Genomic DNA, 57,671 nt, shown 5'->3' with positions numbered 1-57,671 from the left:
CTTCCGGAGCCCCAAACGCGGTGCTGTGGCCGCCAAACCGCATGGCGCGGGCCATGGCGCTCGGGTCTTCATCCGGTCCGAACGGCGCCATGCGCATGGGCAGCACACACAACACCGCCTGACACAGGCCCATTTCAATGGCGGCTGCGGCACGCCAGACCATGCCCACCGGCGTGGTGCCACCAAGATCCACCACCTCGGCAAAATTGACCGCCAGCCCCAGATACTCGGCGGCCATGGCGGGAACAAAGACCGACGCTTCGTGGAAGTGCGGCCCGTTGATCACCAGACCGTCCAGATCACTGGCCTGCAGACCGGCGTCCGCCAGCGCCTGTGAGGCCAGGTCCGCCACCTGTTCCAGATGGAACATCTGCGGGGCCTCGGAGTATTTCTGCGGCTTATACTGTGCAGCACCAACGATTGCTGCTTCCCCTTTCCATCCCATATAGAGCACCTTCTGTCATGGAGGTTCTGATTCTTATGCCACCCATTCTCGCCAGATAGCAGCGAGTCAATCATCGTCCAAAAGGCCTATAGATGCCCTCATCGGAGTGCAGTCCGGCCAAAACAAAAAAGCCCACGCAGTGCGTGGGCAAAACCTCTGGCTATCAGACTCGAGGATGTGGAGTCTTTAGCGGCCCTGGGCGCGCAGACGATCCGGAGTGAAATCGCTCGGCTTCCAGTCCCCTTTGTTAATGATGTGAGCGGTGCGACGCTCATTGATCAGGTTGCTGCCCACATACTCACCATTGCTCAGGTCATGGTAAAACCCGGCGCCAGCCTGCCAGGCGCTCATGTCCGGATGGTAGTAGTAGTTGACAAAAGAGTGCTTCCACAAGTTGCCACGGGTGTCGTAGTTATCGGCCATCACCGCGTGCCAGGTGTCCTCATCCAGGAACAGACGGCGTTTGCCATACAGGTGGCGACTGCTGTCTTTCAACGTGGCTTCGATGACCCAGACCCGGCGCAGTTCATAGCGGATAAACTCGGGGTTGACGTGGTTCGGGGTCAACAGCTCCTTGTAGCTGACGTCCGCAGAATTCACTTTGTAGCCATTGGCAGGAATGTACATCTCCTGCTTGCCAATCAGCTCCCAGTTGTACCGGTCCGGGCCGCCATTGAACAGACGCTCGTCATCAATGGTCATGTTACCGTTGGTGCCGGCCAGCGCCTGATCATAGCCATAGCCCGGTGCCAGACGCACCCGACGGGTACCCGGGTTGTAGGTCCAGGCAATGCGCGAACCGCTCTCGTAGTTGTACGGCTCGTGGTTAACCGAGGTTCTGCCCCGGCTGCGGACCGGTTGCATGGACTCGTTGCGGCAATAGGCCGAGACCCCATCGGACGTGTGGGGCTTGTTTTCCGGATCGTTCGAAGGCGCCAGGCACACGGCGTGGGTGCGCCCCCAGCTGATCTCGCCACCGGCACCGACCGAGGCGAAATCCCGTTTGCTTTCTTCGGTCCATGCCCGGTAGGGCAATTGATGGTTCCACAGAACTTCCATGGCGTTCTTGGGGATCGGGAAGGGGTTATGCCCAAGCCCTGCCACGCCCATGCCATCATCTTCCAGCTTGGCGTTGGTGGCATTCCACTTGGCCCGGTCACAGACGAAATCGGGGTAGCGGAAGTCCCGGTGCCCGGGGTAAACATGCATTTTCCAGGTGTCCGGATACTGCTCGAACATGGCCAGCTGACCGTCGGAGAGCTTGTCTTTATACTCTGAGACGTTGGCCGCGGTAATGGTCAGGATGGGTTGTTCATCAGCGTAAGGATCGACCGGATGCTCGCCGCTATGGGGTTTCAGGTTCCAGCCGGGCACCTCGCCCAGGTATTTACCGGTAAATTCAGGGATGGTGCCGGCTTCGTTGCCGGCGCGCTCGGCGCCGACACAGGTCAGTTCATTCCCCAGCTTTTCAGCTTCTTCTGCGCTGACGGCGGCGACACCGACGGCGGGCAAAGCCAGGAAAGACGTCAGCGTAAGAGCTATGGTTGCGCCACGATGTTTCATTGTTGTTGTCTCCAAATATGTTAGTAGCGATAGATCCAGTGTCTCTGCTGGACGCACCTTCGAACATCGTCTGCACAGACTAACCCGAAGGAAAATGTTGCAATCACACCGGCCCCATCAGCCTAGAACAGTTGGTCAGAACGAATATTTCGCTGCAAACGTAAACTGGTCCCGGTCCGTCAACTGACGGTTTTTCTTGATACTGGCATCACCCATGTAGGCCACATAGCGGGCGTCCAGCTCCAGATTGCCCAGATACTTCCAGGTGGTGCCCACAGAGAGCCGGCGATCGCCTTCACCCCCGGAAATGGCACCCTGCAACGGGGTTTTGCCATCGACCACGTGGGAAAAGTTCACCGGCACCGACACATCCCAGCCCGAGACCAACCCTGGATACTGTAAGACTGCCTGTAGGGTATAGGCCGTGGATGATTTGGTCTGGAAACGACCCGGCAGGTCGTAGGTATAGTCATCAGAACCACTGGCAGCCGTTTCCGCGTCCGTCGCCCGGACATGAACCACTTCCCCTACCAACACAGTTCCCCGCGCCCAGGGCATATCCCCCAATGTGTGAATAAAGCTCGCCTGGGCCTGGACGCCTTTACCGCGAACGGTTTCCCTGGTATCGAGCAGGATCGGCGCCCCGTCCCGATAGGAAATTTCACTGGACACCTGAGTGTCGCCTATGCGAGTAGACACACTGGCACCGGTAAGTTTGATGTCGTCGAAGTATTCAATTTTGTAGCCGGAGAAGGTGTCGTTAAAGGTCACCGTGGCGGGGTTTTTATCGTGGTAATTGATGTGGAAGACGGAAAACTCCCAATCAAAGTTCGGCCGGATCATGGCGCGGACACCATATTGGCCCTGATCGCTCGGGTTATTAACGCCTTCATAATCCGCCAGCACGCCGGGCGCCAGCAGGAAGCCTTCTGGTCGGGGGCCAATAATATCGGTCGTGGAAAAATAACTGCCCACCGGCGACAGTTCGTTTTTTAACCACTCGTACTGGTAATAAGCCGAGAGGCCGAACAGTGGATTGATGTTCCAATCCGCCGACACCTGCCCGTTGGGCAGGAGTATTTCCTTGGTTTCCGTGCCCGGGGTATTCGCCTTGACCACGTCGACCGGCCCCTGGGCTCCGTTCACCCCGGGGTAAAACAAGCCTTCCCCCCAGGACACCGCATGACGGCCCGCCTTCACCGACAAGTACTGGTTGTTGGGCAATTCGAGATCGGTGAACAGGTAGGCATCCAGGAAGCGGCTGCGACCACCGCTGAAATACTCAGCACCGTCGGTGAACTCGTCATGGGCACCGGGCTTGTTCACCGTCGCCGGTGAATCGTTGTCGTTGCTGCGGTGGTAGACATCGTCGTAGAAGGTGGTGGCCCGTAATACTCCACCCCAGTTGTTGTCGTTGGTGTAGATCAGCTCCGCCAGCAGGCCCAACCGGTGGGACGTCAACGCATGCTTGTCGAAGTTACGGTTACCATCGTCACCGTTGGCGTTGTTGTTGATCAGATCGTCATCCTGATCTTCCATGCGCACGCCTATGCCGTAACTGGCGGTGACACTCCACTGCAAATCGCCGCCATGATCAAAATAGATCGGTTCGCCCGCGTGGGACACCGGGGCCAGGACGGCGGCCACCGCCACCGCGAGCCCCGCTCTGGTTACCCGCTCAACACGTGAAATCGAGCCTTTGTTGTTATTTTCACTCATGGTTAACTCTCCAGGTTTACGGCAAATCTGCCTCAGTCATTGCTTTTTAAATATGAGTTACCTGCAGGTCTGCAGGGGCCTCCACATCGCATCCAACACGCTGATAACGGTAGCGTCCGCCACTTAACCTGCGGGTGATCCGCCCCTCGCCCAGCAAATAATTGAGGTGGGCCAGGGTCTCGCCATTGGCCATCAGGGCATCAAACGCCGACCGGGCTCTGGGAAAGATGAACGCCATCAGTTCGTTCGTGGTTTTTTCGTTCTTCAGCTCAGCCAGCATGGCATCCAGGTGCCCGTGATGGTGCTCCGCCAGTTGGGTCAGCCGCTGATGCAGCCCATAGAAGGGGCGCTCGTGAGCCGGCAATACCAGCACCTGGTCGGACACCGCCCGCAGGCGGTGCAGGCTGCTCAGCCAGTCATCCAGCGGATTGGCCTCCGGTTCGGTGACCGTCACACACACGCTCGAAGTGATCCTCGGCAGCACCTGATCACCGGAAATAAACAGTTGATCCTGACGGGAGTACAGGCACGCGTGCTCGGGTGAATGGCCGGAACCGACCACCACTTCCCAGTCCCTGGTGCCAATCCGCAACACCTGACCATCGGTAAGACGGGTGAAGCTGGCCGGCACATCCTGCTCGAAAGAGCTGGCACCAAGTACTTTGAGAAACCCGTCCAGGCGGGCTTCGGGCACTCCGGCGCGCTGGTAAAACTGTGCAAACTCCCAACCGGGTTCACTGCCCCGGGGGGGACTGATAAACAACGCCTGGTATTCGCCCCGGGTCATGTACACCGGGCAACGGAAACGGCGCGACAACCAGCCCAGACAGCCGGCATGGTCGTGGTGAAAATGGGTGGCGATCACCGCTTTAACCGGCGCATCGTCCATCACTTCCCGGAACACCCGCTCCCACACCTCCCGGCTTTGTGCGGTGCCCAGCCCGGTGTCGACAATGACCCAGCCATCGTCGTGTTGCAGTAGGTACAGGTTGATGTGGTCGAGCCCGAAGGGCAGCGGCATGCGCAGCCACACCACCCCTTCCGCGACTGTCTGCCAATCCCCCGTGGCCGGCGGTGTTTCCCAGGGAAAACTCAGCCGCGGGTGTACTTGTTCGGCCGGCGCCAGATGGGGTTTCATGCATCGCCACCGTCAAAGGGCAAATAACCGTTGCGCGCCAACACCTCGTCCCCATAGGGGCTGTAGGTGTCCAATGCATCGTCCTTGACGTACACCGGGTCGGCGAACTGCGCGGGGTCGTAGCCCTGTTTTTGCAAGTCCACTTTGCGGTGCTTGAACGTCGAGGTCATGTCCGCCTGCCCGGCCACACGCACAAACACGGGGCGGGCATAGTGGGGCAGACGTTCGCTGACGAAGCGGAAAAACTCAGCGGGATTGAATTCCTGCCCCGGCTGCATCACCACCAGCGCCATGCCGGCGCGCCCTTCATGCTCGGGCACGGCCACACCGTAAACATTGATCAATTCCAGACCGGGGAAATCCTCCAGCTCCGCCGCCACTTCCTGAGTGGATACGTTTTCGCTTTTCCAGCGGTAGGTATCGCCAATGCGGTCGACGAAGTAGCAGTAACCTTCATCGTCGTAGCGCAACAGATCGCCCGAACTCCACCAGGCGTCCCCCTGCTGGAACACGTTACGCAACACTTTTTTCTCGGTGGCAACGGCACAGGTATAGCCCTCGAACCGGCCCGCACCTATCTCCGGCGAGTCCACAATGAAACCCACTGCCTCACCCACTTCACCGGGCTCACAATGCATGCAAAAGCCGTTTGCATCGCGCACATGGGTTTGGGTCTCCTGATCAAAACGCAGCAGGCGCAAATTGGTCTTGTTCCAATCGGGAATGCGGCCGCAGGAGCCGATGTAGTTGTCCACATTGATGGTGGCGGTGTTGGCTTCCGTCGCTCCCCACCCCTCAAACACATCCACCGGTCCAAAACGCTCAAGCCAGCGGCGCCAGTTTTCACCGGTCAGGCCGGCACCGAGCATGCACCGCAGGGTATGCGCCTGGTCATCCGGGCGTGGAGGGGTATTGAGCAAATAACGGCAGATCTCGCCGATATACTGGAACACGGTAACCCGGTACTTGCGCACATCCGGCCAGAACCCGCTGGCACTGAATTTGCGGCGGATCACAATCGACGCACCGGTGGTTAACGCGGTTGAGGTCACCGAGGTTGCGGCGGCGCCGTGATACAGCGGCAGGCAACAGTAAAAAACATCGTCGGTGGTGGTGGCGAGGGTAATTTCCATCACATCGCCACTGCTCATCCACCGCATGTGACTGTACTTGGCGGCCTTGGGAAGCCCGGTGGTTCCCGACGTAAAAATATACAACATAGGGTCTTCAGCGCGGATGTGGGCTCGCAACTGACGGTCTGGCCGGCGGGTATCCGCACGGTCCAGCTCCCTGGCAAAGGCGGTATCAAAATGGGCCAGTTGCTCATCAGAGGCGGGGGTTTCGCTGTCGGGGATCAACCACTGGGGCCACTGGGCGCACTCCGGGGTGGCCAGAAACGGAGCCACGCACTCCTCACCCACCAGTACCGTTTTGACCTGGGTGCTCTCCAGCACGTGGCGCAACGGATTGCCGCTGAGGTGGTAATTGATGAAGGTGGTTACCGCACCGATCTTGGCCAGGGCAAACCAGCAGAAAAACAGCTCCGGCCGGTTCTCCAACGCCACCGCACAGACATCTCCCGCTTTGATTCCCCGCGCCAGCAGTGCATTGGCGTACTGGTTGCAGATGAGTTCCACCTCACCGTAGGTATAACGACGGTCCTGGTAGATCAAAAACGGCAAATCCGGAATGGCATCGGTTTTTTCTTCGACCCGGTCCCCCAGGTTGTACAGGTCAGCGGGCTTGATCCGCATGGCAGCTTGCGATCGGACATCAAGCTTATGCTGGGTTTCCTCTCGCGATGGTGCAGCAGCGGCGTGACCCGGACTTTTTGTTCTGGTTGTTAAATAGATGCCGCTCATTACTACCTCCAGTTCCGGGCTGTTCCTCAGCGCCTGATTGACAAATCGATGCACCACGTCAGGCAAGACGAATGGGTTGTTATGTCGCAGATTAGGAAAGCGGGGAAGAGCAAACATCGTCCGTTAAGACTAAACCGGGCTTATGAATTAAGGTTTGCAAAGGTTGCGAACGGATGGTCTGAATGGACGATGTCGATAAGCGCCAGTGACGGCAATCATGGGCCGGAGCACAACAATGACAAGAGACCGTAGTTATGACGACCGAATCTGAAAAAGTGTCCCTGAACGCACACTACGCCTTGCTGCTGCTGGCGGTAATCTATGTACTCAGCTACATCGACCGTCTTGTCATTTCCGTATTGATCGAGCCCATAAAAGCGGAGTTTGGCGCTTCCGATACCATGATCGGTCTGCTGACCGGGGTTGTCTTTGCGTTGTTTTACACCGCCTTTGGCCTGCCGCTGGGCCGGCTGTCTGACCGCATTGGCCGCAAACCGGTGATTGCGGTTGCCTGCATCGCCTGGAGTATCCTCACCATGCTCAGTGGGGTGGCCACCAGCTTTATGCTCCTGGTGGTGCTGCGCATCGGTGTGGCCGTAGGGGAAGCCGGAGCCAGTGCGCCTTCGGTGGCGATGATTTCAGAGCTTTACCCGGCCCGTCTGCGCGCCCGCGCGCTGGCCATCTTCGGTCTTGGCCCGGCCCTCGGTGCCGTTCTGGGTATCGGTTTCGGTGGCGTGCTGGCAGAAGCCTACGGTTGGCGGATGACCCTGATTATTGTCGGTGCCCCCGGCATCCTGATCGGACTCATTCTGGCGCTGACCGTAAAGGCGCCCAAACCGGTCACCAGCGCTGCGGCCGGTGTCCCGGAAGAAGGCATGCTCAAGACCGCGGGCACCCTGTTGAAAATTCCCGGCCTCTGGCAAATCATCGCCAGCGGCAGTGCCGCCGCCATTACCGGCTACGCCATCCAGATGTGGACCCCCAGTTTCATGATCCGCTCCCATCAGCTGAACATCCAGGAAGCGGGTATGTTGATGGGCATTGGCGGCGGCGGACTCGCCATTCTCGGCACCCTGGTGTGTGGCTATGTTACGGACAAGCTGGCCGCCCGGGACGCCGGCTGGCAGCTGGGCACCGCCCTGCTGGGCACCGCCCTCAGCATTCCGCTGGCGATGGCCTTTTACCTCTGGCCGGCGGGCACCGCCTTCACGCTGGGCGCCACCTCGGTGCCCACCGGGTTCCTGTTCTACATGGGCTTCGCCTTCTTTGGTGTCTGGTGGACCGTTCCCTGTTTCAGTGCCTTGAGCCGGATTCTGCCGGCCAACCAGCTGGCCCAAGGCACCGCGCTGTTTTTTATGGGGGTGTCCCTGCTGGGTGCCGGACTTGGTCCGGTGATTGCCGGCATTATCAGCGACCTGCTGTACACCCTGATTGGCGCCGAGGCGCTGCGTTACGCGCTGGTGGCAGCGGCCAGCCTGTTGCTGGTGCCCTGCCTGTTTCTGGCCAACGCCATTCCCAAATTTCGCAAACAAATCCTGGGCGCTGAAGCCGCCCGTACTGCTGTAACAGCGGCTCCCAACTCCAAGCCCGCCACTTCTTGAAAGGACAACCGTCATGGCTAAATCCAAAGATTTCCCGCTTCCCGTTGGCCGCTACGCCAAACTGGACAACGGACTGACCCTGCATTACCTCGACATAGGCACGGGCCCCATTGTGGTGTGGCTGCACGGCTCCGGTCCCGGTGCCAGCGGCTTCAGTAATTTCAAGGGCAATTACCCGGCGTTTGACAAGGCCGGATTCCGCAACATTGTGGTCGACTTGCCCGGCTTCGGCCGCTCCGACAAACCCGCCGATGTGAATTACGATCTGGCCTTTTTCGTCGACAACCTGAAACTGTTGCTGGACAACATCGGGGTTGACCGCTGCACACTGCTGGGTAATTCCCTCGGCGGTGCCATTGCTCTGGGCTTCACCCTGGACAACCCCGAGCGGGTCGACAGCCTGATTCTGATGGCCCCCGGCGGGGTCGAAGAGCGGGAAACCTATTTCGAGATGGAAGGCATCAAGCGCATGGTTGAAGTGTACGGCCAGGGACCTATGGGGGTGGAGCAGATGCGCCAGGTGATGAGCCTGCAGCTGTTCGATCCCGGCCAGTTACAGGACAGCCTGCTGGAAGAGCGCGCCGCCGTGGCCCCCACGCAGCCCGCCAACCTGTTCACCACCATGATGGTGCCCAATATGACCGAGCGGTTGCATGAAATCACCGCGCCCATATTCGGCTTCTGGGGTACCGACGACCGTTTCAACCCCGCCAGCGGTACCTTTAAAATTGTCGAAAATGCGCCCAATGCCCGTTTCACGGTACTGAACCGCTGCGGTCACTGGGTGCAGGTGGAACATCAGGAATTGTTCAACCGCCAATGCCTGGATTTTCTGCGCGAGTTTTGAGGCACTGCCTTAACTCAGAACAACAATCTATCGCAGGACCGTGATTATGAGCCAATTCAAACATCTGCTTAGTCCCGCAAAGCTGGGCCCGGTCGAGCTTCGCAACCGCATTATTCTGTCCCCCATGGGCGACAACTTCGCCGACGAGGAAGGCTACTGTACCGAACAGATGCAGGCTTACTACGAGGCCCGCGCGGCCGGTGGCGCCGGCCTGATCATTATGGGGGTGGTGTCCATTGCCTTCCCCCACGGCACCGCCGAGCCTTTCCAGTGCGCTATTTCCGATGACAAGTACATCCCGGGGCTGGCCAAACTGGCCGAGCGGGTGCACAAGCACGGCGCCAAAGTGGCCATGCAGATCCAGCACGCCGGCAAGGTGGCGGCCCGGGATCTCGCGGAAGGCCGGGAGCTGTGGGTGCCGTCCATGCCGCGGATGACCAAAAACGACATCATGGCGTCGCTCACTCAGGAAGAACTGGGCAAGTTCATCAGTTCTCAGCGACGGGATGGTAACCCCACCATTCGGGTAATGGATAAAGACGACATCGCCCAGATGGTGGAGTGGTTTGCCGCCGCCGCCGAACGGGCCGAGAAAGCCGGATTTGACGGGGTCGAGATACACGCCGCACACAACTACATCATCGCCGGGTTCCTGTCGCCCTACCACAACCAGCGGGACGATGAGTACGGCGGCTCGCTGGAGAACCGGGTCCGATTCATGCGGGAAGTGATCCGCGCCGTCCGGGCCCGGGTCAGTCCGGAGTTTGGGGTGTGGATCCGGCTTGATGCTTACGAGCTGCATACCGAAGGCGGGATCCATCTGGACGAAGCCAAACAGGTGGCCAAAATCGCTGCCGAAGAAGCGGTGCATGCCATCGCGGTCTCGGCCTACGCCACCATCACCACCGGCTCCGCGTTTACCGAAGCGCCGCTGGTGCAAAAACCCGCGGGCTTTCTGGATTGGGCCGCGGAGGTGCGCGCGGCGGTCGATACGCCGGTGATAGCCCTGGGGCGCATAGAGCCCGAGGTGGGTAATAAAGCCATCGCTGAGGGTCGCTGTGACTTTATCGCCATGGGGCGCAAGTTACTCGCCGACCCGGAGCTGCCCAACAAACTGGCCGCCGGCAAGCCCGAGACCATCCGGCCCTGCATCTACTGCTACGTCTGCGTCAGTCAGATTTTTATCAATGAACGCATCAAATGCGCGGCCAACCCCTTTACCGGTCAGGAGCACCAGCAGGTGTTGCTGCCTGCCCCGCACCCCAAGCACGTGGTGATTGTGGGCGGTGGACCGGCGGGTATGGAGGCCGCCCGGGTTGCCAGCCTGCGTGGCCATCGGGTAACCCTGATCGAGCGCAGCAACCGCCTGGGGGGCACCCTGTTTTTTGCGGCCCTGGCCTACCCCGAAAACGGGGTATTGCTGGACAACCTGGTGGCTCAGGTCAAGGAATTGCCCATTGAAGTGCGTTTTAATACCGAGGCTACCCCGGAGCTGCTGGACGACCTGAATGCCGATCACGTGTTCGTGGCCACCGGCGCCAAGCGGGATGCCCCGAATATTCCCGGAGCGGACCTCAAGCATGTGTGGAGCGGGGATGAACTGCGCCGCCTGATGACCGGGGATCGTGCCGAGGAAATCGCCAAAAAGAAACTGTCGCTCACCCAGCGCACCATGATGAAAGCTGGCAGTCTCAGTGGCGCCACCAACAGCCGCGACGCGCTGCAGGGGCTGTCCAAACTGTGGATGCCGCTGGGCAAGAACGTCGCCATTATCGGCGGTGGCCTGGTGGGGCTGGAGCTGGCTGAGTTTCTGATCGAACGGGGCCGTAAGGTGACCGTGCTGGAGCCGGGGCCGGCCCTGGGGGCTGAGCTTTCCATCGTGCGGCGCTGGCGGGTGCTGGACAACCTCAGAGACCACCAGGTGCCCCTGCTGACCCGCTGCACGGTGAGCCGGATCGACGCCGATCAGGTGCATTATGTGGATCAGGACCATAATCCACACACCGTCGCTGCCCACTCCGTGGTACTGGCCATTGGCGCCGGCCCGGATCGCAGTCTGGCCGACCGACTGGCGCAGCACGGCCTGCCGGTAACCGCCATCGGTGATTGCCAGCAGCTCGGCTACATCGAGGGTGCGCTCCGCGGGGGCACTGACGCGGCGCTTGCGCTTTAGCCCGCGCGTACCGACCAGTCAAAAAAAGGACGGCCATTCTCAGGAATGGCCGTTTTTTTCGGCGGGCACAGGGGCAACCCGTCGGGATGGCTGACCTGCCCCTGTCGGAGCAGGCCAGTCAATTCCTCAATCCAGGCCGGCAAAGGCTTTTTTGACCTCGGCTTTCTGCAGCTTGCCTGTGGCACTGCGCTGCAGCGGCTCATCCGAAAACCAAATCCGCGTCGGTAGCTTGTAGGCCGCCAGCCGCTCGGCCATAAACGCCATCAAGTCGGCCTCGCTGAGGACGTTGCGGCTATAGACCACCATGGCCACCGACTCCCCATATACCGCATCCGGCAGCATGAATACGGCGGCCTCTTCCACCTCCGGGTGCTCGCACACACAATGTTCCACTTCCACCGCCGAGATGTTTTCACCGCCACGAATGATGATGTCTTTAATACGGTCGGTGATGAACATCATGCCGTCCGCGTCCAGATACCCGACATCTCCGGTGTAATACCAGCCGTCCTGCAGGACTGCCCGGGTTTCGTCCGGTTTCTTCCAGTAGCCGTCCATCAGGGCGGAGGTGCGCAACCAGATCGGGCCGCTGGTGCCCGCCGCCGCCGGTTTGTCGGGGCTCTCGCCGATCACCACCTGCACCAGCGGCAGGGGCCAGCCAACCGATTCGGGGTGGGCCACAAACTGGTTGCCACTGTGGGCGGCGCCCACACCGTTGGTTTCGGTCATGCCGTAGCCACTGCCGGACAGCGCCATTGGCTTGATTTCGAGCAGTCGGGCCAACAAGGCCGTGGAGGCCGCACTGCCCCCCAGACCCAACGCAAACAGGGTCGCGGTATCCTCACTGGCAAACCGTTCATGATGAATCAGTTGCTGCATCATGGTGGGCACGCCGGCAAACTGGGTGACCTTCTCGTCCCGGATGGTATTCAGCGCCTGGTCAACGTCCCATTTGTACAGGATCACCAGCCGCCGGCCACCGCGCAGGGCCCCCAAAAACTGGGAGAAGAGTCCGCTGACGTGAAACAGCGGGAACGCCAACAACAAGGTCGGCTGCAACCCCGATTCGATCAGCGGCCTGACGCGCTCTTCCGAGGTCATGTACGCAAACGCCCCCTGGAACTCCAGCGCGTACAATGCCTGACATACCGCCTTATTGTTGGATACGGCCCCCTTGGCGCGGCCCGTGGTGCCCGAGGTATAGAGTATCAGTGCCGGGTCCTGGGGTGCCGGACTGGCCAGTTCCGCCTCTTCCGGAGTACGGGTCAGGAGCTTCGGCCAGCTGTAATCACCCACCCGTTGCGGCTCCGCATCGACCAGCACGACCGCCGTCTCCGCTTCCAGCCCGGTTAACTGGGCATAGCGCTGGGGATCACAGAACACCACCGCCGCGTCGCAATCGTCGATGGCGTACAGCAATTCTTCGGTGGCGCTCCAGCTGTTGACGGGAACCGGTATGGCGCCCGCCTGCACGGCAGCCAGGAAGGCGATCATCCATTCCGGGCGGTTGCGCATGGCAATGGCCACCCGGTCACCGGCACGAATGGACAGGTCTTTCTGCAGGGCCGCGGTCAGCTGGTCTGCCGCCCGGAAAAACTCATCAAAGGTGTAGCGCTGGTCCTGCCATTGCAAAAACGGTTTAGCGCCGTGCGCACGGCCCACTTGCAGCGCGTCAATCAGGGTACGGGGTGCTTTGCTGAATTCAGGCACCCCCGTGTGGTCCGGGGTGACCGCAAAAGGTGAGGCTTCGTGGGTCAACTGCGCCCAGGCTTGCCGCCAGGCGCTCATATCTGCCGTACTCATGGGGCCACCTCACCGCTCAGCTGACGCGCCATGCGTCCATACCGCTCGCAATGGAAGTCACTGTCACCGAGCATGACCTGAGCCACCCGCACCCGTTTCAGATACAGCCCCAGATCGTACTCGTCGGTGACACCGATACCGCCGTGCATCTGTACCGCTTCGGCACTGATTTTATGGGCCGCTTCACCGGCTTTCCATTTCGCCAGACTGACCAGCTGCTGGCGCTCAGTCTCGCTCACGGTGCCGCTATCCAATGCTTCGAATGCGCCCATGACCGCACTGCGGGCCAGTTGCAGATCCACATACAGCCACGACACCCGGTGCTGCAACGCCTGAAAGCTGCCAATCGCAACGCCAAACTGGGTCCGGGTCTTGAGGTATTCCAGGGTCATGGCAAACATGGCTTCGGCCGTGCCCAGCAACTCGGCTGCCACACAGGCGGTGCCACGGTCCACAGCCAGTTCCAGCGCCTGGCAGGCGTCATTGCCGTCACCGATGCGCGCGGACCCAGGCACGCGAACCTGATCGAACGACAGGCGTGCATGATTGCGGGAATCCAGCACCTGTAGCGGTTTCACCGTTACCGCTGTGGTTCCAGCAGGTACGTGAAACACGGCAACATCGCCGTTGGCAAGACGACCGGCCACTAACCAGCCGTCGGCCTGTACACCGTCCGGTACCCAGATATTATTGCCGCTCAGCAGGTAACTGTCGCCGTCCGCCTGAACGCTGACGCCGACATCTTCTGCGCGGAAGCGGTCCTGCGCATGCAACGCCAGCGCCAGCCTCTGGTCGCCACTGATCAGCGCCGGCAGCATCGTCTCGCGCTGTTCTGCGCGGCCCAGCTGCTCGATCACCGATGCACACAGCACCACGGATGACAGCAAGGGCGAGGCTGACAAGTTTCGCCCGATCTGATCAAAAACCGGGGCAAACCCCTGGAAGCCAAAGTCCAGCCCCCCGTACTCCTCCGGCAAGGCAATACCGCCCCAACCCAGCGCCAGCATCTCTTGCCACACATCCGTGCTGAAACCTGCCGGCACCTTGTCGTCACGCAAGCGACGCTGTTCACCGACTCCGCTGCGTGCGGCCAGAAACTCCCGGGCGCTGTCGTCGAGTTGTTGTTGTTCCTCGTTATATACCAGACTCACGATTCACCCCTTGTTATTTTGCTTCTGGAAGCCCAAGCACGCGCTTGGCAATGACGTTCAACTGCACCTCGGAAGTGCCACCGGCGATGCTCTGGGTAAAACTGTTCAGCCAGGTGTGGGTTAACGCCAGTTCACGCTCCGAAAAGCCGTCGCCCTCCCAGCCCAGCGCACGGTGCCCCATCACGTCCAGCAGCACTTCAAATTTGTCCTTTTCCTGCTCGGTGTGCACCAGTTTCTGTATGGCCATTAAACCGGAAATGTCCTGCCGGGCCCGGCCCGCTTCATTCAGCCGGCGCTGGGTCAGCTCAAACGCATGCTCCTCCATGCGACAATTGATGGCACGCTGGTGCAAGGCCATTTCGGAGGGTGTGGCGGGCTCTGGCAGGTAAGTAAACAGGGTTTCCAGCAGGTCAAAATGGGTGGGCAGGCTGATCTCACTGAACTTGGACATGGCACGGCGTTCGTGTCCGAGCAATGCTTTGGCCAGCGCCCAACCTTCATTGATCTCGCCGATCAGTTGCGCCTTGGGTACCCGTACATCATCAAAAAACACCTGACAAAAGCTGGATTTCCCACTGATCAGATCGATGGGGGTCACCGTAACGCCCGGCGAATGCATATCCAGCACGATCAGGCTGATTCCGGCGTGCTTGGGCTCTTTCGGCCCGGTCCGCACCAGGGCGTACATCCAGTCGGACTTGTCACCGTAAGAGGTCCAGATCTTGGTGCCATTGACGACAAAATCATCGCCGTCAGACCGGGCACTGGTTTGCAGACTGGCCAGATCCGAGCCGGCATTCGGCTCGGAAAACCCCTGGCACCAGCGCACTTCGCCACGGGCCATGGGCGGCAGCAGTTCCCGTTTCTGTGCTTCGGTGCCGAATTCGAGTAACACCGGGCCCAGCATCCAGATGCCCAGATTGATCTGGGGCGGGCGGCAGCGCAGCCGGCGCATTTCCGCTTCCAGTACCGAAGTCTGCTCGGCGCTGAGACCGCCGCCGCCGTATTCGACCGGCCAGTCCGGGCAGAACCAGCCCTTGTCGCGCATCCGTTCAAACCAGAGTCGCTGGTCCTCGGTTTGGAATTCGATGTCGCGTCCACCCCAAACCATTTCATCGGCGGGCATGAGTCCGCGCATGGATTGCGGGCAGTTGGTTTCCAGCCATGCACGGACCTCATGACGGAACTGTTCAATGTTGCTCATAGGCGTTCCTGCTGTTTTTATACTTGGCCACCGGAGGTCATCCGATCGGTTGTTTTATGGGTCAGGATCACTATAACGGTGGCGGCGAACATCGGGCCTCGTCCGGATGGACGATCAACCGCAATGCGCGCACAACCGCGTCAGAAAATCACCACGGGGGTCTGAGCGCACGGGCAGGGGCCCGGGCGCCACTGGTGTACAGCCCTGATCTGGCGAAGTGTGACTTACCAGGGGCGCAAAGGGAACGCAGACAGATTCTGGGGAACCACACACTGCATGGGATCTGCCTGACACACCTGCGCCATGGCCTGACTGCCAGAGGGGGTGCGCACAACGGCTGCGCTGAGCAGCATGACGAATCCGGTTACAACAACAAAGCCGAGGGTTAGCATTTTTGTTTTCATGGTGCCTCCGTTACATTTGCTTTCGACAAGCCAATGTCAGGTGTCCGTACCCGCAGGCAGGAATCCGGATACCTGAATCAAAGTTACGCCTGCCTGCAACCCCCCGCCTCACCCAAACAGACTAGACCGGTGAGAAAATCACACAGCGGACAGCATGGATCACGCGCCAGCCCCGTGATGCTGATGCACCTTATTGGCAGCCAACATGGATTTAATAACGAAGACATCTAAACTGCTATTGCAATCAACCACCGACCGATTGATATTACTTAAAAACAATAACACACTAAACAATCACCCACCGTTGTCTATAACTCCAATAATCGAGTAATCCATGACCAATATCTCAGACCTGGAACAACGTATTCAGCAACTGGAAGATCAGCAAGCCATTCTTGACTTGAAATTCCACTATTTGAATGCCTGCGATGAAAAACAACCGGAGCAGGTGCTGGCCTGCTTTGCCGAAGGCGAGATCGATATTGACTTTGGCCATATCGGCCGTTTCAATCGTCGCGAAGATTTTGTTGCGCTGTACACGGAGCTGGCGTGCCGTGACAACATTGTTGACATGCACCACGCCCAGAACCCCGTGGTCACCCTGCTCGGCCCGGACCGGGCCAGAGCCAAGGTGGCCCTGCGTTTCCACAGCATTGATACCCAGGCCAAGACCAGCCTTCAATTGGGTGGCCACTATCTGGATGAGTTCCGCAAAGACAACCGTCAATGGTTCATAACCAAGAGTCATTTCCGGGTTAATTCGGTTGTTATGAGCGACTTTTCGGGCGAGTACAACAAAGTAATCTATACCGGCAACTCTATGCCCGCCTGATCACATCACACCCTGGGTTTATATATCCTTTAATAAATCGGTCGGTAATAACCATGTGGTTATTACCGCCCGGTTCAACCATTGTTACTGCCGCTGGGCAATCATTATTATAACTGACTGCCCAGCGGCCAATAGCCGCCCGACCATTGACAGCCAGGCGGGCTTAACGTCCGGCCTTACAGCCCCAGGCGACGGGCCGCTTCAGGTCCGAAGTTGCCCGGGCCGATTTTGCCACTGTTGAGGGTGTACGCAGACTTCTGCTCGTTGACCAGGTTGAACGCCAGATAAGAACCGGCGAACAGGTCATGGTAGAGACCCACCCCCGCCTGCCAGGTTTCGGCTTCATAGGCGTAGAAGTAGTTGACCATGGAAGTACGCCAGAGCTGGCCGCGGGCGTCGTAGTTATCACCCATCAGCATCAGCCAGCTGTCTTCATCAATGTACATGCGGCGCTTGCCATAGAGGTGACGGTAGTCGTCTTTCAGGGTGCCCTCGAGCACCCACACGCGGTGCAACTCATAGCGCATGAACTCCGGATTGGCGTGTCCCGGGGTCAGCAGTTCGTCATAGGAAATGGCTTTGCTGTGCAAGCGGTAAGTGTTGTAGGGCACGTACATTTCCTGCTTGCCGACAATCTCCCAGTTATAGCGCTGGCCCGAACCGTTAAAAATACGCACCTCATCGACGGTGATCGAGCCGCCACTCCCCGGAAACTGCATGTCAAAACCGTATTCGGGCGACTGGCGCACCCGCCGGGTACCCGGATCGTAACGCCAGCTCTGGCGAGGGTTGGTTTTATGGTTGAAATGTTCAAGGCCGGTATTGACCTCGCCCCGATCCCGCTGCGGCAGGTTGGTCTGGTTCAGGTAATAGGCGGACGGTCCTTCAGTGGCCCCCTCATTGCCGGGTTTGAGGTGCAAGGCCAGGTTGGCCGAGCGCACCTGGCCGCGGTTTTTGCTGCCATCCGCCAGCACGTAAATGTTGTCCGAGGTCAGCTCTTCACTCCAGGGGCGGTAGGTAAAGAATGACGAGGTCCACAGCAACTCCAGCCCCGTTTTCGGGAAGGGGAACAGGATGCCACCGGTAGTGGCCACCACCCCCTCACCCTCGTCCACCAGCTTGGCGTGTTTGGCGTTCTGCAGGGTCACCTCACACACCGAGTCGGGGAAACGGAAGTCCCGGTGGGACGGGTACACCGGCATCTTGAAGGTGTCCGGATACTTGGCGAACAGGGCTTTCTGTCCGTCGGACAGGCGGCTCTCGTGATCACCCATATTGTCGGCGGTGATCACAAACAAGGGCTGTTCCTCGGGATAAGGGTCGACCGGATGCTGCCCGGTACCCTTGAAGTCTACGTGATCGGGCACCCCCAGCCATTTGCCGGTCCATTCGGGAATGCTGCCATCGGCATTGCCGGCTCTTTCCGCGCCCACACAGGTCAGGTCCTTGCCGAGGCGGGCAATTTCGGCCTCGGTGGCAGCGTGTGCCATGCCCACCAGCAGACCACCGGCGGCAGCAACGGCCAGCAAACTTTTCAACGCGTGTGTATAGAACATGGGATCCTCGCAGGTGTCAGAAGGTGTACTTGAAGTTGAAAGACAGGTAATCCCGGTCGGACAGGACACGGCCCCTATCGATATTGGCGGACGACAGATAGTTCACCAGGGTGGCACCGGCGCTGAAGTTGCTCAGGTAGGTAAAGTCCGCCCCCAGGGTCAGGCGCTTCTCGTCCCGGCCAAAACCCTGAATACCGCTGCCGGCAATGTTGTGTGTCCATACCGCCGAGGTGGTCAGATCCCAGCCCTGGCCAATGCTGGGGTAATCCAGAAAGATACCGGCCCCGTACAGGGAGCTGGATTTGGTCTGCGCGTCGGATGTGAACCGGTCGAACGACCCGTTGGAACCCGGTACACCACCGCTGACGTGCAGGGTGTCGACCCCCTGAATGCGCTGGTTCACAAACTCACCGAGCAGGGTGGTTTGCTGGGCCAGAAACGAGGGGCCGATGATGTACACCGCGTTCAGGTTGCTTTGCAGGATTTCCCCGGTGGTGGGGGCGCCATTGACCAGATACACGGCGGCACCGTCCCGCAAGCTGACGTCCGCACCGATCTGCACCGCATCGGCCACTTTGGTACTCACACTGACGCCGGTCAGCTGGATGTCCTCAAAATATTTGAACTGGTAGGTGCCTGGCCCCGCGGCACGCAGATCCGGCGCCGAACTGTAGCGGGTGGTGCCGGTCGCATCAAAAAACAGCACCGGCACCCGGTCATGGTAACGGTAGTGATACAACCCGAGTTCGGTGTTGAAATTCGGGTTGAAGCGCACCCCGATGCCCCACTGGCCATCGTCACCGGGTTTTACCTCGCCGGCGCTGGCAAAAGCGGTCGTCGGACCGACGGGCCCGGGAGCAAAGCGCCAGAACTCCGACCCCGGCCCGAAAAAATCGGACCCGAAGAAATCCCCCACGGGGTTCAACAGGGTCTCTTCCCATTCGTACTGCCAGAAACCGGTGAAGGTCAGCTGGTGGTTGAGGGAGTAGTTCACCGACACCTGCCCCACCGGCAGGTAGGCGTCCTTGGCCTCGGTGCCCGGTACGTTGAACTTGGTGGCATCCACCGGGGCCTGCCCCTGACTGATGTTGGGCCAGAACAGACTTTCGCCCCACACAAACAGATGGCGGCCGGCTTTCAGGGACAGGAACTGGGAATTGTCCAGGGCAAAGTTGCCGAACACGTAGGCATCCAGCAGCCGGGGTTCGCCCCCGCTGCGGTCTTTGGTTTCAGACGTGAATCGCTGGTGGTTACCGCGCTTGTTAACGGTGTCCGGCGAGTCGTTATCGTTGCTCTGGTGATAGACGTCGTCGTAGAAATGACTGCCACGCAACACCGCGCCCAGGTTTTCGTAGCGGGCGATGACCTCGCCAAACAAGCTCAGCCGGTTGTTGATCAGGCCCCACTCGTCGAAGTTGCGGGTCCCGTCATCGCTATTCAGGTCGTTGAGGTATTCCTTGCTGGCGGAACCTGTCCGCGCCGACAGGGTGTAGTTGGCGGTCAGTTGGGATTGCAGGGTCAGGCCATTGTCGAAACTGACGGTGGGCAACGCCCACACAGGGCTACTGCAGCTGGCGGCCGCAACTGCCAGAGACACCCGCCTCAGAGATAGCCTGGTTGATGGTTTGCACAGCGCACGCTGAAGTTTCATGAATGCTCCTTTTTATTATCCCGCTCAAGGGTAAGAAGCAGTATCTTCGAGCACTAAGACAAGAACATCCCTTAAATGGACGATACCGGGTACCTTCCGGTTCCCGGTATCCGGGAGGACTAATCAGGGAATTTCAGGTGTACCCGGTCACTGGTGGCCACCGCCTGACAGGCCAGTGTCCAGCCTTCGGCCAGCTCGTCGCGATCCAGAGCTTCATTGGCGAGCAGATCCACATCGCCCGACACCAGGGTACACATACAGGTGGCACAGGAGCCGACCAGACAGGAGTGCGGGGGCTTCATACCTTCCCGTTGCATCGCCGCCAGCAGCACTTCCCCCGTTTCACACTCAATCTCACGGGTTTCCCCGTCGAGTTCGACCGTCAGGTGGGTGGCGGTGGAGCCTTCGTGTTCCACCACCGTCTCGATGTGGGTTTTGCTCTCGCCCGGCAATGAGACGAAGCGTTCCACATGCACCGATTTGCCGCTCACTCCGGCCAGTTTCATGGCCTGTTCGACGCACTGCATGAAGGGTTCGGGGCCGCAGACAAACACCTGGGCGCCCGCAAAACCCTCAGCCAGCGGGGCCAGCTGCCGTGGCGAGGTGTGCCCCTGTACCGAGTCCAGCCAGTGGATCACCTGCAGCCGTTCGGGAAACTCGGCCGCGAGCTCCCGGAGAAAGTCCCGGAAGATCACCGACTGCTCGTCCCGGTTGGCGTACAACAGCCGCACGCGTCCCTGGCCCTGGGTCAGCGCCGAGCGCAGTATCGACAATACCGGGGTGACACCGCTGCCTCCGGCAAACAGCAGGAAATCCTCGTTCAGATCCTTGGGAACAAATACCCCGGCTGGTTTGAGCACCTGCACCGTATCGCCACTTTTGATGGTGTCGCACAGCCAGTTAGACCCGCGGCCATCATCCACCCGTTTGACGGTCACCCGCATGCGCTCGTTTTCAAACGGCGAGCTGGACAATGAATAACACCGGGGCAGCCAGTCGTCCTGCCAGGGAATGCGCAGGGTCAAAAACTGACCGGGCCGGTACTTGAACTCCGACGCCAACGCCTCCGGCAGGTCGAATTCGAACGAACAGGCGTCGTGGGTTTCCTGAATGACCGCAGCCACCCTCAGCGTATGATAATTGGATGTGCTCATATCAGATACTCATTACAAATTGGCCGCTGTCGATGCGCAGCTCGATACCATTGACCGCCCGGGCTTCCTCCGAGGCCAGATAGAGTACAGCGTCGGCGACATCGTCCGGTCGGCAGGCACGGTTCATGGGGTCTTTATCGATGGTCAGCATCTCGGGATCAATGCCTTCGGGGTACACCGCCCGGGTCATCGGTGTCAGCACCCCATCAGGGTGCACCGAGTTGCAGCGGATGCGATAACGCTTGCGGCGGCAGTCGGCGGCCACGGCCCGCGTCAATGCGGCTACGGCCCCCTTGCTGGCCCCATAGGCGACGTAATCGTCCTTGCCCGCCAGCGCGGCGATGGACGACATATTGACGATGGCGCCGCCGCCCTGCTTCATGACTGCGATGGCAGCCTTGCAGCCGAGAAAGACGCTGTCCGCGTTCACCGTCAGCAAGCGTTTCCAGTCGTCGTAACTGGCCTGCTCGATATCCCCCGGGATCAGGATACCGGCGTTGTTCACCAGAATGTCCAGACCACCCAGCTCACGCACAGCGGTGCTCACCACCTGCTGCCAGCCTTCGGGGTCAGTGACGTCGTGGCGCACAAACAGCGCGCCGATTTCTTCGGCGATACGCGGGCCATCACTGTCGTTCCGGTCAGACATCAGTACCCGCGCGCCTTCTTTGACAAAACGCCGCGCGATGGCTTCGCCCATGCCGCTGGCGGCACCGGTCACAATGGCAACTTTTCCGGTCAGTCTGTGGCTCATGGTGTCTTCCTCAGTTTTGTGCAGCCGCATCCAGCGCAGCAATGTAACCGAAGGTCATGGCAGGCCCCAGGGTGCCACCGGCACCGGGATAGGTGGTGCCCATCACCGACGCCGAGGTGTTGCCAATCGCGTACAGACCGGCAATCACCTGCCCGTCCGGTTTGAGTACCTGGGCGCGCTCGTTGGTCAACAAGCCCCCCTTGGTGCCGATATCACCGGCCTGAATGGGCATGGCGTAAAACGGGCCTTTGGCAACCGGCGCCAGACAGGGGTTCGGGCTTACATTGCTGTCGCCGTAATAGCGGTCGAAAGGGTTGCCACCGCGATCAAACTCTTCATCGACCCCGGTTTGAGCATAGCGATTCATGTTGCCCACCGTGGCCTGCAGACCGGCGGCGTCCACGCCAATCTTGCCGGCCAGTTGGTCCAGGGTGTCCGCTTTGTAGTAAAGCTCATTGAGCCACTCTTTGCGCAAGCGGCTGTCCGGCATGATCTGCGCGGGCATCAGCGGACCCATGGCGTAGTTGAACCGGAATTTGGCGTCGAATATCACCCAGGCGGGGATGGATTTGCCCCCGGTTTTGTCGTTATCGGCGTACATCGCAGTGACAAATTCAAGATAGGGAGCGGCCTCGTTGACAAAACGCTGCCCCAAACCGTTCACCACAATGGCACCGGGGAACGCCCGTTCGGCAAATACGCCGCGTGCTTTGGTTTCACCGGGCACCAGAAACGAAGGCGTCCACCAGGCCCAGTCGAGCAAGGCGGTGGCTGCTCCCAGTTTTTGCCCGGCTTCCAATGCGGCGCCGGTGTTGGCCCCTTCCGGGGTGGTGCTCCAGTTTACCTTGTTGGGTTTGGGCAGGTATTTTTCCCGCAGGGCCGGGTTTTGCTCGAACCCTCCCGCCGCCAGAACCACCCCCTTGTGGGCACGAATCCGCTGCTGCTGGCCGTCACGCTCGACCACCACACCGCTGACCCGACCCTGCTCTTCGATCAGCTCGACAAAGTTGGTGTTTAACCATAAGGGCACATCACGGTCCATCAGCGACGCCCGTAAACTGGCCACCAGGGCGTTACCCAATGCGGTACGCCGGTCACGCTGCTCTCCGGTTTTCTTGCGCCACCGGAAATCGAGTTTGTAGCGCAACATCATCCAGAGGATCATCAGCCGCCAGCCACGGGATTTGGACATGGCGACATGGGCCTGACGGGCCGTCCAGGCGATCTTGCCCATCAACATGTTGCCCCGTGAGCCCTGACGGAGTCTGGCCAGCTCACCGTCCAGCACCGACAGGTCGAACAGCTCCGGATCCAGGGTGCGGCCGCCCTCCAGGGCGCCCTCAAGGTGCATGTAGTAATCGGGGTATTTGTCGGCGACGGCGTAACGCACCCGGGAGTTTTTTTCCAGCCACTCGATCATTTCCGGCGCTTTGTCGATGTACGCCCGCACCCGGGGCTCGTCGATATCCTCGCCAATGGCATTTTTCAGGTAGGTCCAGACTTTTTCCGGGCTGTCTTTACCACCGATTGCCTTGAAGTGGGGGTTGCAGGGAATCCAGATGCCACCACCCGACAGGGCCGACGTGCCCCCGTATTCACCGGTTTTTTCGATCACCAGCACACGCAGGCCGTTCGCGGCGGCCGTTACCGCCGAGGTCATGGCGCCTGCACCTGAACCCACGACCACCAGATCGTAATCCGCATTGAATTCACTCTTACCGGCCATGTATACACCTGTTTCAGTCACGGAATGGGAAAGTGTTGGGCCGCTGGGCCGCGTCTCCGACGCAGCGGCAATGCCTTATACGTACGGGTCAGGGTTGGGCAAGCCCAGCTGGACCGTTCCGAAGGCACGGCCATAGGCCGCCACGTTATTGGCAATGTGGCCACGGGCCTGATGCACGTCACGGAAAATCCGCTCTACCGGGTTGGTCTTATACAGGCCCGAGGCTGCCATGCAGCGAAGCAGGGCGTTGATTTTTTCCGCGCAGGTGTTGGTCACGTAGGCGGATTGATACCGGTACAGCAACCGGGTTTCCACATCCGGCAATTCACCGTTATTGGCGGTTTCCAGAAGATCGTCGTAATTACGGTGCAACACCAGCTTGAGCATATCGAGGGTGATGATGGCGTCTGCCACCGCGTCCTGGGCGACCGGATCTTCAGCGGTCCTGGCACCGTGCTTGCCGATATGCTTGGCGGCGTTTTCACGGAACTCATTGATGGCACCCTGCAACGCCCCCAGGGCGGAGGTGGACACCGCCCGGGTAAACACCTGGGCGAAGGGGATCGCAAAGATCGGGTTGGTGTTTTCTTCCAGCCCCGGGGTGGCTTCCGGTGAGCTGTTGTTGGTGCGCTGCACCCGGTGCGCCGGTACAAAGGCGTCGTCGACTATGATGTCGTGACTGCCGGTGCCGCGCAGACCCAGCACATCCCAGTTGCGCTCGATCCGATAATCGGAAATGGGGACCAGGAAGGTGCCGTGCTCCTGCCCCTCACCATTCTCATCCGCCGGCAAGATGCCGCCGAGCAGGGTCCACTTGCAATGCTCGCTGCCGCTGGAGAACCCCCAGCGCCCACTGATGCGGTAGCCGCCTTCAACCGGGGTGATTTTGGCAACCGGCATGTAGGTCGAACCGATCAGAGTGTTCTGATCCTCACCCCAGACGTCCTGCTGGGCTTGCGCAGGGTAGCGGGCCAGCTGCCAGGGATGCACACCCATCACTCCGTACACCCAGGCGGTCGACATGCAGCCTTCGGCGAGCGCCATCTGAATCTCGAAAAAAGTACGCGGGTCTACTTCGTATCCCCCATGGCGTTTGGGTTGCATAGCCTTGAACAAGCCGGCTTCCTGCATGTCGGCAATGGTCTCATCGGGAATTCTGAGATCACGGTCAGCCTGGGCGGTGCGTGCTTTCAGCGAGGGAATCAACTTGCGGGCCCGTTCAATCAGCTCGCGTTCGTGTTCGGTTTTGTGATGAGTGATAGCCATGTTTGTTCTCCAGGGGATTTCGCAAAAGTTATTTTCAGCGGCTATCTGCGATTATCGGGCCCCCCTGTCAGCCACTCATCGTCAAACCGGACTAGGAATCGGCGATCCATCGGGTTGCCGGTTTACACCGTGAGTTCGGTCAGGCGAAACCGGGCCGCCTGCCCTTCCAGCTCCACCGCCAGCTCCGTCAGCCGTTCAGCGGAGCCGGAGCTGCGCTCCGCACTGCCAGACATGTCAACCACGCCTGCGGTTACACTCTCCACCTCAGCGGCGATCTCCCGGGTGGTCAGGGCCTGACTGTTGAGCAACTCACTGATTTCATTGACGGCGCGGATAATCTCGTCCGTGCCGGCACGTATATCGGCGATGGCCACGCGGGCGTGACGAGCGCTGTCCACACCGGCCTCCACCCTGGTCACGGTGTCCTGCATATCGGTCAACGCCCTGCGGGTTGCCTGCTGGATCTGTTGCACCGTTGCGGTGATTTCCACAGTCGATTGCGACGTGCGCCGGGCAAGCCCGCGCACCTCCCCGGCCACCACCGCAAACCCGCGGCCATGCTCCCCGGCCCGTGCGGCTTCAATCGCAGCGTTGAGTGACAACAGATTGGTCTGTTCAGCAACCTCGTTGATGACGCCAATGACGCTGTCAATTTGCCGGGAAAAAACATCCAGCTCTTGCATGCGCTCTGCGGTATCGGTTACCGCTGTGGACATGGCCAGCATTTCGTCCACCATCTGCGTAATGGCGGCTTCGCTTTCTTGCGAATGATTGGCCGCACGCTGGACGATGCCCCGGGTCGATTCACCGTGACCACCGACCTCTGCAATAGAAGCGGACAGCTCTTCCACCGCCGCCGATATGGTGGTCAGCGCATCCGATTGCTGGCGCGCGCGATCCGATGAGGTACGGGCATCGGCCTTCAGGGTTTCAGCCGACCGGCCCAGCACGCCTACCTGAGCGCGCATCTGCCCGATCAGAGTCTGCAAGCCGCGTTGCATTCGTGCCTGTTCTTCCAGTAGCTGACCGATTTCATCGCCACCTGCAGGCGGTAATGGCCGGGCCAGATCCCCATCGGCAATCGCCCGAGCCGACGCAGTGACCTGGGCAAAACCGCGGCGAAGCCGGCGCAGGGTGGCCAGTCCGGTCAGGGTGCCGGCGATCAGGCCAAACACCGCCAAACCCACATACAGGGCTACGATGCGTTCATAATCCTGTTCAGCCGCCAGGGTGACCGCCGCCGTTTTTTGCCGCTGACTGGCCAGCAGCTGCGCCAAAACATCACTGGCGGCCTCACCTGCGGGTGCGCCCACCCGGAGAAACAGGGTCATTCCGAGTTCACCGAAATCCTCTATTTCCAGCAGCTCCAGCATGGCCTCCAGATCTTCCCGCCAGATGTCATACTGCTCGTCAAACGCTTTCATCAACGCCTGCTCGGCGTCGGTCATGGGGGCATCCATGAGCCGGCGGCGCAACCCCTCAATCGTCTCACTGTTGCTGCGAATCTGCTCGATATAGGTGGACAGGGGGCGACTGTGGGCGAGATACAACCTGCCCCTGGGGTCAAAATGAAAGGCCAGCATGACAAACAGCCGGTTCTGGCTCAGTAACTGGTCCATCTCCACGGTCAGCAACATCGCCGCCTGGTGCTCGCGGTACACCTCTCTGAGACTGTCGCGAGAGGACTGCAACCCATACCAGCCCAGCAACACGGCACTGTAAAACAAGGCACTGGCAAGAAAAGCCCAGAACAACAGTCGCCTGGCTATCGTCAAGCGCAATAAGGACTGCCACATAAGAAAAACTCCGACGGAACTTGTGGTCCGGCCACCGGGCCGGTCACCGAAACCGGCAACCCCCGGCCACAACCAGGCGGCCGTGCCGGGGACACCTTTGTTGGATTTGTCAGCGTGTGACCTGTGCGGCCATCATGGCGGCAAACTGGTCGCTGAAGGGCGGCAGCAGCCCCCACTCGCCCCGCGGATCCACCGGCGCACTGCGGAACACGGTGCGCGCATGGCTGAATTCGGCAAAGCCCTCGCGCCCGTGGTAATGGCCCATGCCTGAGGCGCCCACGCCGCCAAAGGGTGCGTCCTCCATGGCGGCGTGCATCAGCGCATCGTCGAGGGTGACCCCGCCGGACCGGGTGTGTTCCAGCACAAATGTCCGTTCAGCCTCATCCTCACCGAAGTAATACAGGGCCAGCGGACGCTCACCGCTGTTGATTTCCGCAACCACGTGGTTGATATCGCTGTAGGTGAGCAACACCAGCGCCGGCCCGAAAATTTCCTCACGCATGATGTCCACCGTCAGTGGCGGGTTGATCACAATGCTGAGGGGACGTTTGCGCCCTTGTGTCGGAACAGGCACATCCGGGCAGCGCACAAGCTCTGCGCCGGCCTCCTGCGCCTGCGCCACGTAACCGTCAATGCGGGCCATATGCTGGTCGTTAACCACCGACACCACATTTGGGTTGCCCTCGATCGTCGGATACAAGGTGCTGTAGGTGTCACAGAAGGCTTCCAGAAATTCCTCCCGGGCGGCCTCCGGCACATAAAGCAGATCAGGGGAAATGCACAACTGACCACCGTTGGTGCCTTTTGCGATGGCCAGCCGGCGGGCGGCCTCACGGATATCAGCACTGCTGCCGATGATCGCCGGGGATTTTCCACCCAGCTCCAACGTGACGGGCACCAGATTGTCGGCGGCGGCCCGCATGATCTTCTTACCCACCTGAGTACTGCCGGTAAACACCAGATGATCGAACGGCATACCGGCAAAGGCCTGGCCGATCTCTACCCCGCCGGTGATCACGGCCACGTCCAGGGGGTCCAGGCACTCTCCGATAATACGCCCCAGCACCCGCGCGGTTTCCGGCACCACTTCCGACGGTTTGAGCACCGCCCGGTTACCGGCCGACAACGCGGAGGCCAGCGGGCTGAACAGGGTGAAAATGGGTGCGTTCCAGGTGCCGATAATGCCGACGGTGCCCTTGGGCTGATACTGGACCCACGCCTGCGCCCCCATCTGGTCGTAGGGCGTAAACACCTGCCGCGGTTCCGGCCCCATCCATTCTTCCAGGTGATCGCGGGCATACTTGAGCGACCCCAGAGAGCCCAGAATGTCGTTCATCAGACTGAAACCGATGGGGCGGCCGCCAAAATCGGCAGCCATGGCGGCGCACAGTTCCTGATGATGATCCACCAGCAAGTCGATGACCGCCTGGAGCCGGCGTTTGCGCGTCTCCACATCAACCGCGCCCTGTCCGTCTGTTGCTGCTCGGTGCTGTTTTAACAACCCAGACAAATCTTCCGGCGTTCGCAACTGAGCGCTCATGGGGCTCTCCTTATTGTTTTGTTTGAATTATTTGCAGGCTATAGGGGTAGCTTAGAAGCGCCTCTGCAAGGCCGCCTCGTCTGTTCAGACGATGGCGAAAAAAAACCGTCAGCGACGGGCAGTTGCAGGCAACCGGTCGATAGTCCATAGAGACGATGTTCAGGGCCGGCGAGCCCCCGATACTGAGGCTAACCCAGCAAGTCATACATGAGGTGTACCACCATGGCCAAAGCCAGCTTCGACCCCCGGGAATTTCGCTCGGCACTGAGCACCTTCACCACAGGCGTCACCATCATTACCACGCGGGCCGAGAACGGCGAGCCCGTTGGCATTACCGCCAACAGTTTCAACTCGGTGTCGCTGAACCCACCCATGGTGTTGTGGAGTCTGGACAAATCCGCCATGAGCCTGTCGGCGTTCACCAACAACAAACACTGGAACGTACATATCCTGTCGACCGAACAGGAAGCCTTGTCCGGGCGTTTTGCGTCCCGCGGGGAAGACAAGTTCAAAGGCCTGGAGCTGGATCCGGGCATCAACAATATTCCGTTGCTGAAGAACTGCACGGCCCGCTTCAACTGTCGCACGGCCTTTATGTACGAAGGCGGTGACCACATGATTTTCGTGGGCGAAGTCCTCAACTTTGACAAAACCGACCTGCCGCCACTGGCCTTCCAGAGCGGCCAGTATGCGCTGGCCGCCCGCAAACCACGGGAAGGCGTTCAGCTTGGTGCCACCCCGACTCCGGAGTGCAGCTACACCGAAGATCTGCTGGGCTACCTGGCCGGACGGGCCCATTTTCAACTGGTCGCCTCGTTGCGCAACCTCTTGCAGAGTCAGCGACTGGATGAGCAGCAGTTTTTTATCCTCTCGGTCCTCAGTATTCAGGACAATCTGACCCTGGAAGAAATCAACCGGTTTGTTGATTACACCGGCAGTTCGGTGAGCCGCGCGGAAATGGACAAACTGCAGGAATACGACCTGGTGGTGCGGGTAAACCAGGCCGGTGACGACCGTTACGTGCTCACTGCTGACGGCCGCGATGCCTCGGTCCAGCACATTGCTCTGGCCAAAGCTGTTGAGGAGCAGGTGATTGACCAGCTGGGTGCCGGTGAAACCGAAGCCCTGAAATTTCTGCTCAAGCGCCTGATCAAGATCACCGATCCCGGTCTGCCGGACCTGTGGGGCGGCGGCGAGACCAACAAAACCGAGCAAACCGCCTGACGCGAAAGAAGGAGTGTGACATGAGCCTGATTGATCGTTTCCGCCTGACCGGCAGTGTGGCCGTGATTACCGGGGCAGGCAAAGGCATTGGTCGCGCCATTGCCCTGGCCTACGCCGAAGCCGGTGCCCGGGTGGTCTGCGCCGCCCGCACCCTGAGCGACGTGGAGGCGGTGGTCGCCCAAATTCGCGATAACGGCGGCGACGCGATCGCCGTCCGTTGTGACGCCACCGACGCCGGTGACCGTGAAACCCTGGTAAAACAGGCGCTGGACGCCTTTGGCACCATCACCCACCTGGTCAACAACGTGGGCGGCGGTGGCCCCAACGACCCGCTGACACAATCCTGGCAGGAACTGGACCGGCTGCTGCATTTCAATGTGACCACCGCTTACCACCTGACCCAGTTGTGCGTGCCCCACATGCGCGAGGCCGGTGGCGGCAACATCATCAACATCACGTCGGTGGCCGCCCGCTATGTACAACCCAATTTCAGTGCCTACGGCACCGCCAAAGCGGCCCTGACCCACATGACCAAGCTGCTGTCCCAGGACTTTGCTCCGGAGGTACGCATCAACGGCATTGCCCCCGGTCCGGTGATGACCGACGCCCTCGCCAAGGTGATGCCGGACACGGTCAAGGAAACCATGACCCGGAACACGCCTCTGCAGCGCCTGGGTGAAGTTGAAGATATCGCTGCGGCAGCCCTGTATCTGGCGTCACCCGCATCGGGCTGGGTGTCCGGCAAAATCATCGATGTGGATGGCGGTGCCGATACCAGCGTATTCCCGAGCTGAACCCATTCATTCCACCGAGCCGGTTGAGAGACACCACCATGATCGACGACAACCTCATTCAAGCCCTGGGCGACGAACTGTTTGACGCCCTGCAATCGGGCACCAGTCTGGCCCCGCTGACCGAGCGTTACCACGACCTGACCCTGGACCAGGCCTACCGGATCTCGCTGCGCTTTCTGCAGCGCCGAGAAGCCGCCGGGCAACGGGTCATCGGCAAGAAAATCGGGGTGACCTCGAAAGCCGTCCAGGAAATGCTGAACGTGCATCAGCCTGACTTCGGTTTTCTCACCGACGCCATGTCGGTGCCGGACGGCAGCGCCGTGAGCATGGCGGAACACCGCCTGGTCCAGCCCCGGGCCGAAGGTGAAATCGCCTTTATCCTGGCAGCAGATCTGAACGGCCCCGGAGTGACCGCCAGTGACGTGCTGGCCGCCACCGAATGGGTGGTGCCCTGCTTCGAGATCGTCGATTCACGGATTCGCGACTGGCAGATTGCCATCGAAGACACGGTGGCCGATAACGCCTCCTGTGGCGTTTTTGCCCTCGGCAGCGGGCGTATCAACCCGCGTACCGTCGATCTGGCCAGTGTCGAACTCACCATGACCAAGAACGGTGCACCCGCCGGCAGTGGCCTGGGTTCGGCGGTGCAGGGCCACCCCTGTGAAGCGGTTGCCTGGCTGGCCAACACCCTGGGCAAACTGGGCATCCCCTTCCGTAAGGGTGAAATCATCCTGTCGGGTGCCCTCGCGCCGCTGGTGCCTGTGGCCGCCGGCGACCGCTTCGCCATGAACATCACCGGTCTGGGTTCCGCCAGCCTGACGTTTACCGACTGAGTCTGTTACCGGAGAGTCAAACAATGAGTAAAAAAATCCGCTGCGCCCTGATCGGTCCGGGCAACATTGGCACCGACCTGCTGTACAAGCTGCAACGAAGCGAAGTCCTCGAACCCGTGTGGATGGTGGGCATCGACCCTACCTCTGAAGGTCTGCAACGGGCCCGGGACATGGGCCTGAAAGTTACCGCCGACGGGGTCGACGGACTGCTGCCGCACATACAGGACGACGATATCCGCATTGCCTTTGATGCCACCTCGGCCTACGTCCACGCTGACAACAGCCGTAAGCTCAACGAGTTGGGCGTCCTGATGATCGACCTGACGCCCGCTGCGATCGGCCCGTACTGTGTCCCGCCGGTCAACCTGGAAGCGAAACTGAACCAGGGCGCAACCAACGTCAACATGGTCACCTGTGGTGGTCAGGCCACCATCCCTCTGGTGGCCGCCGTGTCCCGCGTGCAACCGGTGGCGTACGCCGAGATCATTGCCACCGCGGCGTCCAAATCGGTGGGCCCCGGCACCCGCAAGAATATTGATGAATTTACCCGCACCACCGCCAGCGCGGTGGAACAGGTCGGCGGCGCCCGGCAAGGCAAAGCCATAATCGTTATCAACCCGGCTGAACCACCACTGATCATGCGGGACACGGTGCATTGCCTGGTGGAAGGCGAGCCCGACCAGGACGCCATCACCGCGTCCATTCATGCCATGATCGGCGAAGTACAGAAGTACGTACCCGGCTACCAGTTGGTGAACGGCCCGGTGTTTGACGGCAACCGGGTGTCCATCTTCATGGAAGTTGAGGGACTGGGAGACTATTTGCCGAAATACGCCGGCAACCTCGATATCATGACCGCCGCCGCGGCCCGCACCGCCGAACTGTTCGCCGAAAAACTACTCACCCAAACTGTGGCTTAAGGAGACTGTCATGAACCTGCAAGGCAAAAAGATCACCGTTCACGACATGTGCCTGCGCGATGGCATGCACCCGAAACGCCATCAGATTTCCCTCGCGGAGATGAAGTCTATTGCGCAAGGGCTGGATGCCGCAGGCGTCCCCCTGATTGAAGTTACCCACGGCGACGGTCTGGGTGGCGCATCGGTAAACTACGGGTTCCCCGCGCACACGGATGAAGAATACCTGTCGGCGGTTATTCCGCTGATGAACAAGGCCAAAGTGTCGGCCCTGCTGTTGCCCGGGATCGGCACCGTGGATCATTTGCGCATGGCCAAAGACCTCGGTGTGAATACGATTCGGGTGGCCACCCACTGCACCGAAGCGGACGTCTCGGAACAGCACATCACCGAAGCCCGCACGCTGGGCATGGACACCGTGGGTTTTTTGATGATGGCGCACATGAACACGGCCGAAGGCCTGACCCAGCAAGCAAAGCTGATGGCAAGTTACGGCGCCAACTGCATCTACATCACCGATTCGGCCGGTTACATGCTGCCCCACGACGTGCATGAGCGGGTTACCGCCATCCGCCAGGCGCTCGGTGACGACATCGAAATCGGTTTTCACGGCCATCACAACCTGGCCATGGGGGTGTCCAATTCCATTGCCGCCATTGACGCCGGTGCCACCCGCATTGATGCCGCCTGCGCCGGTCTGGGCGCAGGCGCAGGCAACACACCGATGGAAGTGCTGGTGGCGGTCTGTGACCGCATGGGCATTGACACCGGGGTGGATGTGTTTGGTATTCAGGACGTCGCAGAAGACCTGGTGGTCCCCATCATGGACTTCCCGATCCGCAGCGACCGGGATGCCCTGACCATGGGCTACGCCGGGGTCTATGGTTCTTTCCTGCTGTTCGCCAAGCGCGCCGAAGCCAAATACGGTGTGTCGGCGCGGGAAATTCTGGTGGAAATGGGCCGTCGCGGCATGGTCGGCGGGCAGGAGGACATGATCGAGGACACCGCCCTGACACTGCTCAAACAGCGCCAGGCTACCGCGTAACCTCATGTCCGTGACCGCCGGCGCCCGTCGGCTGGGGTGGCGCACCCACGGGTTTCTCACGCTACTGGTGATCACCTACGCCGGCAGTTTCATGGGGCGTCAGATCATGTCGGTCATGATCGAACCCATCAAACTGGAGTTCAACGCCAGCGACACCGCCATGGGGTTGATCTCCGGGCTGGCGTTTGCGGTGGTGTACGCCTTTTTGGGGCTGCCCGCCGGGCGCCTGTCGGACCGATACAGCCGCGCCAAAGTGCTGGCTTTCAGTTTGGGGTTGTGGGCCTTTGCCACACTGCTGTGCGGCTTCGCCGTCGGTTTCTGGATGCTGATTGTGGCGCGCATGCTGGTGGCCGCCGCAGAAGCGCCGGTGACTCCGGCATCCCTGTCGCTGATTGCGGACCTGTACCCGCCCCACCGGCGCTCGCTGGCGATCAGCTGTTTCACCGGCGCTCCCACCATTTCCAGCATTGTCGGTCTGAGTGCCGGTGCCTGGATAGTCGGCGCGTTTGGCTGGCGAACCGGGTTCTTTGCCATTGGCACCCCGCTGATACTGATGTCGCTCATTTTCGGGCTGGTGGTGCGCGAGCCCGCCCGGGGCAGATGGGATATAGGCGGTGGGGAGGCGCCACCCAAAGAAGGTCTGGTTCAGGCAGCCCTCAAACTGATCCGCAACCGCAGCTGCCTGATGCTGATCGGCGCCAGCGCCATCACCACCTTCGGGGCTTTTTCCTTTGCCATGTGGAACACCGCTTTTCTGGTGCGCTCCCATGGGCTTTCCTTGCAGCACGCGGGCATTCTGGCCGGAGTGGTGACCGGTGTTGCCGCGGGGGTCGGCAGTCTGTTCAGCGGCTGGCTAACCGACCGGCTCAGCGCCCGCAACCGGGCCTGGCTGGTGCGCATGCCGCTGATCGGTCACGCCGTGGCCACCAGTGCCATGGTTGCCTATTTGCTCACTCCGGCCGGTATCGCCTTTGAGCTGGCCGGGGTGCCGGTGCCCGGTGCCATGCTCTGGTGTGCGCTGTCGGGCTTCTTTACCGTTTTCTGGGTGGGTCCCTCCTTCAACCTGTTGACCCAGCTGGTGACCCAATGGCAACGGGCCACCGCCATTGCCCTGCAAACCGTGTTCACCACCCTGCTTGGCGTCGGTCTGGGGCCGCTGGTGACCGGGGCTCTCAGCGATGCGCTGACCCCTTACGCGGGCGACGAGTCCCTGCGGTACGCCCTGGTGCTGGTGAGTTTGACGGTGCTGATACCCATCGGGCTGTTATGGACCTTGCTGCGTCACCAGCCTTGGCATCAACCGGCCGCCCGGGTACAGCCGGCAACGGTTTAAGCCCACCCGGCACACCAGCCCGCCCCTGACACCAAAATATCCAAACGGACGATGCCGCTCTGCGTCGCTGTCTGGGACTCTGTGGTCTCGCGCTCGTTCTAACAAAAACAAGGAGTTGACTCATGTCACAGCAAATGTTCGGATTACAGGGGCAAACCGCCCTGGTCACGGGGGCCGGTCGCGGCATGGGCGTTGGAATTGCCCGCACCCTGGGCCGGTTGGGCGCCAGAGTGGCGGTGAACGATCTGTTCACGGAGCGGGCGGCAGACACCGTTAACACGCTGCGCGCTGAGGGCATTGATGCCTTTCCCGCCGCTGCGGACATCACCGACTACGATCAGGTCGCCGCCATGGTGGCCCGGGTGAACGCCGCCACTGCTGGCATTGACATTCTGGTCTCCAATGCGGGCGTGCCTGCAGAGGGCATGGGTTACAAGAAGTTTTTGGCCTCGACACCGGCAGACTGGCAACGGTTCGTCAACCTGAACATGTTCGGGCTGATGAACATCTGCCACGCCACAGTGCCCGGTATGCAAGAACGCGGTTACGGCCGTGTGGTCGCCATTACCTCGGAATCCTGGCGCGCTGGTCTGCCCATGGGCATCGCCGCCTACGCCGCCTCTAAAGCCGGGGCGGTGGGTTTTATCCGCCATCTTGCGGCCGAAACCGGGCGCTCGGGCATCACCGTCAACGCACTGTCTCTGGGCACCATGAACAACTGGGATTCCGACGCTTTGGCCAAAAAGACCTGTTTTGTACCCCGGGCGGGCAGCCCGGAGGACGTGGGGGCCGGCGTGGCCTATTTCGCCTCCCCGGAGGCAGCCTGGGTCACGGGCCAGGTGCTGCCCCTGAATGGCGGGGCGTTAACCGCCTGAACCGCTCCGCCGCCCGCCACACAAGGGCCGGCGGGCAGCAATATGGTCTGAACAGACGATGCACGCCTGCTCGCGGACGGCCGACTATGCATCAACTATAAAAACAACAGGAGCCTCTCTGTGCCCTCTGAACCAACCGTCACCTGGCGCACCCATTACGCGCTGGGGATGCTCGCCATTATTTATGTGTTCAATTTTGTTGACCGCCTGCTGGTGTCGATCCTGATCGAACCGATCAAGCTGGAGTTTGGCGTGTCGGACACCCTGATCGGCCTGCTGTCAGGGGTGGCTTTCGCGATATTTTACACCGTCTTCGGAATCCCCATCGGCCGGTTGTCGGATCGTATTGGCCGCAAGCCGGTGGTCGCCGCAGCATGCGTTGCCTGGAGTGTGATGACCATGCTGTGCGGAGTGGCCACCAGTTTTGCGATGCTGCTGCTGTTTCGCATTGGCGTCGCCATCGGGGAAGCCGGTGGCTCGGCCCCGTCGGTGGCCATGGTGTCGCAACTCTATCCGGCCCGGTTGCGTTCCCGGGCGTTATCCGTGTTCATGATGGGGCCGGCCATCGGGGCCGTAGCGGGTCTGGGGCTGGGGGGCTGGATTGCCGAGCTGTATGGGTGGCGCTGGGCCTTTATCCTGATCGGCGCCCCGGGCGTAGCCCTGGGCGTTCTTCTGGCGCTGACCGTCCGCGAACCCAAAGCCCCGGTGGCACCTGCTGCTCAGGCACCCGACGAAAGTCTGGCCGATACGCTCAACCAGCTGCTGCGCACGCCCGGGTTTGGCTTGATTATGCTGGCCGCCAGCGTGGCCACCGTAACAGGCATGGCGGTCGGTACCTGGAACCCCAGTTTTCTGATTCGCTCCCACAGTCTGAGCCTGCAGGAGGCCGGCTTCCTGATGGGCGTAGGCGGCGGCCTCGTCTCGGTACTGGGCACCCTCACCTGCGGGGTGGTCACTGACCGGTTGAATAGCCGCGACAGTGGCTGGCAACTGGGAACGGCGCTGCTGGGCACCATTCTCAGCATCCCCTTTGGCCTGTTGTTTTTCCTCTGGCCCAGTGGCTTGGCTGTTCACATCGGCAGCATGGCGGTGCCTCAGGCGTTTCTGTTTTACGCGGGATTTGCGTTTTTCGGGGTCTGGTGGACAGTGCCCATCTTCGGTTCCTTGAGTCACTTGTTTCCCGCCCGCCAGCTGGCACAAGCCACAGCCCTGTTGTTTATGGGCAACACCCTGCTGGGCGTGGGTCTGGGGCCGCTGCTGGTGGGCCTGCTCAGCGACTATTTCAGCCCCTCCCTGGGCGGAGAGGCCCTGCGCTACGCGCTGGCCATCTGCATCGGGCTGCTGGCTGTTTCCTGTGTGAGCCTGTCTGTGGCGATCCCCCGTTACCGCCACCAGGTCAAAAATTATCCGGTTCAGGCCCTGGCACCGGCCGCAGCCGCGCAACCGGCGTAATACTCGCCGGTGACGCTGTGCCGCGAGCGGCTCGCCCGGTGGAACAACCATCACGCCCTGTGAGGCGAAGAGTTTGAGGTGAAAGAACGCAATGAAGCCCACCCTGTTACTGCTGTGTCGCTTGCCCGACAGTTTCGTCAACCGCTTAGGCGAACATTTCGACTGTCAGTTGCACTGGGCACTGGACGAGGTGCAATTCACCGCGCTGGCCCCCAAAGTGCGCGGCGTGGTAACCGCCGCCAATGCCAGCGTCCCCCGTTCGCTGATTGCCCAACTCCCGGCGCTGGAAATCATTTCGGTGCTGGGTGTCGGTTACGACGGTATTGACCTTGAGGCGGCCCGTGAACACAAGGTCCGCGTGACCAACACCCCCGGATTATCCACCGAAGACATCGCCGAGTTTGCCATGGCGCTGCTGCTGTGCGCCGCCCGCCAGATTGTCAATGCCGATCGCTTCGTCCGCCGGGGAGACTGGGCAACGGGGCGTTACCCCATGACCCCCCGGGTGTTCGGCGGACGCATCGGTATTGTGGGCCTGGGGCGCATTGGCCAAGCGGTAGCGACCCGGGCCGAGGCGTTCGGGATGGCGGTTGCCTATAGCGGACGCACACCCAAGCCCGACCTGCCCTACCGCTGGTGCGACGATGTGCGCGACCTGGCCGCGAGTGTCGACTTTCTGGTGGTGTGCGCCAGCGGTGGGGCCGAAACCGACGGTCTGATCAACCGGGCGGTACTCGCTGCGCTGGGTCCCCGCGGTGTGTTGGTCAACATTGCGCGCGGCTCCATTGTCGACGAAGATGCCCTGCTGGAGGCCTTGCGCGAGGGCAAAATTCTGGCCGCCGGCCTCGATGTGTTTGGCGACGAACCCCATGTTTCACCCGCCCTGAAAGCGCTCCCCAATGTGGTGCTGACGCCGCATATGGCGAGCAGCACTGAGGCGACCGTGCAGGCAATGCTGGATCTGGTGTTCGCGAACCTGGCGGCTCATTTTGCCGGCGAACCGGCCCTGACTCCGGTAAACTAGCGCTGGCGGATTGTGCCCTTTTCCGGGATCGGACACCGGGCAAACAGCCAGGGGGAAGGCGTCAGTTATTTACCAGCCCCAACCCGCGCGCGAAGGGGCTTGACCACCTAACGGTCTCAGAACTTGCCAGGACGGATCATCGCGTCCATGCCGCCGTCGGCAAACAGCACGGTACCGTGGATAAAGCTGGCCTGCTCGGACAGCAAAAAGCGAATGACGTTCGCGGCTTCTTCCGGTTTGCTGCCACGCCCCAGGGGCGCCACAAAATTGCGGGTGGCTTCACCATACTTGGGGTCTTCGGTGGAGGCTTTATACAATGGGGTTTCCACCACACCCGGTGCCAGGACATTGACACGAATGCCCTGTTCAGCCCATGCCCGAACCTTGCGCCGCACATACACGGTAACCGCGTACTTCGAGCCCGCATACGCCATACTGGGATTGTTGTCCTCGTTGGCGGCCGCCACGGCCCCATCGAAGTCCCCCGACAGCATGGCTTCAACCATAGGCAACTGATCAGCGCCGGTTTGCACAGAGGCGACCGAACCAACCACTACGGCTGATGCTTGTGTGCCTTTTGAGAGCGCATCCGCCAGACCATCCAGCAATTCGGTTACGCCAAAATAATTTACCGCTACAATCAGACCGCAGTTCGGCGCGGTGATGCCCAGACCGGCACACAGCACCAGATGGTCCAGCACACCCCCGCTGGCTGCCAGCACCTGGTCAACCGCACTCCGGCGTCCCTCGCCGGTCGACAGATCGGCGTTGACGTCGCTGCCACTGCGATCGATGCCAATCACGGTGTGGCCCGCGTCGCAGAGTTGTTGGCTCAGGGCGGCGCCGATTCCCGATGCCGCGCCGGTTACCGCTGTAATAGGCATGATATTGTTCTCCCTCAAGTGGTTAGCATCCCCGATGCGTCCAGGCTGAACAGGCTTCAGGGCTGTTTTTATGCTGGCTTCGAGCAACTGTAGCATGGCCGAACCGCCCCGCCCCGGCATCGTCAATTCGGACCAGTTGGCCACCATTTTCCTTTACAGCACCCGTCTTTGATCCAAACAGACGATGTCATCGCCCCCAGTCCGGGCAAACTTGAGCCCAGACCATGTGATTCAAACACCGAACTGCAACAGGGAAAGCGTTATGAACAACAAGTCCAAACTACGACTGCTGGCAACCTCCTGGCTGCTGGGTGCCTGCACCGGATTGCTGCTCAGTGGCGGGGCGCTGGCGGCAACCACGGCGCAGCCTGCCACCCCCTGGATGAGCGGGTTTCCCCCCGCCGATGACCGCCTGATCCGCAATTCCGACCGCGACTATTTTGCCGGCGACAAGCTGCGCTGGACGGTGTGCCACCTGCGCGAGCTGTTTCCTTCCAAGGTTTTGCACCGGGGCCTGGGCGCACCGGTGAATCTGGACTACCAACTGGATCCGGCAATCGCCGAGGTGACCTTTACGCCCACCGGCACAGACACCCCCATGAGCTGGGACCAGGCGTTTGACGCCAATCACACCGACGGCGTGATCGTGCTGCATGACGGCAAAGTGGTGTACGAGCGTTACGCCGGGTGCCTGGACGAGATGGGTACCCATGCGGCCATGTCGATGACCAAATCGCTCACCGGGCTGCTGGCGGAAACCCTGATTGCCGAGGGCGTGCTGGATGAAGCGGCCCTGGCCGGTGAGTTGATTCCCGAGTTGCAGGGCAGCGCGTTCGGTACCGCAACCCTGCGCCAGATTCTCGACATGACCACCAGCCTCAAATTCAATGAGGACTACAGTGGCAATTTTCTCGACCCCGATGGGGATTTGTGGAAATACTCCACCGCCACCAGCCCCATGCCCCAGCCGGAGAGCTATCAAGGTCCGCGCAGCTTTTTCGGGTACCTGCAGACCGTGCCGGCCGACGGGGCGCATGGTGAGGCGTTTGCCTATAAAACCATCAACACCGATGCCCTCGGCTGGATCATTGCCCGCGCATCGGGCAAGTCCGTCAGCGAATTGTTGTCCGAACGGATCTGGCAGCGTATGGGTGCCGAGCAGTCGGCCTATTTCACCATCGACTCCATCGGCACCCCCTTCGCCGGCGGCGGCCTGAATGCGGGTTTGCGGGATCTGGCCCGCATCGGCCAGCTGATGCTGAATGAAGGCAAGTTCAACGGAGAACAGCTGGTGCCCGCCGCCGCCGTGCGCAACATCCGCCAGGGCGGTGACCCGGCGCTGTTCGCCAAAGCAGGCTACACCAGCATGCCCAACGGCAGCTACCGGAGCATGTGGTGGTTTTACCACAACGACAACGAGGCTTATGCGGCCCGGGGCGTTCATGGCCAGACCATTTATATAGACCCGACCGCCAGGATGGTGATTGTGCGCCTCGCCTCCCACCCGAAGGGCGCCAATGCCCACAACGACCCGACCTCCCTGCCGGCGTATCAGGCCGTCGCCGATTACCTCACCCGCTGAGCCACTCCGGGCGGGACGCACGCAAGTTGTTTCCCGCCCGGGGCGCCGGATTCACGGCACGTAAGCCTCAAATTGCCGGGCCAGGATGGCCTCCGGCGTAGCGTGCGTACTGACGGTTACCGGGGTCACCCGTCCCGGCAGCTGTTCCAGCTGCGGCCGATGGAGCTCGCGTCCCTCCTCCATGGACAGCCACACCAGCGCGTCGTAGGGGAAGTCTGCGTCTGGGTGGACCGTGTCGAGACTGGCATGACGAATACCGGAAGACCTTGCCACCAGTGCGTGCGCGGCCGCTTCTACCGCCGCCTGAAAGTCCGTCTGCGCGGCACCGTCGCGCTCAACCATCAACACCAGGCGCCGACATTCAGCGGCCATGGGCGCAGCAGTAGCGCCCACCAGCGTCTGTTCGCGCACGCGGGCAACACGAATGCACTCGGGCTTCATGAACTTCCGCTCGTCCTCCAGCATCATCGCCCGGGAACCAGACCCCATGACATCGCCACTTTGAAACCCGGGGGCCATGGCGAATTGGCTGACGCAATCAAAGTCCAGCCCGCCGGGGGCGGCGATCACATGATTACGGATGTACCGGCGGAAGGGAAAGTGCTTCATGGCCAGCCAGCAGTGGTGGTGTTCGTAATAATGCCGAAACGCCGCAGGCGAAAGTGTGTCACATCTGGAGATCAGGGATAGGGTCTTCATGGTGTGGCCTGTGTCTGTGCAGCCGCCCCGGTATAGGGCTTTGCCGATAGCTCCATCTTCCTCCCCGGGCAGGCCGCCGGCATCGTCAAAGCAGACCAGATGCTTCGGGCACCGATCGGCCCCGCCAGCTAGCCCGGCGTCACGGGATCCGGCGCGGCCCCATCGGAGCAATGCACCACCGCGTCCCTGCCCGAGGCTTTGGCCTCGTACATCGCTTGATCGGCCTCTTTCTGCCATTGCTCCCGGGACATGCCCGGTTGCAAGCAGACCACGCCGCAGGAAATGGTGACCGGTTGCCCGCTCGGGGTGAACAGCCGGGTTCTGACCGCCTGGCGCAACTTGGCCACCACCGCTTGCTGGCTGTGGATGTCGACGGCGCTGAACAGAATCACAAATTCCTCACCGCCATACCGGTAGATCTGGTCGTAGGGCCGGATGACCGACTTCATGATGTCCACCAGCCCGATGAGTATCGAATCCCCGACGGCGTGCCCGTATCGGTCGTTGACGGATTTGAAGTGGTCTATGTCCACCATCGCCAGAGCGTAACCGGTACCCGTCCGGTCAAAATTGGCAATAGCCGACGTCAGTTCCAAATCCATGGCGCGCCGATTCCGGGTGCCTGTCAACGGATCGATGAAATTCAGGGTCTTGAGTCGCTGCTGCTGCTTGTCGGCACGGCTCGCATAGATGTACGAACAGATGGATAACAGGGCTGCGGTAATCACAAACGGCACCGGATCAACGATGCTGGCGAGGTCGTAAAATATCACCAGCACGGCCACCGTCGTGCCGCTGATGATAAAAGCCTCGGAGGGGCGCGCCAGAAAGAAGGCCGACATCAGGCAGGGATAAAGCCAAAGTAAGGCGTCGAGCCCGTTGATCATGGTAGCGCCGACCGCGCCGGCGCTGGTGCCCAGTGCCGCCACCAGGCCAGTCACCCGGGTATCTTCCGTGCGCCAGGCCTGCACTACCACTGCGATGATGAACAGCACCAGCGCGCCATCAAGCGCCATCCCCAGGGTACTGCCCTGTTGGTATCGGATCACGCCCATCACCGCAATGGCGGGGGCGGCAAAAACTCCGATCAGGGTGATGATGGAGAGCCGGAAATCGTTTCTAAGGCGGTAGCGCATCTGGTCACATCCCTGCGAAGCAAACACCCCGGTCTGGCTTGATTACCCCACACCCCTGACCCAGCGTGTGTTTGTTCGATTGTGCTGTTCGTTATTATTAATTGCATCAGCGGCGATTATCCCATTCAACGCCACCAGTGTCGTAAAAGTATACATACCATTGAGAGCAACTCAAGCCCGGATGCGTCGGGCACGATGAAATGAGAACTTGCGCGCAACGTTAGCGGGCGTCAACCGGGAAGCGACCTAATGCCGGTGGGTGTGCCGGTAGACCGCCGGCGCCTGCCCCATGATTTTTTTGAACAGACGGGAAAAGTAGTAGCTGTCGTCGTAACCCAGTTGGGCGCTGATGGCGCGGAAGCTATCCGTGGTGGTGTCCATCAGCTGGCAGGCACGCTCCACCTTGAGGTGGAGGAAGTGCTGTACCGGGGACACCCCGGTCATACGCCGATACCGGGTGGCGAAGTGGGCGGGCGACAACCCGGCCAGGCTGGCCAACTCTTCCAGCGTCAGCCGCTGCTCCAGATTGGCCTTCATATAGTCGTGAATGGTCTCCAGACTGAACGGCTGCCGGGTGTGGTCGGCGCGGGCATACAATGGCACCGAAGCCAGCAGTTGCCGCAACCGGCTGGCGGAGTGCACCAGTTCTTGCAACCGGAACCCGGTTTGCTGCACCGCCAGCAAGCCGCTGAAATCAAGCAACAAGCGGGGCTGTTGACCGACGGACAGACACACACCCTCCCCAAACCCCATATGTGCAGCGAACGCCGGCGCCAGGGCACCGCTGTAATGCACCCAATATATTGTCCATGGGTGCTCCGGATCGGCGCTGTAGCGGTGCGCCATGCCGCGGGGAAGCAGCAGCAAATCACCGGCCTCCACGGTGACTGCCTCACCATTGGCGTGCAGATAGGCGCGACCGTCGGTGCAATAGATCAGCAGATGATCGTTGTGACTGGGGCGTTGCATATGGTGGCCACGGGCGATGCGATAGTGTCCGAAAGCCAGTGGATACAGGTCGTTGGTCAACGGATTATCGGCGAGCAGGGCCACCATTGGTTCCGGAATAACGTACCGGGTGCTGTTGGCGGGTACCGGCCACTGGGATGTTCTAGCCATTCGCTCAGTCCTTTTACAATCTAAATATAATCCATCCTGGAAAAAATTTAGTCAATCACCATGGCCACCTTGCTGTGCTAGCATCAAGTCATACCCTTGTCCCAAACACTACAACAACAAATCCCCTGAGGTTTCATCATGACGAATGTAAAGCTCTTCCTCGAAGGCGAATTCCAAGACAGTCAGACCAGCGAATGGATTGACGTCACCAATCCGGCCACCAATGAAGTCATCGCCCGCGCGCCCGTCACCACGGAGGCGGAAATGCAACGGGCCATCGAGTCGGCCGGCGCAGCATTCCAATCCTGGCGCGAGGTACCGGTGCCTGAGCGGGCCCGGCTGATGATGCGCTACCAGGCGCTGCTGAAAGAACACCAGGACGAAATTGCGGAGATCCTGTCACAGGAAACCGGGAAAACCTTTGACGACGCCAAGGGCGATGTCTGGCGCGGGATTGAGGTGGTCGAGCACGCCGCCAACATTCCCTCCCTGCTCATGGGCGAGACCGTCGGCAACGTCGGCCGGGGCATCGATTGCTACTCCTACACCCAGCCACTGGGCGTCTGCGCCGGTATCACGCCGTTCAATTTCCCGGCCATGATCCCCCTGTGGATGTTCCCGCTCGCCATTGCCTGCGGTAACACCTTTATTCTCAAGCCCTCCGAACAGGATCCGCTGACCCCCATGCGGCTGGCCGAGTTGTTCGTCGAGGCGGGTGCGCCCAAAGGCGTGCTGCAAGTGGTGCACGGCGGCAAGACCCAGGTCGACACCCTGCTCACCGACCCCCGCGTCAAGGCGTTGTCGTTTGTCGGTTCGGTCCCGGTTGGGCAGTACATCTATGAAACCGGCACCCGTCACATGAAGCGGGTACAAAGCTTTGCCGGTGCGAAAAACCACATGGTGATCATGCCGGATGCGGACAAGGACCATGTGATCAGTGCCCTGGTGGGTGCCTCGGTCGGGGCCGCCGGTCAGCGCTGCATGGCCATTTCGGTGGCGGTGTTTGTGGGCGAGGCCCGGGAGTGGATTCCGGAACTGAAAGACGCCATCGCCAAGGTCCGTCCCGGTGCCTGGAACGACCCCGAGGCGAGCTACGGCCCGGTGATCAGCCCCGCTGCCAAGGCGCGGATCGAGAAGCTGATCGGCCAGGGGGTGGAAGAAGGTGCCAATCTGCTGCTGGACGGCCGCAACTACGAAGTAGACGGGTTCCCGAACGGCAACTGGGTGGGCCCGACCGTGTTCAGCGGGGTCACCCCGGAGATGAGCATCTATAAAGAAGAGATCTTCGGCCCGGTGTTGTGCTGCACCGAAGTCGACTCGCTGGATGCGGCCCTGGAGCTGGTCAACGCCAGCCCTTACGGCAACGGCACGTCGATTTACACCAGCTCCGGCGGTGCTGCGCGCCGTTACAATCACGAAGTGGAGGTCGGCCAGGTGGGAATCAACATCCCCATTCCGGTGCCCCTGCCCTTCTTCTCGTTCACCGGCTGGAAAGGCTCTTTCTACGGTGACCAGCACGCGTACGGCAAACAGGGCGTCAAGTTCTATACTGAGACCAAAACCACCACCGCACGCTGGTTCTCCAGTGATGCCGTGGCCGGCCCGAATTTCTCCATCAAACTGGATTAGTCGATATGAACTTTGATCTCACCGAAGATCAGCAAGCGTTCCGCGACGCCGCGCGAACCTTTGCTGAGAAAGCGATGGCCCCCGAGGCCGCGCGCTGGGACGAAGAGCACATTTTCCCGGTGGAGGTGATCGCCGAAGCCGGCCAGCTGGGGTTCTGCGGCCTGTATGTGCCGGAGGAGCTCGGCGGGCTGGGCCTGTCCCGGCTGGACACCTCGGTGGTGGTGGAAGAGTTGGCCGCGGCCTGCCCGTCCACCGCCGCGTTCATCACCATTCACAATATGGCCACCTGGATGGTGGCCTGTTTTGGCAACGACCACATTCGCCAGTCGTTTTTGCCCAGGCTGGTGAGCGGCGAATGGCTGGCGTCCTATTGCCTCACCGAACCGGGTGCAGGCTCCGACGCCGCCAATCTGCGCACCAAAGCGGTTCGGGACGGCGACGAATACCGGATCTCCGGTTCCAAGGTGTTTATCTCCGGCGCCGGTGCGACCCAGGTGTTGGTGGTCATGGCCCGCACCGGCAGCGCGGACAGCGGTGCCCGGGGCATCTCCGCGTTTGTGATCCCCGCCGATGCCGACGGTATTCACTATGGCAAGAGCGAGGACAAAATGGGCTGGAACAGCCAGCCCACCCGCCAGATCACTTTTGATCAGGTGCGGGTGCCGGCCAGCAACCGTCTGGGCGAAGAAGGCGAAGGCTTTCGTTTTGCCATGCAAGGTCTGGACGGCGGCCGGCTCAACATAGCCACCTGCTCCCTCGGCGGCGCCCAGGCCGCGCTGCTGCGGGCGCGCAATTACGTGCAGGAGCGGGAACAGTTCGGCAAGCCACTGGCCGCCTTTCAGGCCCTGCAGTTCAAACTGGCGGATATGGCCACCCATCTGGTGGCCGCCCGCCAAATGGTGCGCCTCGGTGCCTGGAAACTGGACCAGGGGGATCCGGAGGCCACCCTCCACTGTGCCATGGCGAAACGGTTTGCCACCGACGCCTGTTTTGACGTGTGCAACGACGCCCTGCAGTTGCACGGCGGTTACGGATACATCCGCGAGTACCCACTCGAGCGTTACCTGCGGGATCTGCGGGTGCACCAGATTCTCGAAGGTACCAACGAAATCATGCGATTGATCATTGCCCGGCGCGTACTGGAGCCGGGGGTGATCGAAGCCATTCAATAAGGACCGGACATGAGTGCTCAAATCAAACTGGAGAAACGCGAACACATCGCGCTGTTGACGATTGCCAATCCACCAGCGAATACCTGGACCCAGGCCACCCTTGCCCAGCTCGCCGACATAGTCACCGAATTGAACAATGACGCCGATATGTACGCGCTGGTGATCACCGGTGAAGGGGACAAATTCTTTTCCGCCGGTGCCGACCTGAAGCTGTTCGCTGACGGCGACACCGGCACCGCCGCCACCATGGCTCAAGCTTTCGGCGATGCGTTTGCGGCCCTGACGGCGTTTCGCGGCGTGTCCATTGCGGCCATCAACGGCTATGCCATGGGCGGCGGTCTGGAGTGCGCCCTGGCCTGCGACCTGCGGGTGGCCGAGGAACAGGCACAAATGGCCCTGCCAGAGGCCAGCGTAGGCCTGTTGCCCTGCGCCGGCGGCACCCAGAATTTGCCCTGGCTGGTGGGTGAGGGCTGGGCCAAGCGCATGATTCTGTGCGGTGAGCGGGTCAGCGCCGCCACGGCCGAGCGCATCGGCCTGGTGGAAGAAGTGGTCCCCCAAGGTGAGGGCCTCAACCGTGCGCTGGAACTGGCCACCATGGCGTGCAAACAAAGCCCGTCGTCCACCGCCCGTTGCAAGCAGCTGGTGATGAGTGCGCGGGATGGCCGCGCCCACAGTGATGGCTGGCGCATGGAGCGGGAACTGTTCGTGGAACTGTTCAGCACCCAGGACCAGCGCGAAGGCGTGAATGCGTTTCTGGAGAAGCGCAAACCCAATTGGACCAACCGCTAACCCGAGGCTGTCATGGATCATTCTGCGATTATTTTTGAAGAGCGGGCGGCGGCCGGCGGCAAAAAGATCGGCATCGCCCGACTGAACCAGCCCAAATCGTTGAACGCTCTGTCGTTGGCGATGATTCGCGCGTTGACCCCCCAACTGCAACGCTGGCGCGACGACGATTCGGTCGCCGCGGTCTGGCTCGAAGGCAGTGGCGACAAAGCCTTTTGCGCCGGGGGCGACATCGTGTTTCTGTACGAGGCCATGGTCGCCCGGGGGGACAACGGCAAACTGCAGGACGGGGTGGATTTCTTCACCGAGGAGTACGAACTGGATCACCTGCTGCACCGATTCCCCAAACCGGTGATCGTCTGGGGCAATGGCATTGTGATGGGCGGCGGCCTTGGCTTGCTGGCCGCAGGCTCCCACCGGGTGGCCACGGAGTCGGCTCGCATTGCCATGCCGGAAGTCACCATCGGTCTGTATCCCGACGTGGGTGCCAGCTGGTTTCTCAACAAAATGCCCGGCCGCACCGGGTTGTTCATCGGGCTCACCGGCATTCACCTGAACGCCGAGGATGCCCGCTTCGTGGGCCTCGCCGACCGTTGCATCCATCACGAACAGCGCGACGCAGTGCTGGCCGCCTTGTGCGCCGACCCGCAGCTGGCCGAGGATGCGGACCCTTGCATCCATCACCATTTGAAAGCCGCGGAGGCCCACAGCGCCGGTGCCATGCCCCCTTCGGTCATTCGCGATCAGTTCGACACCATTCAGGAACTGACCGACGAGGCCACTCTGGGCGCAGTGGTGGCCAACATCACCGGCTACCAGGGTGATCACCCGGCGCTGGCAAAAGCGGCCAAAACCCTGGCCGCCGGCTCCCCCACCTCCATCGCCCTGATCTGGCGGCAGTTCCACGCCAGCCAACACCTCAGCCTGGCAGAAGTGTTCGCTGCGGAATTACACCTGTCGATCCGCTGCCTGGAAAAGGGCGAGCTTGCCGAAGGGATACGCGCCCTGCTGATCGACAAAGACAGACAGCCACGCTGGCGTTACGCCTCACTCGAGAGCCTGGACCCGGAGTGGATCGACAGCTTTTATAACTAACAACAACCGGGGGAACCCGACATGGCGACAATCGGATTTATTGGACTGGGTAATATGGGTGGGCCGATGGCCTGCAATCTGGTCAAAGGCGGCCATCAGGTCACCGCGTTTGACCTCTCGGACACCGCGCTCGACGCGGTTGTAAGCGCCGGCGCCAAAAAGGCGGCTTCGGCCCGGGATGCGGTTCAGGGCGCCGAGATGGTCATCTCCATGCTGCCCGCGGGGCAGCATGTGGAAGCCCTGTATCTGGGCGAAGACGGCCTGCTGAGCGCCCTGAACGCCGGCACACTGGTGATTGATTCATCCACCATTGCGCCGGAGACCTCCCGTAAGGTCGGCGCAGCAGCAGAGCAACGCGGCCTGGCGTTTCTTGACGCACCAGTGTCCGGGGGGGTCGGGGGCGCCAAAGCCGGAGCGTTGACCTTTATTTGCGGGGGCACGGACGCCGCCTTTGAACGCGCCAAACCGGTCCTCGAGGCCATGGGCAAGAACATCTTCCACGCCGGTGAATCCGGTGCCGGTCAGGTGGCCAAGGTGTGCAACAACATGCTGCTGGCGATTCTGATGAGCGGTACCTGTGAGGCCTTGGCGCTGGGCGTTAAAAACGGCCTGGATCCAGCGGTGCTGTCGGAAATCATGCGCCAGAGTTCGGGCGGCAATTGGGCTCTGAACGTCTATAACCCCTGGCCCGGGGTGATGGATAATGTGCCCGCTGGCAACGACTACCAGGGTGGTTTTCTGGTGGATCTGATGACCAAGGATCTGGGACTGGCGTTCGATAATGCGGTGACCAACAAGGCGGCCATTCCCATGGGTGCTTTGGCACGCAACCTGTTCCAGCTGCACAGTCAGCAGGGGCATGGCCGGCTGGATTTTTCCAGTATCCAGAACTTCTATCGCGGCACCGACGCCGACTGAACCGTCGGCCCCAGCTGACCGCGGTATCCGATAAACAACGCCCCGCCAGGTGCCATCCCGGCGGGGCGTTGTTTCAGGGTTACCCGGGTTGCTGCACCAGCATTACAGCAATTGTTGCTCCCGGGCCATCGCCCGGGCCGCTTGTGGCCCGGTCCACAGCGTTGGCAGGATCACCAGCGACACCGGAATCGCGGTCACTACAATGAACTGCTGCAACACCCCGATCTGGCCACCACCCATCGACAGCAGTATGCCCGCCATCACCGCCATGGCACCGCCCCAGAAGGCCCGGATCAGATAGTGGGGTTCGTCGTGACCGGCACCGACCACGGCGATGGAATAACTCATGGAGTCGCCGGTGGTGGCCACAAAGATGGTCGTCAGCAATAAAATTGCCGCCGCCATCCAGGCACCGCCCGGCAAGGCCTGCGCCACCGTCAGCGTGGCCACATCAAACTGGAAGTTATTTAAGGCTCCCGCCAGATCAACGGCGCCGCTCAGCTGATAATAAATCCCCGATCCCCCCAGCAGCGTGAACCAGATGCTGGTGGCGATCGGCGCCAGCACCGCCACCGCAACAATCACTTGACGGATGGTGCGGCCGCGGGAAATCCGCGCCACAAAAATGGCCATCAACGGGGCGTAACCGATAAACCAGGCAAAGAAAAACACCGTCCACCACTGCATCCACCAGTCCGGCGCCACATCCGCGGTCATGGTGGCCATGGTAAAGAACGAGGTGATGTATTCACCCACCGACTGCAGATACAGATTGGTCAAAAACAGGGTCGGCCCGAAAATAAAAATCACCGCACCAATGGCCAGCGCGAGGAACACATTGAAGCGGCTCAGCATCTGAATGCCTTTCTGGACACCGCTCATGGCCGAGACAATGTACACCGTCGCCAGCAACATCAGAATCATCAGCTGGGTGCCGAAGCCGTTGTCAAACCCGAACAGCACGCTGAGGCCATAACTCATCTGAGTGGCGAGAAACCCGATGGGGCCCACAGTGCCCGCGACGATCGCGATAACGCACACAGCGTCCACCACACTGCCCACCCAGCTGGTCAAGATCCACTCGCCGAACACCGGATAGAGCAAGGTACGCGGCTGCAGGGGTTTGCCCTGGTTATAATGGGCATAGGCCAGTGCAATGGCCGCCAGCGAGCCGAGCACCGCCCAGGCCAGAAACCCCCAGTGCATGAACGACTGCGCCAGAGCGGGCGCAGCGGCGGCGGCGGTCCCCGCCTGGGTGTCGAAGGCCGGGGGCGTCACCACGAAGTGATACACGGGTTCACCGGCGGCAAAAAACACCCCGCCACCGGCCAGCAAAGTGCACATCACCATGGATAACCAGCGAAACGTACTGATTTCCGGTGCATCCAGATTACCGATTCGGGCCTGCCCGGCGCGACTCTGGGCAACACCCAGGGCAATAAAGAAGGTGGCAATCAGCAAGATCTGGAAAAACGAGCCCAGATACTTGGCGGTCCAGGCAAACTCCTCGCCGATTTGCGTGCTCAGCCAGGCTGCGTCGTAAATCGACAGACCGACAAACAGAGCGATAAAGCCCATGGTCAGGGTCAGAACGATCGGATCGCCAAACCGGTGGGGGGAAGTAGTTACGACGGAAACGGGCACTGCAGATTGGGCAACACTAGCGGAATGCGACATCAAGTCCAACGTGATTTGAAATTTGGCCGCACACCTTACGGACAGTCACAGCGCAATGCAAGCCAAATTCTTTAGGCCTCTATGGGTTTTTAACAACCGGGAACCCTGTCGCAGCTGCCACCGGGACACTCGCTCCCCCTGAAGACCTTAGCAACACTAAAGTTTACCCGGAATTTATCAACCGGGCCGCCCCTGTGTTATAAGGTGCAGATAACCTTCACTTTGCACACCGACACCCACCATGCTCCCGATCGAAGCCATACTCCCCCAACTGCAACAGACCCTGGAGCAGACCCCCACGGCCTTGCTGCAAGCCCCGCCCGGTGCCGGTAAAACCACCCGGGTTCCCCTGGCCTTGCTGGACGCGCCCTGGCGGGAGGGCCGCAAGATTCTGATGCTGGAGCCGCGACGGCTGGCGGCCCGCTCGGCGGCCCGTTTTATGGCTCGACAAATAGGGGAAAAGGCAGGCCAAACGGTGGGCTATCGCACCCGTTTGGACAGTCAGGTGTCGGCGGCAACGCAGATTGAAGTGGTGACCGAAGGCATTCTGACCCGCCTGATTCAGAACGACCCCATGCTGGACGAGTACGCGGCGGTGTTGTTTGATGAATTTCATGAGCGCTCGCTGCACGCCGACCTGGGGCTCGCGCTGGTGCGGGAGTCGCAGCAGGCGTTGCGACCGGACCTGCGCCTGCTGGTGATGTCAGCCACTCTCGACACCGCCCCCATCGCCCGGGTGCTGGGGGATGTACCGGTTATCAGCAGCGCAGGCCGGGCCTTTCCGGTGGACGTCCTCTACCGCCCGACACCGTCGCAAGCACGGGGGCGCAACCGCCGCCTCAGTACCATTGACCCGGTAGTGGCGGTGATTCATGAAGCGCTTGCCCGGCAGACTGGCTCCTTGCTGGTGTTTCTGCCGGGGGCCGGTGAGATTCGCCGGGTGGAACAGCGTTTGCGGGGACAGGTGGCCGATTCGGTGCACATCACGCCCCTGTACGGCAACCTGCCCGCCGAAGACCAGGATCGCGCCATAGCACCGGCCGCCGCGGGTACCCGCAAGGTGGTGCTGGCCACCGCGATTGCCGAGACCAGCCTGACCATCGAAGGTGTCAGCGTGGTGGTCGACAGCGGCCTGCAGCGGCGGGCGGTGTTTGACCCCAACAGTGGCATGTCCCGGCTGCACACCGGGCGGGTATCCAAAGCCTCCGCCGAACAGCGCAAAGGCCGGGCCGGACGCACCGGTCCCGGGGTCTGCTACCGGCTGTGGAGTGAATCCGAACATTTCGCTCTGGCGGAGTTTACCCCAGCGGAAATTCAGGAAGCCGATCTGGTGTCGCTGGTGCTGGAACTGGCCCAGTGGGGCGCCCGTGCCCCGGGCCAGGTAGCCTGGATTGATCCACCCCCGGCCGCCCACTGGAATCAGGCTACCGGGTTGCTGCGGTTGCTGGGCATGCTTACCCCTGAAGGGGCCATTAGTGAGCATGGCAAAGCCGCCCGCCAACTGGGCATTCATCCGCGCCTGGCCAACATGGTGGTGCACGGTCGCACGCTGGGACTCGGCACTGCCGCCGCGGAACTGGCGGCCCTGCTGGGGGAACGCGACCTGCTCGCCCGGGGTGGCCGTGCGGCGGGTGCCGATCTGCATGAACGGCTGCGGGTGCTGCGGGGTGAGTACCGGCCCGAGGGTCTGGACCCTGCCCAGCTGCGCACCTTACGTCAGGTCGCCAGACAGTTGACCCTCCAGCCTGACCGGACAACGCCCTTGCCCAGCCCCACCGAAACCGGGCGTCTGCTGGCTCTGGCTTACCCCGACCGTATCGGCCAGCGCCGCTCCGGGCAAGCCCCCCGCTATCAACTCAGCAACGGCAAAGGCGCCTCACTGCGTGACGCTGACGCGCTGGCCCGCCACGACTGGCTGGTGGCTGCCGATCTGGATGGCAAAGCCCGGGAGGCTAGCATTTATCTGGCCGCCCCGGTGGAGATCGCCGATGTGGAGCAGGATTTGTCGGCTTTGATTGAGGAGCGCGAAGAAGCCCTCTGGAACGACCAACGTGGCACCGTGATCGCGCGGCGAGTGCGCACACTGGGCGAGCTGATACTGGCCGAGCAAGAATTACCCAAGCCAGATACGGCGCTGATACAGCAGGGCCTGCTGAACGCCGTGCGCAAACGTGGTCTGCACAGCCTGGCCTGGCCAGACCGTGCCACCCAGTGGTGCGCCCGGGTGCGCCTGCTGGCGGAGGTATTTCCGGGTGAGTGGCCGGATGTCAGTGACGGCGCCCTGCTTGCGAGCCTGGAGCACTGGCTGCTGCCCTTTATGGCCGGCATGCAGCGCTGGTCCGACCTGCAGAGACTGAACCTGCTCGACGCGCTGAACAGCCTGCTGAGTTACCCCCAACAACAGCGGCTGAACGAATTGGCACCGGTGGCGTTGACCATTCCCACCGGTCAGGCGGTCAAACTCGACTACACTGCCGACAACGGCCCTGTGCTGGCGGCCAAACTGCAAGCGCTGTTCGGCTGGACCGACACCCCCCGGGTGGCCGCCGGCCTGGTGTCGGTGGTGGTCCACCTGCTCTCCCCCGCGCAGCGCCCGCTGGCGGTGACCGCCGATCTGGCCAGTTTTTGGCGCAACGCCTACCCGGAGGTACGCAAAGACATGCGCGGCCGCTATCCCAAGCACCCTTGGCCGGAAGACCCACGGACCGCTGAAGCAAACCAGGGAGTTAAGCGACGCTAGTCAGACAGCGGCAAACGCGCTTGGTCGGTCACACCCTCGATCGTCATTCAAGTCACTAAGCCGCGTGCAGATTGGGGCGCGTCGTGATCAGCTGGACAGGGTCTGAGAGCCGGGCTTGGCGACAACCTCCACTACCGGGTTATTTTGCTGCCTGCGGGCGCTCCAACGCCGGAGTTGTCCGACCACCCCCGCCGGGAAGAAATACACACTGAGCACAAACAACAGGCCGAACCAGAGCAGCCAGCGTTCCGGGCCCACCAGATTCGCCAGGCCACTGTCCGGCGGCAGCTGGGTGACCAACAGTTTGAGTAAATCCTGCAGGTAATTCTGCGCCAGCAGGAACAGGCTGGCGCCAACCACGGCACCGTACAGCGTGCCCATGCCGCCCATGACGCACATCAACAATATGAACACCATCAACTCGAATGCCAGAGTGTTTTCCGGGTTAACGTAGCGGTTGATCAGCGCGAACAGCACCCCGGCCAGACACGCCAGGCAGGCCGACAATATGACCACAGAGGTGCGATACAGGACGGTGTTATACCCCAGGGCCTGCGCCCGGAACTCGTTTTCACGGATCGCCTGCAGAACCTTGCCGAACGGTGAATTAACCACGCGCAAAAGAAACAGGAACACCAGCAACGCGGTGCCGAAAGCGACGTAGTACATCAGCGTACGGCCATTAATCCGAACCTGAAACAGGGCATCGTCCCACGCCGTTGCAGACCCTGACACCAGCGCGCTGCAAAAATCGGGCAGACTGAAGCCCCACAATGACTGCTCCAGGGGCCGGAAGGCTGGCCCCAGCTCCCGGGGCACCCGCACGCGCATGCCGTCTTCACCGCCGGTAACCGGGTACAACTGCGTAACCAGACTGAGAAATGCAAACGCCACCGCCAGCGTCACCAGGGCAAAGAAGATGGCTTTCACCCGCAGCGACAGCAGACCTAACAGCAGGGCCAGCACAATCGTCAGCAATAGTGCGCCTGCCATGCCCAGCAGCACTGAGCCAAAGCTATTGCCCCAGGTGCCGACCGCCATGGCGACACCGTAGGCGCCGATACCGAAAAACATGGTATGGGCGAACGACACTATGTGGGTATAACCCAGCATCAGATCGTAGGACGCCACCAAAATAATGAACACACAAATCATGCCCATCATTGAAAACGCACGAACACCGGGGAACAAAAAGGGGCCGAAGGCCAGTGCCAGCAGAATAGCCAGCAGCGCCGCCGTCAATCGCCGACTGCGGGGCAGGTCCCCGGACAACAAGTTCGATAGCATGCTGACCTCTCCTATACCCGAATAACCGGAATCAGGCCCTGGGGCCGCCACATCAACACGGCAACCATCAACCCCACCGTTGCGACCGCCGCCAGGCGCGGCTCCAGAAAGCCGACGTAGAGATTGATCAAGCCCACCAGAATGGCGCCGAAAAAACAGCCTTTGACCGAACCCAGCCCACCAAGAATGATGATCACCACCACCGAGATCATCAGCTCATCCCCCATATGGGCAGTGATGAGTTCCTGATACATGGCCCACATGGCACCGCCCAGCCCCGCCAGGGCTGAGCCGGCGATAAACACACCGAGAAACAACAGGCGCACCCGGTAGCCGTGCACTTCCACCATTTCCCGGTCTTCCACACCGGCACGAATAAGGATGCCAATGCGGGTGCGCTCGATCACCCAGGTCATCAGCGCGTACACCAACACCCCCAGCGCCACCGCCCATAACCGATACTTTTCCAATGCGATGCCGGCAACCACCACAGCGCCGCTGAACGCTTCCGGACGCGGCACCGGAATCTCATTGGGCCCCCACACTACTTCGATTAACTGCATCAAAATAATGGAACCACCCACGGTCACCAGGATTTGTTTCAGGTGGTCGCCATACACCGGGCGGATCACCAGCCACTCAAACATCAGCCCGATGGCAGCCGCCACCAGCACCGCAAACAGCAGCGCCGGCAGCACGCCGGCCAGATTCAACCACAGCGACGAAGCCGCCGCCTGATCGTTGAGCCAGAACAGCAAGGTCGTGGCACCGGCAAAGGCGCCCAGAGATATAAACGCACCGTGCGCCAGGTTGAGTACGTTCATCAGCCCAAAGGTCAGCGTCATGCCGGAGGCCATCAGAAACAGCATGGCTCCCATGGCGGCCCCGCTCAGCGTCAACACCAGCCAGGTGGTGAAATCCATCAACAACAGAGCCGCCAGCATCAGGCCCAGCAGCAGAAACCAATGGGGGTGCTGATCCCGGAACTGGCGGATGGACGCCCCCAAGCGGGCCGGAGTGCCCGCAGGGGCAGCAGTATGGTTGGTGGTCGGCATACCTGCGTTCTCCTCGTGTTATTGGTGCGCGCCCAAACCCAGACCCAACAGCCGGTGCTGCAGGGCGTCATCAGTGGCGAGTTCGGCCATGGAGCCGGTATGCACCACCCGGCCATCGTTCATGACCGCCACCGACTGACCGAGACGACGGGAAAAGTTGAAGTTCTGTTCCACCAGCAAAATGCTGACCTTCTCGGCCTTCAGCTGCTCCAGCGCATCCGCCAGATCATTAATGATCGCCGGCGCCAGGCCTTTGGTGGGCTCATCAATCAGCAACAGTTGCCGCGGCTCAATCACCGCGCGGCCTATGGCCAGCATTTGCTTCTGGCCCCCGGACAGATTGCCCGCCGGGCGGTCCCAAAATTTCTTCAGGGGCGGGAACAAATCCAGCAGCCAGGCCAGCCGGTCTTCATCCATAGGGCCATTGATCGCCGCCAGCACCAAATTTTCCCGGACCGTGAGCTGGCCAAACACACCCATGTGTTCGGGCACAAAAGCGATACCTGCGCGGGCAATACGAGGCGTCGGCCAACCGGTAATGTCGTGGTCGCCGAAGCGGACCCGGCCCGCCTTGATGGTGGTCAGTCCCATGATGGTTCTCAGGGTGGTGCTCTTGCCCGCACCGTTGCGCCCCAGCAACACCGTCAGCTCACCGGCGGGCACCACCAGATCGACACCCTCCAGAATGTGGTACTGGTCGATGTTGGCGTGAATGCCGCTGAGAGTGAGTGCAGCCCTGGGGTTGCCCGATGCCCCGCTCATAGGGCGACCTCCGCTGCCGACGGACTGGTGCCCAGGTACGCCTCCTGCACCACCGGCGACGCGATCACCTCAGCGGGCTCACCATCGGCCACCAGTTCACCGTTGTGCAGCACCACAATGCGATCAGACAGCGAACGCACCACATCCATTTTGTGCTCCACCAGCAAGACCACCTTGTCCTGTTTCGCCTTAATGGCTGCAATCAGCTCCAGGATCACCGGCACCTCATCGACGCTCATGCCCGCCGTGGGTTCGTCAAACATAAACACCTCGGGCTCCAGAGCCAATAGCAGGGCCACCTCGAGCTTGCGCTGGTCACCGTGGGGCAGATTCGCCACCAGGCTCTCCGCGCGGTGATCCAGTCCCACCGTCTGCAACACCTCGAAGGCCCGCCCGGCAATATCACTGCGGCGCGAGGACATCTGCCAAAACACATGCCCGGTACGGTGCCGGGATGCGACCGCCAAACGCACGTTTTCAAGGGCGGTCAGCCCGGGAAACAGATTAGTGAGCTGAAAGGCACGCCCCAGACCTTTGTCGGTCCGCGCCGCAGCACCCAGCGGAGTCAGATCTTCACCCCGCAACAGCACTTGCCCGGAGGTCGCCCGCAATTGACCGGACAGCAGGTTGAACCAGGTGGTCTTGCCGGCCCCGTTGGGACCGACAATCGTGGTCAAGGTACCGCGGTAAAACGCACAGTTAACGTCGTGTACCGCCTTGTGACCACCAAAGTGAACAGAAAGGTTCCGGGCTTCCAGAACCGGTTGCGCTAACGCCATCACTCTCTCCTCGGTTACCGGGCATTACCGCGGTAACACCTGCCCTCGGGATCAGTTGCGCACCGGTATGCTCATCGCATCAATGGGGATGGTGCGCATCAGTTTGGGAACGCCGGCGGTCACCGTACGATCGGCAAACCAGTTGTCACGGTTTTCCGCCTCGATGCGGAAATGGTACATGGCCTGGAGAGCCTGATGGTCATCCGGTCTTATCCTCATCTCGCCCTTGGGGCTGGCAAAGATCAGGCCACGGAAGGCCGCGATCAAGTCTTCACTGTCGGTGGAACCGCCACTCTTGCGGATGGCCGCAACAATGGCCATGGCCTGGGAGAAACCCTGGGCAGTAAAGAAGTCGGGCGCTTGCTGATAGCGCTTGAAGTGCTCTTCGACCAGCCAACGATTCACCTCGTTTTCAGGGGACTCGTAGTAGTAGAAACCGGCCCCCTCCATACCGGGGAAATCCGCGTAACCCACCATCGCCGCCAGGGTATTACCACCAGCCGCCAACTGAATTCCGTAACGTCCGGGCTCCAGATCCTTGATCCGTCCCAACGGGTTGGTGGACCCGGCCCAGATGGAGAAGATGTAACGACCCTTGTCGCAGCCCTCCCGATCTCTCAGCGCGCCGAACAGGCGTTGGGCCGCTGCGGTAAAGTCGGTGGCGTCCAG

The 57,671-nt window shown here is 61.0% G+C and carries 47 protein-coding genes (2 of these 47 running past the window's edge); 20 read left to right on the top strand and 27 right to left on the bottom strand.

The window, feature by feature from the left end; translation table 11 throughout:
- The 5 genes from BG841_RS07485 to BG841_RS07465 all read right to left on the bottom strand — a co-directional run.
- On the bottom strand, positions 1–445 hold the start of the coding sequence (locus tag BG841_RS07485) for a thiolase family protein (protein WP_070057086.1). Its footprint begins 767 nt before the window's first position; only the first 445 of its 1,212 coding nucleotides appear in the window; the start codon lies at positions 443–445; its stop codon lies off the left edge, out of view.
- 186 nt (positions 446–631) lie between these two features.
- Positions 632–2,008: a DUF1329 domain-containing protein gene (locus BG841_RS07480; RefSeq protein WP_083260211.1), complete on the bottom strand. Its 1,377-nt coding sequence runs from the start codon at positions 2,006–2,008 to the stop codon at positions 632–634.
- A gap of 135 nt (positions 2,009–2,143) precedes the next feature.
- A complete protein-coding gene (locus BG841_RS07475) occupies positions 2,144–3,727 on the bottom strand; it encodes a DUF1302 domain-containing protein (RefSeq protein WP_070057085.1) in 1,584 nt (527 codons plus the stop codon).
- 46 nt (positions 3,728–3,773) lie between these two features.
- Complete coding sequence (locus tag BG841_RS07470; RefSeq protein ID WP_070057084.1) at positions 3,774–4,865, bottom strand: MBL fold metallo-hydrolase; 1,092 nt, start codon at positions 4,863–4,865, stop codon at positions 3,774–3,776.
- Positions 4,862–6,727, bottom strand: a complete 1,866-nt coding sequence (locus BG841_RS07465) for a long-chain-acyl-CoA synthetase (RefSeq protein WP_083260210.1) — start codon at positions 6,725–6,727, stop codon at positions 4,862–4,864. Before BG841_RS07465 ends, BG841_RS07470 begins: the two co-directional genes overlap by 4 nt.
- 254 nt (positions 6,728–6,981) lie before the next feature.
- On the opposite strand from BG841_RS07465, the gene BG841_RS07460 reads away from it, so the two are divergent.
- Genes BG841_RS07460 through BG841_RS07450 form a run of 3 tightly spaced genes read left to right on the top strand, consistent with a single transcriptional unit; the run spans position 6,982 to position 11,348 of the window.
- Complete coding sequence (locus tag BG841_RS07460; protein WP_070057083.1) at positions 6,982–8,328, top strand: MFS transporter; 1,347 nt, start codon at positions 6,982–6,984, stop codon at positions 8,326–8,328.
- Between the two features lie 13 nt (positions 8,329–8,341).
- On the top strand, positions 8,342–9,175 hold the full coding sequence (locus tag BG841_RS07455; RefSeq protein ID WP_070057082.1) for an alpha/beta fold hydrolase: 834 nt from the start codon (positions 8,342–8,344) through the stop codon (positions 9,173–9,175).
- Between the two features lie 46 nt (positions 9,176–9,221).
- Complete coding sequence (locus BG841_RS07450; protein ID WP_070057081.1) at positions 9,222–11,348, top strand: FAD-dependent oxidoreductase; 2,127 nt, start codon at positions 9,222–9,224, stop codon at positions 11,346–11,348.
- A gap of 126 nt (positions 11,349–11,474) precedes the next feature.
- Here BG841_RS07450 and BG841_RS07445 read toward each other — a convergent pair whose 3' ends face one another.
- The 4 genes from BG841_RS07445 to BG841_RS16855 form a co-directional block, all read right to left on the bottom strand.
- Entirely contained in the window at positions 11,475–13,151 is a 1,677-nt protein-coding gene (locus tag BG841_RS07445; RefSeq protein WP_198929170.1) for a class I adenylate-forming enzyme family protein, read from the bottom strand.
- Positions 13,148–14,302 (bottom strand): acyl-CoA dehydrogenase family protein, encoded by a 1,155-nt coding sequence (locus tag BG841_RS07440; protein ID WP_070057079.1) that lies wholly within the window; start codon positions 14,300–14,302, stop codon positions 13,148–13,150. Before BG841_RS07440 ends, BG841_RS07445 begins: the two co-directional genes overlap by 4 nt.
- Positions 14,303–14,315: 13 nt before the next feature.
- Positions 14,316–15,506, bottom strand: coding sequence for an acyl-CoA dehydrogenase family protein (locus BG841_RS07435; RefSeq protein WP_070057078.1), 1,191 nt, complete (start codon positions 15,504–15,506; stop codon positions 14,316–14,318).
- A gap of 224 nt (positions 15,507–15,730) precedes the next feature.
- On the bottom strand, positions 15,731–15,910 hold the full coding sequence (locus BG841_RS16855; RefSeq protein ID WP_141737071.1) for a hypothetical protein: 180 nt from the start codon (positions 15,908–15,910) through the stop codon (positions 15,731–15,733).
- Positions 15,911–16,244: 334 nt separating this feature from the next.
- Between BG841_RS16855 and BG841_RS07425 the strand changes: the two genes are divergently transcribed.
- Entirely contained in the window at positions 16,245–16,742 is a 498-nt protein-coding gene (locus BG841_RS07425) for a nuclear transport factor 2 family protein (RefSeq protein WP_070057076.1), read from the top strand.
- Between the two features lie 176 nt (positions 16,743–16,918).
- Here the strand turns inward: BG841_RS07425 and BG841_RS07420 are convergent, their stop codons facing one another.
- The 8 genes from BG841_RS07420 to BG841_RS07385 all read right to left on the bottom strand — a co-directional run bounded on the left by BG841_RS07420 (position 16,919) and on the right by BG841_RS07385 (position 28,185).
- On the bottom strand, positions 16,919–18,232 hold the full coding sequence (locus tag BG841_RS07420) for a DUF1329 domain-containing protein (RefSeq protein ID WP_228141720.1): 1,314 nt from the start codon (positions 18,230–18,232) through the stop codon (positions 16,919–16,921).
- Positions 18,233–18,314: 82 nt separating this feature from the next.
- Positions 18,315–19,949 (bottom strand): DUF1302 domain-containing protein, encoded by a 1,635-nt coding sequence (locus BG841_RS07415; protein ID WP_070057074.1) that lies wholly within the window; start codon positions 19,947–19,949, stop codon positions 18,315–18,317.
- Between the two features lie 119 nt (positions 19,950–20,068).
- Positions 20,069–21,103 carry a ferredoxin--NADP reductase gene (locus BG841_RS07410; RefSeq protein ID WP_070057073.1) on the bottom strand — a complete coding sequence of 345 codons (1,035 nt, stop codon included), beginning with the start codon at positions 21,101–21,103 and terminating at the stop codon, positions 20,069–20,071.
- A gap of 1 nt (position 21,104) precedes the next feature.
- Positions 21,105–21,857, bottom strand: a complete 753-nt coding sequence (locus tag BG841_RS07405) for a glucose 1-dehydrogenase (RefSeq protein ID WP_070058733.1) — start codon at positions 21,855–21,857, stop codon at positions 21,105–21,107.
- Between the two features lie 10 nt (positions 21,858–21,867).
- Positions 21,868–23,583, bottom strand: coding sequence for an FAD-binding protein (locus BG841_RS07400; RefSeq protein ID WP_070057072.1), 1,716 nt, complete (start codon positions 23,581–23,583; stop codon positions 21,868–21,870).
- Positions 23,584–23,658: 75 nt separating this feature from the next.
- Positions 23,659–24,849 carry an acyl-CoA dehydrogenase family protein gene (locus BG841_RS07395; RefSeq protein ID WP_070057071.1) on the bottom strand — a complete coding sequence of 397 codons (1,191 nt, stop codon included), beginning with the start codon at positions 24,847–24,849 and terminating at the stop codon, positions 23,659–23,661.
- Positions 24,850–24,971: 122 nt separating this feature from the next.
- Complete coding sequence (locus BG841_RS07390; RefSeq protein WP_070057070.1) at positions 24,972–26,645, bottom strand: methyl-accepting chemotaxis protein; 1,674 nt, start codon at positions 26,643–26,645, stop codon at positions 24,972–24,974.
- Between the two features lie 109 nt (positions 26,646–26,754).
- Positions 26,755–28,185 carry a coniferyl aldehyde dehydrogenase gene (locus BG841_RS07385; protein WP_070057069.1) on the bottom strand — a complete coding sequence of 477 codons (1,431 nt, stop codon included), beginning with the start codon at positions 28,183–28,185 and terminating at the stop codon, positions 26,755–26,757.
- A gap of 222 nt (positions 28,186–28,407) precedes the next feature.
- On the opposite strand from BG841_RS07385, the gene BG841_RS07380 reads away from it, so the two are divergent.
- The 9 genes from BG841_RS07380 to BG841_RS07340 all read left to right on the top strand — a co-directional run bounded on the left by BG841_RS07380 (position 28,408) and on the right by BG841_RS07340 (position 37,682).
- Positions 28,408–29,409 carry a flavin reductase gene (locus BG841_RS07380; protein ID WP_070057068.1) on the top strand — a complete coding sequence of 334 codons (1,002 nt, stop codon included), beginning with the start codon at positions 28,408–28,410 and terminating at the stop codon, positions 29,407–29,409.
- Positions 29,410–29,429: 20 nt separating this feature from the next.
- On the top strand, positions 29,430–30,203 hold the full coding sequence (locus BG841_RS07375) for a glucose 1-dehydrogenase (protein WP_070057067.1): 774 nt from the start codon (positions 29,430–29,432) through the stop codon (positions 30,201–30,203).
- 41 nt (positions 30,204–30,244) lie between these two features.
- Positions 30,245–31,036, top strand: coding sequence for a fumarylacetoacetate hydrolase family protein (locus BG841_RS07370; RefSeq protein WP_070058732.1), 792 nt, complete (start codon positions 30,245–30,247; stop codon positions 31,034–31,036).
- Positions 31,037–31,059: 23 nt separating this feature from the next.
- Complete coding sequence (locus BG841_RS07365; RefSeq protein ID WP_070057066.1) at positions 31,060–31,956, top strand: acetaldehyde dehydrogenase (acetylating); 897 nt, start codon at positions 31,060–31,062, stop codon at positions 31,954–31,956.
- A 10-nt stretch (positions 31,957–31,966) separates the two neighbouring features.
- Positions 31,967–32,998 (top strand): 4-hydroxy-2-oxovalerate aldolase, encoded by a 1,032-nt coding sequence (gene dmpG, locus BG841_RS07360; RefSeq protein WP_070057065.1) that lies wholly within the window; start codon positions 31,967–31,969, stop codon positions 32,996–32,998.
- 4 nt (positions 32,999–33,002) lie between these two features.
- Positions 33,003–34,331: a spinster family MFS transporter gene (locus BG841_RS07355; RefSeq protein WP_070057064.1), complete on the top strand. Its 1,329-nt coding sequence runs from the start codon at positions 33,003–33,005 to the stop codon at positions 34,329–34,331.
- 122 nt (positions 34,332–34,453) lie between these two features.
- Entirely contained in the window at positions 34,454–35,206 is a 753-nt protein-coding gene (locus tag BG841_RS07350) for an SDR family NAD(P)-dependent oxidoreductase (RefSeq protein ID WP_070057063.1), read from the top strand.
- Between the two features lie 120 nt (positions 35,207–35,326).
- Positions 35,327–36,658 (top strand): spinster family MFS transporter, encoded by a 1,332-nt coding sequence (locus BG841_RS07345; protein WP_198929169.1) that lies wholly within the window; start codon positions 35,327–35,329, stop codon positions 36,656–36,658.
- Positions 36,659–36,749: 91 nt separating this feature from the next.
- Positions 36,750–37,682 carry a 2-hydroxyacid dehydrogenase gene (locus BG841_RS07340; protein WP_070057062.1) on the top strand — a complete coding sequence of 311 codons (933 nt, stop codon included), beginning with the start codon at positions 36,750–36,752 and terminating at the stop codon, positions 37,680–37,682.
- A 116-nt stretch (positions 37,683–37,798) separates the two neighbouring features.
- Here BG841_RS07340 and BG841_RS07335 read toward each other — a convergent pair whose 3' ends face one another.
- Positions 37,799–38,566: an SDR family oxidoreductase gene (locus BG841_RS07335; protein WP_070058730.1), complete on the bottom strand. Its 768-nt coding sequence runs from the start codon at positions 38,564–38,566 to the stop codon at positions 37,799–37,801.
- 262 nt (positions 38,567–38,828) lie between these two features.
- On the opposite strand from BG841_RS07335, the gene BG841_RS07330 reads away from it, so the two are divergent.
- Positions 38,829–40,148 (top strand): serine hydrolase domain-containing protein, encoded by a 1,320-nt coding sequence (locus BG841_RS07330; RefSeq protein WP_070057061.1) that lies wholly within the window; start codon positions 38,829–38,831, stop codon positions 40,146–40,148.
- Positions 40,149–40,199: 51 nt separating this feature from the next.
- On the opposite strand, the gene BG841_RS07325 is transcribed toward BG841_RS07330, so the two are convergent.
- From BG841_RS07325 to BG841_RS07315, 3 genes are all read right to left on the bottom strand, one after another.
- Positions 40,200–40,847, bottom strand: a complete 648-nt coding sequence (locus tag BG841_RS07325; protein ID WP_158007601.1) for an EthD domain-containing protein — start codon at positions 40,845–40,847, stop codon at positions 40,200–40,202.
- 128 nt (positions 40,848–40,975) lie between these two features.
- A complete protein-coding gene (locus tag BG841_RS07320; RefSeq protein WP_070057059.1) occupies positions 40,976–41,983 on the bottom strand; it encodes a GGDEF domain-containing protein in 1,008 nt (335 codons plus the stop codon).
- A gap of 246 nt (positions 41,984–42,229) precedes the next feature.
- On the bottom strand, positions 42,230–43,102 hold the full coding sequence (locus BG841_RS07315) for an AraC family transcriptional regulator (RefSeq protein WP_070057058.1): 873 nt from the start codon (positions 43,100–43,102) through the stop codon (positions 42,230–42,232).
- A gap of 138 nt (positions 43,103–43,240) precedes the next feature.
- Here BG841_RS07315 and BG841_RS07310 point away from each other — a divergent pair, with 138 nt between their 5' ends.
- From BG841_RS07310 to mmsB, 5 genes are read left to right on the top strand one after another with little or no spacing between them, the layout of a single operon-like run.
- A complete protein-coding gene (locus BG841_RS07310) occupies positions 43,241–44,731 on the top strand; it encodes a CoA-acylating methylmalonate-semialdehyde dehydrogenase (protein ID WP_070057057.1) in 1,491 nt (496 codons plus the stop codon).
- 5 nt (positions 44,732–44,736) lie between these two features.
- Positions 44,737–45,903 carry an acyl-CoA dehydrogenase family protein gene (locus tag BG841_RS07305; RefSeq protein ID WP_070057056.1) on the top strand — a complete coding sequence of 389 codons (1,167 nt, stop codon included), beginning with the start codon at positions 44,737–44,739 and terminating at the stop codon, positions 45,901–45,903.
- Positions 45,904–45,912: 9 nt separating this feature from the next.
- Positions 45,913–46,692 (top strand): enoyl-CoA hydratase, encoded by a 780-nt coding sequence (locus BG841_RS07300; RefSeq protein ID WP_070057055.1) that lies wholly within the window; start codon positions 45,913–45,915, stop codon positions 46,690–46,692.
- A gap of 12 nt (positions 46,693–46,704) precedes the next feature.
- Positions 46,705–47,784, top strand: a complete 1,080-nt coding sequence (locus BG841_RS07295; protein WP_070057054.1) for an enoyl-CoA hydratase/isomerase family protein — start codon at positions 46,705–46,707, stop codon at positions 47,782–47,784.
- Positions 47,785–47,805: 21 nt separating this feature from the next.
- On the top strand, positions 47,806–48,702 hold the full coding sequence (gene mmsB, locus BG841_RS07290) for a 3-hydroxyisobutyrate dehydrogenase (protein ID WP_070057053.1): 897 nt from the start codon (positions 47,806–47,808) through the stop codon (positions 48,700–48,702).
- A 102-nt stretch (positions 48,703–48,804) separates the two neighbouring features.
- Here the strand turns inward: mmsB and BG841_RS07285 are convergent, their stop codons facing one another.
- Entirely contained in the window at positions 48,805–50,379 is a 1,575-nt protein-coding gene (locus BG841_RS07285) for a BCCT family transporter (RefSeq protein ID WP_083260208.1), read from the bottom strand.
- Positions 50,380–50,620: 241 nt separating this feature from the next.
- Between BG841_RS07285 and hrpB the strand changes: the two genes are divergently transcribed.
- Positions 50,621–53,119: an ATP-dependent helicase HrpB gene (hrpB, locus tag BG841_RS07280; RefSeq protein WP_070057051.1), complete on the top strand. Its 2,499-nt coding sequence runs from the start codon at positions 50,621–50,623 to the stop codon at positions 53,117–53,119.
- Positions 53,120–53,206: 87 nt separating this feature from the next.
- On the opposite strand, the gene BG841_RS07275 is transcribed toward hrpB, so the two are convergent.
- The 5 genes in view from BG841_RS07275 to BG841_RS07255 are tightly spaced (at most 51 nt apart) and all read right to left on the bottom strand, a layout consistent with a single transcriptional unit that may run on beyond the window.
- Positions 53,207–54,406, bottom strand: coding sequence for a branched-chain amino acid ABC transporter permease (locus BG841_RS07275; RefSeq protein WP_070057050.1), 1,200 nt, complete (start codon positions 54,404–54,406; stop codon positions 53,207–53,209).
- An 11-nt stretch (positions 54,407–54,417) separates the two neighbouring features.
- Positions 54,418–55,461 (bottom strand): branched-chain amino acid ABC transporter permease, encoded by a 1,044-nt coding sequence (locus tag BG841_RS07270; RefSeq protein WP_070057049.1) that lies wholly within the window; start codon positions 55,459–55,461, stop codon positions 54,418–54,420.
- 18 nt (positions 55,462–55,479) lie between these two features.
- On the bottom strand, positions 55,480–56,223 hold the full coding sequence (locus BG841_RS07265; RefSeq protein ID WP_070057048.1) for an ABC transporter ATP-binding protein: 744 nt from the start codon (positions 56,221–56,223) through the stop codon (positions 55,480–55,482).
- A complete protein-coding gene (locus tag BG841_RS07260) occupies positions 56,220–57,002 on the bottom strand; it encodes an ABC transporter ATP-binding protein (RefSeq protein WP_070057047.1) in 783 nt (260 codons plus the stop codon). Before BG841_RS07260 ends, BG841_RS07265 begins: the two co-directional genes overlap by 4 nt.
- A 51-nt stretch (positions 57,003–57,053) precedes the next feature.
- Positions 57,054–57,671 carry the 3' portion of a substrate-binding domain-containing protein gene (locus BG841_RS07255; RefSeq protein WP_070057046.1) on the bottom strand. 591 nt of this gene lie beyond the right edge of the window, so 618 of the gene's 1,209 nt are visible here — the last part of the coding sequence; its start codon lies beyond the right edge, outside the window; its stop codon occupies positions 57,054–57,056.

Source organism: Marinobacter sp. X15-166B (assembly GCF_001752365.1).
Classification (GTDB): domain Bacteria; phylum Pseudomonadota; class Gammaproteobacteria; order Pseudomonadales; family Oleiphilaceae; genus Marinobacter.
The sequence above is the reverse complement of the archived record's forward strand: the minus strand, read 5'-3'. Positions and strand labels throughout refer to the sequence as shown.

Excerpts from the sequence above, each read along its gene's own strand:
- BG841_RS07475 (WP_070057085.1), bottom strand. The coding sequence starts at position 3,727 with ATGAGTGAAAATAACAACAAAGGCTCGATTTCACGTGTTGAGCGGGTA.
- BG841_RS07455 (WP_070057082.1), top strand. The coding sequence starts at position 8,342 with ATGGCTAAATCCAAAGATTTCCCGCTTCCCGTTGGCCGCTACGCCAAA.
- BG841_RS07410 (WP_070057073.1), bottom strand. The coding sequence starts at position 21,103 with ATGAGCACATCCAATTATCATACGCTGAGGGTGGCTGCGGTCATTCAG.
- BG841_RS07260 (WP_070057047.1), bottom strand. The coding sequence starts at position 57,002 with ATGGCGTTAGCGCAACCGGTTCTGGAAGCCCGGAACCTTTCTGTTCAC.
- BG841_RS07450 (WP_070057081.1), top strand. The coding sequence starts at position 9,222 with ATGAGCCAATTCAAACATCTGCTTAGTCCCGCAAAGCTGGGCCCGGTC.
- BG841_RS07465 (WP_083260210.1), bottom strand. The coding sequence starts at position 6,727 with ATGAGCGGCATCTATTTAACAACCAGAACAAAAAGTCCGGGTCACGCC.
- BG841_RS07380 (WP_070057068.1), top strand. The coding sequence starts at position 28,408 with ATGGCCAAAGCCAGCTTCGACCCCCGGGAATTTCGCTCGGCACTGAGC.
- BG841_RS07405 (WP_070058733.1), bottom strand. The coding sequence starts at position 21,857 with ATGAGCCACAGACTGACCGGAAAAGTTGCCATTGTGACCGGTGCCGCC.
- BG841_RS07435 (WP_070057078.1), bottom strand. The coding sequence starts at position 15,506 with ATGAGCAACATTGAACAGTTCCGTCATGAGGTCCGTGCATGGCTGGAA.
- BG841_RS07275 (WP_070057050.1), bottom strand. The coding sequence starts at position 54,406 with ATGCTATCGAACTTGTTGTCCGGGGACCTGCCCCGCAGTCGGCGATTG.
- BG841_RS07385 (WP_070057069.1), bottom strand. The coding sequence starts at position 28,185 with ATGAGCGCTCAGTTGCGAACGCCGGAAGATTTGTCTGGGTTGTTAAAA.
- BG841_RS07375 (WP_070057067.1), top strand. The coding sequence starts at position 29,430 with ATGAGCCTGATTGATCGTTTCCGCCTGACCGGCAGTGTGGCCGTGATT.
- BG841_RS07395 (WP_070057071.1), bottom strand. The coding sequence starts at position 24,849 with ATGGCTATCACTCATCACAAAACCGAACACGAACGCGAGCTGATTGAA.
- BG841_RS07340 (WP_070057062.1), top strand. The coding sequence starts at position 36,750 with ATGAAGCCCACCCTGTTACTGCTGTGTCGCTTGCCCGACAGTTTCGTC.
- BG841_RS07365 (WP_070057066.1), top strand. The coding sequence starts at position 31,060 with ATGAGTAAAAAAATCCGCTGCGCCCTGATCGGTCCGGGCAACATTGGC.
- BG841_RS16855 (WP_141737071.1), bottom strand. The coding sequence starts at position 15,910 with ATGAAAACAAAAATGCTAACCCTCGGCTTTGTTGTTGTAACCGGATTC.
- BG841_RS07305 (WP_070057056.1), top strand. The coding sequence starts at position 44,737 with ATGAACTTTGATCTCACCGAAGATCAGCAAGCGTTCCGCGACGCCGCG.
- mmsB (WP_070057053.1), top strand. The coding sequence starts at position 47,806 with ATGGCGACAATCGGATTTATTGGACTGGGTAATATGGGTGGGCCGATG.
- BG841_RS07420 (WP_228141720.1), bottom strand. The coding sequence starts at position 18,232 with ATGGCACACGCTGCCACCGAGGCCGAAATTGCCCGCCTCGGCAAGGAC.
- BG841_RS07295 (WP_070057054.1), top strand. The coding sequence starts at position 46,705 with ATGGATCATTCTGCGATTATTTTTGAAGAGCGGGCGGCGGCCGGCGGC.
- dmpG (WP_070057065.1), top strand. The coding sequence starts at position 31,967 with ATGAACCTGCAAGGCAAAAAGATCACCGTTCACGACATGTGCCTGCGC.
- BG841_RS07285 (WP_083260208.1), bottom strand. The coding sequence starts at position 50,379 with ATGTCGCATTCCGCTAGTGTTGCCCAATCTGCAGTGCCCGTTTCCGTC.
- BG841_RS07350 (WP_070057063.1), top strand. The coding sequence starts at position 34,454 with ATGTCACAGCAAATGTTCGGATTACAGGGGCAAACCGCCCTGGTCACG.
- hrpB (WP_070057051.1), top strand. The coding sequence starts at position 50,621 with ATGCTCCCGATCGAAGCCATACTCCCCCAACTGCAACAGACCCTGGAG.
- BG841_RS07330 (WP_070057061.1), top strand. The coding sequence starts at position 38,829 with ATGAACAACAAGTCCAAACTACGACTGCTGGCAACCTCCTGGCTGCTG.
- BG841_RS07480 (WP_083260211.1), bottom strand. The coding sequence starts at position 2,008 with ATGAAACATCGTGGCGCAACCATAGCTCTTACGCTGACGTCTTTCCTG.
- BG841_RS07310 (WP_070057057.1), top strand. The coding sequence starts at position 43,241 with ATGACGAATGTAAAGCTCTTCCTCGAAGGCGAATTCCAAGACAGTCAG.
- BG841_RS07335 (WP_070058730.1), bottom strand. The coding sequence starts at position 38,566 with ATGCCTATTACAGCGGTAACCGGCGCGGCATCGGGAATCGGCGCCGCC.
- BG841_RS07470 (WP_070057084.1), bottom strand. The coding sequence starts at position 4,865 with ATGAAACCCCATCTGGCGCCGGCCGAACAAGTACACCCGCGGCTGAGT.
- BG841_RS07265 (WP_070057048.1), bottom strand. The coding sequence starts at position 56,223 with ATGAGCGGGGCATCGGGCAACCCCAGGGCTGCACTCACTCTCAGCGGC.
- BG841_RS07415 (WP_070057074.1), bottom strand. The coding sequence starts at position 19,949 with ATGAAACTTCAGCGTGCGCTGTGCAAACCATCAACCAGGCTATCTCTG.
- BG841_RS07355 (WP_070057064.1), top strand. The coding sequence starts at position 33,003 with ATGTCCGTGACCGCCGGCGCCCGTCGGCTGGGGTGGCGCACCCACGGG.
- BG841_RS07300 (WP_070057055.1), top strand. The coding sequence starts at position 45,913 with ATGAGTGCTCAAATCAAACTGGAGAAACGCGAACACATCGCGCTGTTG.
- BG841_RS07315 (WP_070057058.1), bottom strand. The coding sequence starts at position 43,102 with ATGGCTAGAACATCCCAGTGGCCGGTACCCGCCAACAGCACCCGGTAC.
- BG841_RS07325 (WP_158007601.1), bottom strand. The coding sequence starts at position 40,847 with ATGAAGACCCTATCCCTGATCTCCAGATGTGACACACTTTCGCCTGCG.
- BG841_RS07270 (WP_070057049.1), bottom strand. The coding sequence starts at position 55,461 with ATGCCGACCACCAACCATACTGCTGCCCCTGCGGGCACTCCGGCCCGC.
- BG841_RS07390 (WP_070057070.1), bottom strand. The coding sequence starts at position 26,645 with ATGTGGCAGTCCTTATTGCGCTTGACGATAGCCAGGCGACTGTTGTTC.
- BG841_RS07460 (WP_070057083.1), top strand. The coding sequence starts at position 6,982 with ATGACGACCGAATCTGAAAAAGTGTCCCTGAACGCACACTACGCCTTG.
- BG841_RS07425 (WP_070057076.1), top strand. The coding sequence starts at position 16,245 with ATGACCAATATCTCAGACCTGGAACAACGTATTCAGCAACTGGAAGAT.
- BG841_RS07400 (WP_070057072.1), bottom strand. The coding sequence starts at position 23,583 with ATGGCCGGTAAGAGTGAATTCAATGCGGATTACGATCTGGTGGTCGTG.
- BG841_RS07445 (WP_198929170.1), bottom strand. The coding sequence starts at position 13,151 with ATGAGTACGGCAGATATGAGCGCCTGGCGGCAAGCCTGGGCGCAGTTG.
- BG841_RS07320 (WP_070057059.1), bottom strand. The coding sequence starts at position 41,983 with ATGCGCTACCGCCTTAGAAACGATTTCCGGCTCTCCATCATCACCCTG.